50 protein-coding genes and 1 tRNA gene (1 of these 51 running past the window's edge) are annotated in these 57,671 nt (G+C 65.0%); 22 read left to right on the forward strand and 29 right to left on the reverse strand.

The window, feature by feature from the left end:
* Positions 1-173: 173 nt before the first annotated feature.
* Both RBB39_RS16440 and RBB39_RS16445 read right to left on the reverse strand, forming a co-directional pair.
* Positions 174-515 (reverse strand): hypothetical protein, encoded by a 342-nt coding sequence (locus RBB39_RS16440; protein ID WP_045993044.1) that lies wholly within the window; start codon positions 513-515, stop codon positions 174-176.
* A gap of 380 nt (positions 516-895) precedes the next feature.
* A complete protein-coding gene (locus tag RBB39_RS16445) occupies positions 896-1,636 on the reverse strand; it encodes a gamma-glutamyl-gamma-aminobutyrate hydrolase family protein (protein ID WP_045995226.1) in 741 nt (246 codons plus the stop codon).
* Positions 1,637-1,885: 249 nt separating this feature from the next.
* On the opposite strand from RBB39_RS16445, the gene RBB39_RS16450 reads away from it, so the two are divergent.
* The gene (locus tag RBB39_RS16450; RefSeq protein WP_045995225.1) at positions 1,886-3,262 is read left to right on the forward strand and encodes a glutamine synthetase family protein; all 1,377 of its coding nucleotides are present in this window, start codon (positions 1,886-1,888) and stop codon (positions 3,260-3,262) included.
* A gap of 185 nt (positions 3,263-3,447) precedes the next feature.
* Positions 3,448-4,941, forward strand: a complete 1,494-nt coding sequence (locus RBB39_RS16455; protein WP_253029228.1) for a Na+/H+ antiporter NhaC family protein — start codon at positions 3,448-3,450, stop codon at positions 4,939-4,941.
* 49 nt (positions 4,942-4,990) lie between these two features.
* Here the strand turns inward: RBB39_RS16455 and RBB39_RS16460 are convergent, their stop codons facing one another.
* The 4 genes from RBB39_RS16460 to RBB39_RS16475 are packed head-to-tail and all read right to left on the reverse strand — an operon-like array spanning position 4,991 to position 8,995.
* Positions 4,991-5,713, reverse strand: a complete 723-nt coding sequence (locus RBB39_RS16460) for a GntR family transcriptional regulator (protein ID WP_124803788.1) — start codon at positions 5,711-5,713, stop codon at positions 4,991-4,993.
* A gap of 12 nt (positions 5,714-5,725) precedes the next feature.
* A complete protein-coding gene (locus RBB39_RS16465; protein WP_124804219.1) occupies positions 5,726-6,772 on the reverse strand; it encodes a Gfo/Idh/MocA family protein in 1,047 nt (348 codons plus the stop codon).
* A 59-nt stretch (positions 6,773-6,831) separates the two neighbouring features.
* A complete protein-coding gene (locus RBB39_RS16470; protein ID WP_108448970.1) occupies positions 6,832-7,938 on the reverse strand; it encodes an isocitrate/isopropylmalate dehydrogenase family protein in 1,107 nt (368 codons plus the stop codon).
* Positions 7,939-7,978: 40 nt separating this feature from the next.
* Complete coding sequence (locus tag RBB39_RS16475; protein ID WP_045994497.1) at positions 7,979-8,995, reverse strand: SMP-30/gluconolactonase/LRE family protein; 1,017 nt, start codon at positions 8,993-8,995, stop codon at positions 7,979-7,981.
* A 216-nt stretch (positions 8,996-9,211) separates the two neighbouring features.
* Between RBB39_RS16475 and RBB39_RS16480 the strand changes: the two genes are divergently transcribed.
* From RBB39_RS16480 to RBB39_RS16495, 4 genes are all read left to right on the forward strand, one after another.
* Positions 9,212-10,213 (forward strand): tripartite tricarboxylate transporter substrate binding protein, encoded by a 1,002-nt coding sequence (locus RBB39_RS16480; protein WP_124803790.1) that lies wholly within the window; start codon positions 9,212-9,214, stop codon positions 10,211-10,213.
* A 110-nt stretch (positions 10,214-10,323) separates the two neighbouring features.
* A complete protein-coding gene (locus RBB39_RS16485) occupies positions 10,324-11,127 on the forward strand; it encodes a tripartite tricarboxylate transporter TctB family protein (protein WP_124803792.1) in 804 nt (267 codons plus the stop codon).
* A 12-nt stretch (positions 11,128-11,139) separates the two neighbouring features.
* Positions 11,140-12,702, forward strand: a complete 1,563-nt coding sequence (locus RBB39_RS16490; protein ID WP_124803794.1) for a tripartite tricarboxylate transporter permease — start codon at positions 11,140-11,142, stop codon at positions 12,700-12,702.
* 112 nt (positions 12,703-12,814) lie between these two features.
* Positions 12,815-13,102: a putative quinol monooxygenase gene (locus RBB39_RS16495; RefSeq protein WP_185696405.1), complete on the forward strand. Its 288-nt coding sequence runs from the start codon at positions 12,815-12,817 to the stop codon at positions 13,100-13,102.
* Between the two features lie 172 nt (positions 13,103-13,274).
* Here RBB39_RS16495 and nhaB read toward each other — a convergent pair whose 3' ends face one another.
* Positions 13,275-14,816, reverse strand: coding sequence for a sodium/proton antiporter NhaB (gene nhaB, locus RBB39_RS16500; protein WP_213227274.1), 1,542 nt, complete (start codon positions 14,814-14,816; stop codon positions 13,275-13,277).
* A gap of 167 nt (positions 14,817-14,983) precedes the next feature.
* On the opposite strand from nhaB, the gene RBB39_RS16505 reads away from it, so the two are divergent.
* A complete protein-coding gene (locus RBB39_RS16505) occupies positions 14,984-15,457 on the forward strand; it encodes a phosphate-starvation-inducible protein PsiE (RefSeq protein WP_197037120.1) in 474 nt (157 codons plus the stop codon).
* A gap of 200 nt (positions 15,458-15,657) precedes the next feature.
* Here the strand turns inward: RBB39_RS16505 and RBB39_RS16510 are convergent, their stop codons facing one another.
* From RBB39_RS16510 to hemA, 14 genes are all read right to left on the reverse strand, one after another.
* Entirely contained in the window at positions 15,658-16,218 is a 561-nt protein-coding gene (locus RBB39_RS16510) for a glycine zipper 2TM domain-containing protein (RefSeq protein WP_253029229.1), read from the reverse strand.
* Between the two features lie 400 nt (positions 16,219-16,618).
* Complete coding sequence (locus tag RBB39_RS16515) at positions 16,619-17,941, reverse strand: FAD-binding oxidoreductase (protein WP_045995152.1); 1,323 nt, start codon at positions 17,939-17,941, stop codon at positions 16,619-16,621.
* 294 nt (positions 17,942-18,235) lie between these two features.
* Positions 18,236-19,603 carry a glutamine synthetase family protein gene (locus RBB39_RS16520; RefSeq protein WP_045995153.1) on the reverse strand — a complete coding sequence of 456 codons (1,368 nt, stop codon included), beginning with the start codon at positions 19,601-19,603 and terminating at the stop codon, positions 18,236-18,238.
* A 111-nt stretch (positions 19,604-19,714) separates the two neighbouring features.
* On the reverse strand, positions 19,715-20,782 hold the full coding sequence (locus RBB39_RS16525) for a PotD/PotF family extracellular solute-binding protein (protein WP_052704559.1): 1,068 nt from the start codon (positions 20,780-20,782) through the stop codon (positions 19,715-19,717).
* Positions 20,783-20,880: 98 nt separating this feature from the next.
* Entirely contained in the window at positions 20,881-21,675 is a 795-nt protein-coding gene (locus RBB39_RS16530; RefSeq protein ID WP_045995154.1) for an ABC transporter permease, read from the reverse strand.
* Positions 21,672-22,589 (reverse strand): ABC transporter permease, encoded by a 918-nt coding sequence (locus RBB39_RS16535; protein ID WP_052704560.1) that lies wholly within the window; start codon positions 22,587-22,589, stop codon positions 21,672-21,674. The genes RBB39_RS16530 and RBB39_RS16535 overlap by 4 nt, the downstream gene beginning before the upstream one ends.
* A gap of 11 nt (positions 22,590-22,600) precedes the next feature.
* Complete coding sequence (locus RBB39_RS16540) at positions 22,601-23,758, reverse strand: ABC transporter ATP-binding protein (RefSeq protein WP_045995155.1); 1,158 nt, start codon at positions 23,756-23,758, stop codon at positions 22,601-22,603.
* A gap of 28 nt (positions 23,759-23,786) precedes the next feature.
* Entirely contained in the window at positions 23,787-25,076 is a 1,290-nt protein-coding gene (locus RBB39_RS16545) for an FAD-binding oxidoreductase (RefSeq protein ID WP_045995156.1), read from the reverse strand.
* A 411-nt stretch (positions 25,077-25,487) separates the two neighbouring features.
* Positions 25,488-26,423, reverse strand: coding sequence for a LysR family transcriptional regulator (locus RBB39_RS16550; RefSeq protein WP_231498652.1), 936 nt, complete (start codon positions 26,421-26,423; stop codon positions 25,488-25,490).
* Positions 26,420-27,193 (reverse strand): molybdopterin-synthase adenylyltransferase MoeB, encoded by a 774-nt coding sequence (locus RBB39_RS16555; protein ID WP_253029230.1) that lies wholly within the window; start codon positions 27,191-27,193, stop codon positions 26,420-26,422. Before RBB39_RS16555 ends, RBB39_RS16550 begins: the two co-directional genes overlap by 4 nt.
* A 6-nt stretch (positions 27,194-27,199) precedes the next feature.
* Entirely contained in the window at positions 27,200-27,700 is a 501-nt protein-coding gene (locus tag RBB39_RS16560; protein ID WP_045995158.1) for an Lrp/AsnC ligand binding domain-containing protein, read from the reverse strand.
* 169 nt (positions 27,701-27,869) lie between these two features.
* Complete coding sequence (gene prmC, locus RBB39_RS16565) at positions 27,870-28,748, reverse strand: peptide chain release factor N(5)-glutamine methyltransferase (RefSeq protein ID WP_306169191.1); 879 nt, start codon at positions 28,746-28,748, stop codon at positions 27,870-27,872.
* Positions 28,748-29,839: a peptide chain release factor 1 gene (prfA, locus tag RBB39_RS16570; RefSeq protein ID WP_045995160.1), complete on the reverse strand. Its 1,092-nt coding sequence runs from the start codon at positions 29,837-29,839 to the stop codon at positions 28,748-28,750. Before prfA ends, prmC begins: the two co-directional genes overlap by 1 nt.
* Positions 29,840-29,893: 54 nt before the next feature.
* The gene (gene hemA, locus RBB39_RS16575; protein WP_045995161.1) at positions 29,894-31,159 is read right to left on the reverse strand and encodes a glutamyl-tRNA reductase; all 1,266 of its coding nucleotides are present in this window, start codon (positions 31,157-31,159) and stop codon (positions 29,894-29,896) included.
* A 168-nt stretch (positions 31,160-31,327) separates the two neighbouring features.
* On the opposite strand from hemA, the gene RBB39_RS16580 reads away from it, so the two are divergent.
* The 11 genes from RBB39_RS16580 to RBB39_RS16630 all read left to right on the forward strand — a co-directional run bounded on the left by RBB39_RS16580 (position 31,328) and on the right by RBB39_RS16630 (position 41,752).
* Positions 31,328-33,097, forward strand: coding sequence for a tetratricopeptide repeat protein (locus RBB39_RS16580; protein ID WP_045995162.1), 1,770 nt, complete (start codon positions 31,328-31,330; stop codon positions 33,095-33,097).
* Between the two features lie 40 nt (positions 33,098-33,137).
* Positions 33,138-33,752 carry a lipoprotein insertase outer membrane protein LolB gene (gene lolB, locus RBB39_RS16585; protein ID WP_306169192.1) on the forward strand — a complete coding sequence of 205 codons (615 nt, stop codon included), beginning with the start codon at positions 33,138-33,140 and terminating at the stop codon, positions 33,750-33,752.
* A gap of 227 nt (positions 33,753-33,979) precedes the next feature.
* Positions 33,980-34,873 carry a 4-(cytidine 5'-diphospho)-2-C-methyl-D-erythritol kinase gene (gene ispE / locus RBB39_RS16590; protein WP_306169193.1) on the forward strand — a complete coding sequence of 298 codons (894 nt, stop codon included), beginning with the start codon at positions 33,980-33,982 and terminating at the stop codon, positions 34,871-34,873.
* Between the two features lie 14 nt (positions 34,874-34,887).
* Positions 34,888-34,962, forward strand: a tRNA-Gln gene (locus RBB39_RS16595).
* A 72-nt stretch (positions 34,963-35,034) separates the two neighbouring features.
* A complete protein-coding gene (locus tag RBB39_RS16600; RefSeq protein WP_306169194.1) occupies positions 35,035-35,976 on the forward strand; it encodes a ribose-phosphate pyrophosphokinase in 942 nt (313 codons plus the stop codon).
* Between the two features lie 106 nt (positions 35,977-36,082).
* The gene (locus tag RBB39_RS16605; protein ID WP_306169195.1) at positions 36,083-36,787 is read left to right on the forward strand and encodes a 50S ribosomal protein L25/general stress protein Ctc; all 705 of its coding nucleotides are present in this window, start codon (positions 36,083-36,085) and stop codon (positions 36,785-36,787) included.
* 126 nt (positions 36,788-36,913) lie between these two features.
* The gene (pth, locus tag RBB39_RS16610; protein ID WP_108132918.1) at positions 36,914-37,498 is read left to right on the forward strand and encodes an aminoacyl-tRNA hydrolase; all 585 of its coding nucleotides are present in this window, start codon (positions 36,914-36,916) and stop codon (positions 37,496-37,498) included.
* A gap of 116 nt (positions 37,499-37,614) precedes the next feature.
* Complete coding sequence (gene ychF / locus RBB39_RS16615) at positions 37,615-38,706, forward strand: redox-regulated ATPase YchF (RefSeq protein WP_306169196.1); 1,092 nt, start codon at positions 37,615-37,617, stop codon at positions 38,704-38,706.
* A 149-nt stretch (positions 38,707-38,855) separates the two neighbouring features.
* Entirely contained in the window at positions 38,856-39,572 is a 717-nt protein-coding gene (locus RBB39_RS16620) for a DUF4336 domain-containing protein (protein WP_306169197.1), read from the forward strand.
* 84 nt (positions 39,573-39,656) lie between these two features.
* The gene (locus RBB39_RS16625; protein ID WP_253029375.1) at positions 39,657-41,354 is read left to right on the forward strand and encodes an FMN-binding glutamate synthase family protein; all 1,698 of its coding nucleotides are present in this window, start codon (positions 39,657-39,659) and stop codon (positions 41,352-41,354) included.
* Positions 41,351-41,752, forward strand: a complete 402-nt coding sequence (locus tag RBB39_RS16630) for an ectoine synthase (protein WP_045995170.1) — start codon at positions 41,351-41,353, stop codon at positions 41,750-41,752. The genes RBB39_RS16625 and RBB39_RS16630 overlap by 4 nt, the downstream gene beginning before the upstream one ends.
* Before the next feature lie 205 nt (positions 41,753-41,957).
* Here RBB39_RS16630 and RBB39_RS16635 read toward each other — a convergent pair whose 3' ends face one another.
* The 3 genes from RBB39_RS16635 to imuA are packed head-to-tail and all read right to left on the reverse strand — an operon-like array spanning position 41,958 to position 47,414.
* Positions 41,958-45,200: an error-prone DNA polymerase gene (locus RBB39_RS16635; protein WP_306169198.1), complete on the reverse strand. Its 3,243-nt coding sequence runs from the start codon at positions 45,198-45,200 to the stop codon at positions 41,958-41,960.
* Entirely contained in the window at positions 45,184-46,614 is a 1,431-nt protein-coding gene (locus RBB39_RS16640; RefSeq protein WP_253029373.1) for a DNA polymerase Y family protein, read from the reverse strand. The genes RBB39_RS16635 and RBB39_RS16640 overlap by 17 nt, the downstream gene beginning before the upstream one ends.
* Positions 46,611-47,414, reverse strand: coding sequence for a translesion DNA synthesis-associated protein ImuA (gene imuA / locus RBB39_RS16645; RefSeq protein ID WP_253029372.1), 804 nt, complete (start codon positions 47,412-47,414; stop codon positions 46,611-46,613). The genes RBB39_RS16640 and imuA overlap by 4 nt, the downstream gene beginning before the upstream one ends.
* 456 nt (positions 47,415-47,870) lie before the next feature.
* Between imuA and hypF the strand changes: the two genes are divergently transcribed.
* From hypF to hypE, 4 genes are read left to right on the forward strand one after another with little or no spacing between them, the layout of a single operon-like run.
* Positions 47,871-50,588 (forward strand): carbamoyltransferase HypF, encoded by a 2,718-nt coding sequence (gene hypF, locus RBB39_RS16650; protein WP_306169199.1) that lies wholly within the window; start codon positions 47,871-47,873, stop codon positions 50,586-50,588.
* Positions 50,548-50,838 carry a HypC/HybG/HupF family hydrogenase formation chaperone gene (locus RBB39_RS16655; protein WP_253029370.1) on the forward strand — a complete coding sequence of 97 codons (291 nt, stop codon included), beginning with the start codon at positions 50,548-50,550 and terminating at the stop codon, positions 50,836-50,838. The genes hypF and RBB39_RS16655 overlap by 41 nt, the downstream gene beginning before the upstream one ends.
* Complete coding sequence (gene hypD, locus RBB39_RS16660) at positions 50,835-51,986, forward strand: hydrogenase formation protein HypD (RefSeq protein ID WP_108448932.1); 1,152 nt, start codon at positions 50,835-50,837, stop codon at positions 51,984-51,986. Before RBB39_RS16655 ends, hypD begins: the two co-directional genes overlap by 4 nt.
* Positions 51,983-53,038 carry a hydrogenase expression/formation protein HypE gene (gene hypE / locus RBB39_RS16665; RefSeq protein ID WP_253029369.1) on the forward strand — a complete coding sequence of 352 codons (1,056 nt, stop codon included), beginning with the start codon at positions 51,983-51,985 and terminating at the stop codon, positions 53,036-53,038. Before hypD ends, hypE begins: the two co-directional genes overlap by 4 nt.
* 53 nt (positions 53,039-53,091) lie before the next feature.
* On the opposite strand, the gene RBB39_RS16670 is transcribed toward hypE, so the two are convergent.
* The 5 genes in view from RBB39_RS16670 to hybE are tightly spaced (at most 8 nt apart) and all read right to left on the reverse strand, a layout consistent with a single transcriptional unit that may run on beyond the window.
* Positions 53,092-54,657: a sigma-54-dependent Fis family transcriptional regulator gene (locus tag RBB39_RS16670; RefSeq protein WP_253029368.1), complete on the reverse strand. Its 1,566-nt coding sequence runs from the start codon at positions 54,655-54,657 to the stop codon at positions 53,092-53,094.
* A gap of 8 nt (positions 54,658-54,665) precedes the next feature.
* Positions 54,666-55,670 carry a hydrogenase nickel incorporation protein HypB gene (gene hypB / locus RBB39_RS16675; protein WP_306169200.1) on the reverse strand — a complete coding sequence of 335 codons (1,005 nt, stop codon included), beginning with the start codon at positions 55,668-55,670 and terminating at the stop codon, positions 54,666-54,668.
* Positions 55,670-56,011 carry a hydrogenase maturation nickel metallochaperone HypA gene (gene hypA / locus RBB39_RS16680; protein WP_108132930.1) on the reverse strand — a complete coding sequence of 114 codons (342 nt, stop codon included), beginning with the start codon at positions 56,009-56,011 and terminating at the stop codon, positions 55,670-55,672. Before hypA ends, hypB begins: the two co-directional genes overlap by 1 nt.
* Positions 55,999-57,084, reverse strand: a complete 1,086-nt coding sequence (locus RBB39_RS16685) for a hypothetical protein (protein WP_306169201.1) — start codon at positions 57,082-57,084, stop codon at positions 55,999-56,001. Before RBB39_RS16685 ends, hypA begins: the two co-directional genes overlap by 13 nt.
* On the reverse strand, positions 57,081-57,671 hold the 3' portion of the coding sequence (hybE, locus tag RBB39_RS16690; protein WP_253029415.1) for a [NiFe]-hydrogenase assembly chaperone HybE. It continues 396 nt past the right edge of the window; only the last 591 of its 987 coding nucleotides appear in the window; the start codon falls outside the window, past its right edge; its stop codon occupies positions 57,081-57,083. Before hybE ends, RBB39_RS16685 begins: the two co-directional genes overlap by 4 nt.

A 57,671-nucleotide genomic window follows, 5' to 3' on the forward strand; every position in this document is an offset into this window, starting at 1 on the left:
CCTGGGGCGGCGCTTTCGTTGGGACGACTTCAGGTGTTGTGACGACTTCAAGTGTTGTGACGACGTTGCGAAAGGGTGCCAGCACGACGTGGTGACCCTGTGACTACGGCACCGCTGTCATCTGCTAAGCGATAGGTCGCCAGGAGGCCTGGGTCGATGACCCCGTCGCAGGCTTACTCCTGCTCTTTCATCATCTCCTGACGTTTTTCGGTGGCGGCCGCACTGCCTTCGAGCAGTTCGGCGTTGTAGCCATCCATCTTGCCCTCGGCATTGCCCGGGTCCGAAGTGCCCTCGAGCATTTCCTGACGCTTCTCGGTAGCCGCGGCGGACCCTTCCAGCAAGGCCTCGTTGGTCTGATCCATCATGCCTTCACCGGGCTGAGAAGTGGCCGCCTGCTCTTCCATTTCCTGGCGATGCTCATCCTGGGCACTAGACTCCGCCAGGGCCGTCGCCGCGCCCAGAGACAGCAGCGAACCCGCAAGCACCAGCATGAAAGACGAACGCTTGATCACCATGGTCTTCTCCTTCGATTCCTTGAGAGGGGGCATCCAACTGCGAGCATCAGGGGCGATCCTCACCGTTTGAGCATAGAAGGATCTCTATGCCTGTCGAGGCAGCGGACAGCTTTTCCCCACCGACAGTGGTAAGTCGGCACAGTATTCATCGAAGCAGGCAGAACTCAGCGTCAAACACACCGCCTGGCTGACGTCATTGACCAACTCGGCACGACACCGACGCCGACGCCCAGGACATTAGGCGCTGTCCGAATAGTCGACGAGCGAAGGTTAGACAAGGCAAAAATCGGTGAGAAAGCGCAGTTTACGGGGTGTAAATGAGCATTTTGATCCGATTTTTAACGCCGTATTACCGAGTGCAGGCACTTTTCAGACAAGCCCTAGTGCGTCGCACAGGCAGCAGCAAAGCCCTTGAAGATGGCGTCATATAGCGGATGGGACTGGGGCTCCCACTCCGGATGCCACTGTACCGCCAGGGTGAACCCCGGCGCGTCAGCCACCGAGATGGCCTCCACCAGCCCGTCCGGCGCCAGCGCCTCGACGCGCAGCCCCTCACCAAGTCGATCGACACCCTGCTGGTGCAGCGAGTTGACCCGCGCACTGGCCTCGGGGTAAAGCGCGGCCAGACGGCCGCCGGGCTGAATCTCGAGGTCGTGTACCGGCGCATACTGCTCGGCCTTTTCACCCTCCGGCTCGCGGTGATCCAGCCGCCCCGGCACCCGCTGCACCGCCTGGTGCAGGCTGCCGCCGAAGGCCACGTTGAGCTCCTGAAATCCCCGGCAGATGCCCAGGAGCGGCAATTGCTGCTCCAGCGCCAGCGGCACCCAGCTCATGGCGGCGGCGTCGCGATCCACGTCGTCCCGGGTATTCTCCGGTTCGCGTTCAGCACCGTAGCGCTCGGGCAGTACGTTGGTGTAGCTGCCGGTCAGCACCAGTCCATCGAGGCGCGCCAGCAGCGCCCGGGCATCTTCCTGGCCCTGCCCTTGCCACACCGGCAGCATGATCGGTTCAAGACCGTAGTCACGCAGGGCGCGCAGATACTTGTCGGTCACCATGTGGGCCGGGTGACCCTCGACCTCTCGACGGCAGGCGATGACGCCAACCAGCGGACGATTGTTCATCGAACTCCTCGCAGCTCTATCCGTTGTTATGGTTTCCTCAACATACCTTGGTCGGATTTTCTTGCCAAGCCCGACGCGGAAAATCTTGACAGAAAGACTAACAACAATCTGTTTTTATTGACTTTTATAAAACTAAAGACCGCCCGACTCCTCGACATGCCCCTCACCTCTACGCGTAAATAATTTGACACCATGGCCCGGTCAGCGAAACACTAGCCACATCACAACGAACCAACAAAAGGTGACAGCATGGGCACCCCCAGCGTCGACGAAGCTCGCGACTTTCTGGCCCGACATCCCGAGGTCGACAGCGTAGACCTGCTGATCAGCGACATGAACGGCGTGCTGCGCGGCAAGCGCATCCCCCGCGACAACCTCGAAAAGGCCTACGCAAGCGGCATCCAGCTCCCCGGCTCGGTGTTCGCCCTCGACATCACCGGCAATACCGTCGAGGAAACCGGGCTGGGACTCGACATCGGCGATCGCGATCAGGTCTGCCGTCCCATTCCCGGCACCCTGATGGTCACGCCCTGGCAGCGCAAGGGACGCCAGGCGCAACTGCTGATGAACATGCGCGACGACCAGGACGGCCCCTTCTTCGCCGATCCCCGCAACGTGCTGGCGCGCCAGGTCGAGCGACTGGCCGAGCGCGGCCTCAAGGCGGTGGTCGCGCTGGAGCTCGAATTCTATCTGGTCGATCGCCAACGCGACGAGATGGGTATGGCCCGGCCCTGCCGTTCCCCGGCCAGCGGCGAGCGGGCGAGCGATAGCCAGCTATATTCGATCAACGAACTCGACGAGTACGCCGACTTCCTCGAGGAGGTGCACGCCGCCGCCCAGCTACAGCAACTGCCGCTGGACACCGCGCTCAAGGAGTGCGCCCCAGGGCAGTTCGAGATCAACCTGATCCACGGCGATGACGTGATGAAGGCCTGCGACAGCGCGGTGCTGCTCAAGCGCCTGATCAAGGGCGTGGCACTGCGCCACGGCTTCGAGGCCACCTTCATGGCCAAGCTCTACGGCGGCGAGGCCGGCAACGGCATGCACGTCCACATGAGCCTGATCGACGAAAGCGGCGACAATGTCTTCGCCGACAGCGATGGCGACCCGCTGGGGACCCCTGCCTTGCGTCATGCCATCGGTGGCCTGATGGAGCTGATGCCTGCTTCGATGGCGCTGTTCGCGCCCAATCTGAACTCCTTCCGACGTTTTCAGCCCGGCCTCTATGTGCCGATGACGCCGACCTGGGGCTACGATAACCGCTCGGTGGCACTGCGGATCCCCTCTGGAGCCAACGCCGCCCGCCGGGTAGAACATCGAGTAGCCGGAGCCGATGCCAACCCCTATCTGCTGCTGGCCACCCTGCTGGCCTCGGTCTGTCACGGTCTGGATACCGCTGTCTCGCCGGGGGAGTCCGTCACTGGTAACGCCTACCGCCAGTACGAGCCCACCCTGACCAACAGCTGGTCAAAGGCCCTCGACCTGCTGGAGCACAGCGAACCGCTCGGAGAAGCCTTCGGCCAGGCGTTTCTCAAGGTGTTTCTGGCCAACCGTCGCGCCGAGCGCGAACTGGCCATGCAAAGCGTCAGTCGCCTGGAGTACGACTGGTACCTGCGCCACGTCTGAGCGCGGGAAATCACAACGCTATCGCCCCGGACTCCCGTACCGGGCAGGGACGCCCTGTGCGCTCGCCCGGCACGAACGCAAGACCTCAACAACCCGATATAACTCACAGCAATCACGGGTACCTCCCTCATGACAACCACAACGCCCCTTGTCATCGATCCAGGCCTCGCACTGGAGGTGACGCCATGACCCAGACCAACGCACCGTCCACCCATCCCTTCGCCCCCGGCAAGCCCAGCCAGAAGGGCAAGGGTCGCACCTTTGCCATGGTCGCAGGACTTATTGCCCTGGTGGCCGGCCTGACCTTCCACCACGAAGCCGGCACCCCCTTCGGCTGGATCAGCCTGGTGCCTTCGCTGATCGTGCTGGTGGTGGCGATTGCCACCCACAGGACCCTGGAGGCCCTGGCCATCGGCGCGCTGTCCGGGCTTATCCTGATCGAGCCGAGCGACTATATCGGTGCCCTGGCCGACGTCTCGCTGTCGGTCATGATGAACGAGACCATCGCCTGGCTGATCCTGGTATGCGGCCTGATGGGTGGCTTTATCGCCATGCTCGAGAAGTCCGGCTGCACCCTGAGCTTCAGCCACTTCATGAGTCGCCTGGTCAAGACCCGCCGTCAGTCACTGCTGTGCACTGCGGTACTGGGACTGTTGATCTTCATCGACGACTACCTCAATGCGCTGGCGACCTCGGCGGCGATGAAGCGGTTGACCGACCGTTTCGGCGTATCGCGGGAAAAGCTTGCCTATATCGTCGACTCCACCGCCGCCCCAATCTGCGTACTGGTGCCGATCTCGACCTGGGCGGTGTACTTTGCCGAACTGCTGGAAACCAACGGCGCCACCGATGGCCCCGGCATGTGGCTGTACATCCAGTCGATTCCCTACATGCTGTATGGCTGGGTCGCCATGGGCCTGGTCTTTCTGGTGGCCATGAGCATCGTGCCGGACCTTGGCCCGATGAAGGCCGCCGAGGCCCGCGCCCGCGCCGGCCAGACGATTCCCGACGGCGCCCCGGATGAGCCGCTTGGCGACGACACCCCGCGTGGCAACCCCTGGCTTGGCCTGTTCAACTTCGTCGCCCCGATGGCGGTGCTGATCGGCGCCAGCGCCTACTTCGAGATCGACCTGCTCAAGGGCGTCATCGCCGCCACCCTGTTCACCATCGTGCTGTTTCTGGTGCAGCGCCTGTCCACCTTCTCGAGCCTGATGGACTCGATCATGGACGGCTTTCGCACCATGATGCTGCCGCTGGCCATCGTCGCCGTTGGCTTCGTGCTCAAGGAGGTCAACGACCAGCTCGGCATGACCCAGTTCATGATCGACGCCCTGGCGCCCTACATCACCCCGGCGCTGCTGCCGGCCATCGTCTTCGTGTCCATGGCGGTGGTGGTGTTCGCCACCGGATCGTCCTGGGGCGTGTTCGTGATCTCGATCCCCATCGTGATCCCGATGGCCGCCCATATGGAGGTGTCGATGCCACTGGTGGTGGGCGCCCTGCTGTCCGCCTCGAGCTTCGGCAGCCACGCCTGCTTCTTCTCGGACTCCTCGGTACTGTCATCTCAGGGCAGCGGCGTCCTGCCGATGCAGCACGCCCTGACCCAGCTGCCCTACACCCTGATCGGGGCAACCGTCACCAGCCTCGGCTTCGTGGCGCTGGGCTACGCGCTGGTGTAACGAAACCGGGAGCGCAATGCGCTCCCGGTTTTCGTATCGCGACACACGCCTAGATCGAAGAAAGACCGTACTTGTCGAGTAGCTCCACCAGCATCCTGCCGCTATTTACCCGGTGCTCCCGGTGATGGTCCCTGGCGGCGATGACGTCACCATTCTGAATGGCCTGGACAACGGCCCGATGGTCGTTGTTCGATGACGTCGGCCGTGGCCGTAGTCCCAGGGTCAACATGCGCACACGGTGGGACTGATCCCAATAGGTGTTGACGATAGTGGCGATGCGGCGATTGCCGCACAACTCCACCAGCAGCAGATGGAATCGCTCGTCCGCCGCTGCCCACCGGGTCAGGTCGTCATCGGCCAGGGCATCGTCCATTTCATCCACCGCATCCATCAACTGGCCGAGCTCTTCGTCGGACAATCCACGTCGTGCCAGCAACTCGACCGCCTGGGTCTCGAGCGCCGTCAACACATCGTATATCTCGACCATATCCTCGGCCGACACCGGCAACACTCGCATACCGTGGCGCGGCCTGATTTCCACCAGCCCTTCATTGGCCAGCCGAATCATTGCCTCTCGCACGGGCGTCCGGCTCATGTCGAGCAGTTCCGCCAACTCCTTCTCGAGGCGGAAGGATCCCGAGGAAAACTCGTTGTCGAGTATCCGACGCTTTATCTCGTAGTACGCCTTTTCCGGCAGCGACAGCTTGTCCCCCGGAGGCCCCTCGCCCCTGCTCGCCGGCACGGATCGAGAAGACGTGTCTCTTGAGTTCATCGCTGCAAATCCTCAGCTTCCACAGACGTCACTGGACACACGAAGCCGCCTGCCTTCTCTGGCAGAGGTGTAGACAGCCTCTTCGATGTTCATGTTGGCGAGATAGTCAGACGCGGTATTTGCCAACCTCGACCGCCCCATCAGGCCGTCCACCACATGGCGGCTGAACCGATACACGCAGTCCCCGCCAAAACCGTGATCCACCCACTCATAGTCGATATCCTGCCACAGATTCTCCCCGTGCCTTCTGTAACCCAGGGTGCCATCGCCTCTCAGCACCAGCACACCCTCGCTTCCTTCGATGGTCATTTCGCCCATGGTCAGCCGCCGGTTTTCGGCGCAATGATCGGACAGGCGGTTGCCATCCAGAACGGCGCGAACCCCACCGGCACACTCCATGATGACATGCCCCGCATCCTCACCGGCGATAGCAGGGTTGAGGCGCCTCAGTTCGGCATAGACAGCGGACACCTCGCCGAAGAGATAGCGAAAAGTGTCGATCCAATGTATCCCGGTCTCGTGGATCAGAAACCGCTCCATCTTCTGAAAGTACGGCTGCCTCTCCAGATAGGCCTCCGGCCCCTGTCCATCTCCCGGGCGCAGCCGAAACGTCGCCTGATAGATCTGTCCCAGCCTGCCCGCGGCGATCTGCCGCTGGAGCTCCTCGTACCAGGGCTGAAACCGGACGTTTTCATGAACGATCAGCTCAATCCCGGCTTGCTCGGCCAGGGCGGCGGCTTGGCGCGCCTCCTCCAGGCTTTTGCAGAACGGCTTCTGGCAGATCACGTTCACCCCGCGCTCCGCCGCCAGGCGGATCAAGGCCAGGTGTGAAGAGGGCGGCGTGATGATATCCAGCACGTCGGCGCGCGCTTCCTCCAGCATCGCCAGGACATCCGAGTAGACCTCCCAGCCCCCATGACGCTTGGCCACCTCCCGAGCACGTGAGGTGTCTTGATCACACACGCCCACCACCTGAACCTCGGAGATGCGTGACCAGGCGTCATATTGAAACTGGCTGAAGTATCCGGCGCCAACCGCTGCGACCCTTAGCTTTTCCATCAACAACCTACCTCCTGCGACCTGCCATTGTGAGCGGCGCACCACCCAACCATCAAAAGCTACTGGATCGGAAGCTCGACCAACTGGGCCATGACTGCCTCGAACACCGCGGTCGTACCGGCATCCCCGCCCAGCTCGCAGGTCACCAGGGTGCCAGTGGCAAAGGCAGCGTCCACGGCTTCTCGCAGCAACTTGCCTGCCTTCAGCGCCGGCTCACAGTCGTGCTTCTCTCCCAGCCACTCCAGCATCATCACACCGGACAGCACCATGGCCGTTGGATTGGCGAGGCCCTTGCCAGCGATATCCGGCGCACTGCCATGGCATGGCTGAAAGACCGCGTGATCATCGCCGATGTCCGCGGAAGGCGCGTAACCCATGCCACCGATCAGACCGGCGCCCAGGTCGGACAGTATGTCGCCGAACATGTTCTCGGTGACCATCACGTCGAGATCCCAGGGCCTGGTGACCATGTTGAGCGCCGCCGCGTCCACGTACATGTGGTCGCAGTCGAGCTGCGGATGCGCCTCGGCCCGCTCGTCGAAGATCTTGCGGAAGAAGGCAAAGGACTTGAACACATTGGCCTTGTCGACACAGGTCACCCTGCCCTTCCCCCCCTGGGCCTGGCGGCTTTGGCCCAGCGCCAGGGTGAAGTCGAACAGTCGCTGACTCACATCCCGGGTGATGACCAGGGTATCGCGCGCTTCCTCGTCTCCCTTGATCTCGCCCCTGCCGTGAGACGCAAACAGGCCCTCGGTGGATTCCCGCACGATCACGAAGTCGAGTTCGTGGGCGCTGGGGTTATTGAGCATCGGCTGAAGCCCGGCGATGGTGCGCACCGGCCTGACCCCGGCGTACAGGCCGAAACGGAAGCGGAAGTCGATCTGTGGCGAGATCTCGGTGCCATCCGGATAGCGAACGTCCGGCAGCCCCATGGCACCCAGCAGGATCGCATCGGCTTCATCGGCACGCTTCAACGAGGCCTCGGGAAGCGACTCCCCTGTATCCCTGAAGTGGGCGGCACCGGCAGGCAGCTCCTCGAAGCTCGCCGATACGCCCCCGACCCGCGCCATGGCTGCCTCCAGCAGCGTGACGCACGGCTTCATGATTTCCTGGCCAATGCCGTCACCGGGAAAGACAGCGATGGAAAAGTGGGTCTTGTTGGTCATTTGACAGCCTCTCGCTATTGTTGGTTGTTACTTGAAGAAGTCAGGCATCGGCGCCGGCGAGTGCCGAACGCAATCGGGTCAAGGGAGCACGCCAATGTATCGGCGCCACGCCGCGCACTGGCGCCTGAAACGAGGCAAGGCGGTCCCCCAGCAGGCAGCCAAGGTAAGCCCGATCGAGGTCGCTGCCGCCAAATGCCAGGCTCGATACGTGACCGAGTCGACGACTGACGACGCCATCCAGGTGAGGGCGACCCATCCGACCGGCGTCAAACGCCTCCTCCACTTGCTTGAGATAGGCCTCGTCGCTGTCTTCCAGCACGACACTCTGCTCCCCGGTCGGCGAGACCCGGATGACCCGATTGCTGACGATACTGGTGATCCAGGCCCCGCCTTCGACATCGAAGGTCACACCATCGGGGAAGGTGCCAGGGCCGAACTCACAGACGGTCTGGCGCTCGCCGAGTCGTCCCTTTTCCTCCACGGAAAAACGGCTCAGCCGGCGGGCAAAGGTTTCATTGACGTAGAGCCACCGGCCATCGGGGTGCAGGGCGCACTCGTTGGTGTAACCCAGGCCATCGGCGACGATTCTGGCGTCACTGCCATCGGCGTTGGCCAGAGCAATAAAACCGTCGGCCACCGCCGCGCTGTATCCCTTGGCGCGGGGCTGCTGACGGGTACTGACGGTGATCCAGAGGCGACCGGCGCCGTCTCGATGAACGAAGTTGGTGGGAGGCAGGGCGACACCGTCGATCTCGGTCACCAATGGCTCCAGGGCGCCGTCGACGTGCAGCCGAAAGACGCCCCCCTGGTCTTCGCCCAGATGGGTCGCGATCACACCGCCGTCGTCTTCCAGAGCAATACCGTTGGGACGAAGCTGGAAGCCCTGCTGGTTCGACAGGATGCGAAGGGCCGGCGCGCGATCTGCATGGCGGAAGATCGCCACGCCACCGCTGTCGGTCCAGTCTGCGGTCATCAGCAGGCCACTCGAATGTGTCAGCACGCATTCGGGCCGACTCAAGTCGCCACCGCTATAGTCCAGCGCTTCGAGTTCGATCATGTTGTTCCTGGGTCTCGTTGTTCTGTTCTTGCGTTGGTCAGTCTTCTTGTTGTTCCGGGATTTCGATGTTCCGAGGGACTGTTTCCGTGGCCCTTTCACCAGCGTTTGACGACCAACTCGTTAACGTATACATTAACACATGCACAAAGCCGGTCAAGACCAGACCGCGTCAGCCACCCGGGCGACCGGCACAACAACAAGCGACGAGGAAGCCAAATGAAACGTCATGTCACGCCAGCAATCGCCCTGCTCATGGGTCTCTCCTTTCACGCAGCCGCCGCGGACTACCCCGAACGCGACATCACCAATGTGGTCGTGTGGTCGGCCGGCGGCGGCACCGATGTCGCAAACCGGGTCGTCAGTGCAGAAATGAATGCCTTCCTTCCAAGGCGCATCAACGTGGTCAACAAACCGGGCGGTGTCGCCGGCTCCATCGGCATGAGCCATGTCAGCAACCAGCCTGCCGACGGCTATACGTTGGCAGGTCTGTCCGAATCCAATGTCGCCGCGGCGGTCCAGGGCGGCTGGGAAAATACCTTCGACAGCTGGTACCCCTTCATCATCGGGGGATCGCCGGACCTGATCTCCGTGGGCAGCAATTCGTCCTATACCACCCTGGAAGAACTGGTGGAGGCGGCCTCCAGCGGCGACGTCACCATCAAGGCAGCCGCGGGGGGCTCGGGCTCCGTTCATCACCTCAATCTGCTCGCCTTCGAGAAAGGCACGGGGGCAGATCTCAACTTCATTCCCTACCCGGGTTCCGCGCCGGGCCAGAACGCCGCCATCACGGGTGAAGTCAGCGTGGTCATCACCTCTCTTGCCGAGCAGCAGCAACTGATTGCGGCCAATCGACTTCGGCCCCTGGCGGTGTTGACCGATAGCCCGGTCGACATCGAGGGAACCGGTGAAATCCCCTCTGCCTTCGACAGCTATCCGCAGTTGAAGGAATATCTGCCTATTCGACAGACCATCGGTTTTGCCGTCCGCGACGATGCCCCGGAGGAGGTCAAGGAGACCCTTGAACAGGCGTTCGAGCAGGCACTGGAAACCGACGCGGTAAAACAGTGGGCAGAGGACAACTACTTCCAGTTGTCCGGCAAGACGGGAGAAGAAGCCTCGGAGGAATTCTCTCGGCTCGAGTCCCTCTTCTCATGGACGCTGTATGACCTGGAGTCTGCTTCCATCAATCCGGAGGAATTGAATATTCCAAGGCCCTGATCTCGACTTCTTCGTTCCCGATAACCGAAGGCCCGGAGGCAATCGTTGCCTCCGGGCATTTTCCGGGCCACGTCAATACCTCGTAGAACATCAGGTTCACTGGACACATCATGGTTGACAGCAAACAGCTCCCTGAACCCGAGAATCAGGCAGGCGCCGCTTTCTCGGGGAACGACGAACTCATCCAGCGGCGACGCCGCGATTTCTTCACGAGCCTGGCACTGCTGCTGCTGGCATTCGCCATGCTCGCAAAATCCCTCACCTTCCCCATGACCGACAGCTACGGCGGTGTCACCAACGCCTGGTACGTTTCCCCCGCGCTGTTCCCCCTGTCGATCGCCGTCACCCTGGGGTTGGTGTCGCTGCTGTTGCTGCGACGCGCCATCCTCGATGGCGGCGCCAGACGTAGAGAGAGCGCCTCGAAGGGCCGATCGAAGGCGTCCTTTCCAGCATCTGCTTCCTGTCGTGTGGCCGTGATCATGGCCTTTATCGGTCTGTACGTTTACTCGTTCGTTCCCAGCGTCGATTTTGCACTGGCCAGCGCCCTCTTCCTCTTTCTCTTCATCACACCTTTCTATATCGAAAAGGTGGCTCTCATTCCCCTGACACTGGTCGGCGCCGTCATCGCTTGCGTGCTCATTACACTACTGAGCCATCGGCCAACATCTCAGCAGTACGCCCTGGATCTGGTAGCTATCGCCACGCTTCTGACAGTCGCCACCATCGCCTGGTGGTTGCTGCGCCATGCGCCTAGCGAATGCAGGAAACTGCGCACCGTCGTGCTGGTCAGCATTGGCGTTCCCCTGGTGCTGGTACCGATCTTCCGTTTCTTCCTGCTGGTACCACTCCCGGTGGAAGGTCTGGTGATAGACACCATGCAAGCCCTCGTAAGCCAGCTGACGGCCCAAGGTTAAGGAGACACTCGCATGGACTTTATCGCGCAGCTTTCGGTATTCGCGCACGCCATCTGGCAGATCCTTACCAACCCCGCGATGGTGGCGCTACTGCTGGGGTCGAGCTTCCTGGGTATCATCTTCGGGGCGCTTCCCGGCCTGACCGCGACGCTCGGGGTCGCCCTGCTGACCACGCTGACCTATTCGATGGACCTTCAGACGGCACTGATCTCGCTGATCGCCATGTACGTAGGGGCGGTCTACGGTGGGTCCTACCCGGCCATTCTCATCAATATCCCCGGCACCGCGGCAGGCGCCGCCACCGCCATGGACGGCTACCCCATGGCCCAACGGGGGGAAGGCGGCAAGGCGCTCGGCATGACCACCACCGCGTCCTTTATCGGCACCCTGATCGGCATGGTCGCGCTGATCGCCCTGGCACCGCTGATCTCCGAGGCTGCACTGCAGTTCACGTCCTATGAATTCTTTCTTCTGGCGCTCTTCGGCATCATCATCAGCGGCACCCTGACGAGCAAGGACCTGGTCTACAAGGGATGGATCGCCGGACTGCTGGGCCTTGCGCTATCGACGATCGGTCGCGACCAGCTTCAGTTCTTCCCCAGGTTCACCTTCGGCCTGCCGGAGCTGGACGGTGGCATCGAGGTCGTTCCGGTGTTGATCGGCGCCTTTGCGATCCCGCAGATCATTCGCACCCTGCGCGACAGGGTAGCCCTCGGCAGTCCCCAGCCCGTCAAGCGCGTGCTGCCCGAATTCCGTGCGGTCTTCCGCAATCTGCGCCACGTCATCCGCTCGGCGTTCATCGGCGTGGGTATCGGTGCCGTCCCCGGCGTCGGCGAGGATATCGCCGGCTGGGTGTCCTACGGCACCGCCCAGAACTCCTCTGCCCACCCTGAACGCTTCGGCAAGGGCGAACCTGCCGGCCTGGTCTCGTCGGAAACGGCCAACAATGCCTGTATTGGTGGTGCGCTCATTCCTCTGACGACCCTCGGCATTCCAGGTAGCCCGCCGGCGGTGATGCTGCTTGGCGCGTTGATGCTGCACGGCCTGAACCCGGGTCCGATGATCGCCATCACCCAGCCCAACTTCCTGGTCGAGCTCACCGCCATCATCGCCCTCGCCTCCCTGGCCATGTGGATCAACGGCATGTTTCTGGCCAAGCACGTCATCAAGGTGCTGCGGGTACCCTCGTCGATCTTTCTGCCGATTGTCGCGGTGCTGTCGGTTATCGGGTCCTACGCGCTGGGCCTCAGCCTGCTGAATCTCTACCTGATGGTGCCGATCGGCATCGCCGCCTACGTCCTGGGAGAGATGGACTATCCGATTTCGCCGTTGGTCATCGGCGTCATTCTGGGCCCGATGGCGGATGAAAACCTTCGCCGCGCCCTGATGGTGTCCGAGGGCAGCCTGCTGGGATTCTTCGAACGACCGGTGTCGCTACTGCTGATCGCCGTGATCGTGCTGACCATCGCGTCTCAGATCCCGGCCTGGAAGCGCTATCGCAGCCGCCTGTGGAAGAAATTCAGAGGGCGTGCGCTAGCTGACAAGCCAGCGCATGGCGCCGACGACCCTCAGTAGCGTCACATCGACAAGGAGACGGGTGTCGGCACCGAGCAGCCGACACCAACGCGCATCCACCCCACTCTCATCAGTCACCGCCCTCATCCACCCCAGTCAGGAGACATTCAGCGTGCACGCCGTCATTGTCCGTTTTACCCCGCAGCAAGGGTGTGCCGATCGCCTCGAGGCACTACTGCTGCGCCAAGCCTCGGATAGCCTGGAAAAGGAACGTCACTGCCAGCGCTTCGATGTGGTTCGACTACGGAACGAGAACACCTTCGTCCTCTACGAGCTCTACCGCGACGAAGACGCCTTCAGATGGCATCTGGACACCGACCACTTTCATGCCTTCGATCAGAAGAGCGCACCGCTGGTGGCGGAGAAGAAGGTCCTTCAAGGAGACCTGCGCCAGGCTTGACGCAACCTAGGCGCTGTCCGAAAAGTCGACGAGCGAAGGTTAGACAAGGCAAAAATCGGTGAGAAAGCGCAGTTTACGGGGTGTAAATGAGCATTTTGATCCGATTTTTAACGCCGTATTACCGAGCGCAGGCACTTTTCAGACAAGCCCTAGATCTGCGAGCACACCAACGCTACAGCCACCCCATGGCCTGCATCGCCTGATTGGCAGGCACCAGCACGTAGCGTACGCACACAAACCCCACCAGGCTGAGTGCTAGGGTATAGGGTGCGGCCATCCACACCATGCGGCCGTAGGAAAGGCGAATCAGCGGTGCCACCGCCGAGGTCAGCAGAAACAGGAAGGCAGCCTGGCCATTGGGCATCGCCACCGACGGCAGGTTGGTGCCGCAGGCCACCGCCACGGCCAGCAGGTCGAACTGCTCGGCGCCGATGCGCGCAGCGCTTAAGGCCGAGTGGATTTCGCTGATGTAGACGGTGCCGACGAAGACGTTGTCCGAGACCATCGACAGCAGACCATTGGTCACGTACACCAGGCCCAGCTGCTCACTGCCTTGGCGTGACAGCACCAGCTCGATCACCGGTGCAAACAGATCCTGCTCGATGATCACCGCCACCACCGCGAAGAACACCACCAGCAAGGCGGTGAAGGGCAAGGCTTCCTCGAAGGCCTTGCCAAGGGCGTGCTCCTCGGTGACGCCGAGAAAGGCGCTTGCCAACACAATGACGGCAAGCCCGATCAGCCCCACCGACGCCTCGTGGCGAGCCAGTGCCACCACCAGCCAGACCAGCACCGCCGCCTGCACCCATAGCCTGGCCACCTCGATCAGCGACTGGCCTGCCCGCTCCTGGCGATCGTGCTCGACCAGGATGGCGCGTACCTTGGCCGGTAGACGCTGGCCGTAACCGAAGCAGCGCAGGCTTTCCACCAGCAGGCAGGTGGCAAGGCCTGCCACCAGCACCGGCAGAGTGACAGGCGCCATGCGCAGCACAAATTCGCCAAAGCCCCAGCCAGCCTGCTCGGCGATAATCAGGTTCTGGGGCTCACCGACCATGGTCGTGACACCGCCAAGCGCGGTCCCCATGGCGGCGTGGAGCAGCAACGAGCGCAGAAAGCGACGATAGTCGATCAGGTCCTGGTGGCTGACCTCGGGGAGCCCGCTATCATCGCTGTGGTCATGATCGTCGTGCTGCCCCTTCATCGACGCCACCCGATGATAGATGGCGTAGAAACCCACCGTCACGCTGATCACCACCGCGATCACCGTCAAGGCGTCCAGAAAGGCGGAGAGCGCTGCCGTCGTCACGCAGAAGCACAGCGACAGCAGACGCTTGGACGTGACGCCGATCAGCAGGCGTGTGAACGCCTTGAGCAACAGCTGCTTCATGAAGGTGATGCCCGCCACCATGAACACCAGCAACAGCAGGACGTCCAGGTTGAGCGCCACCTCGTGCATCACACTGTCGGGGCCGGTCATGCCGATGGCCACCGCTTCCAGTGCCAGCAGCCCACCAGGCTGCAGCGGATAGCACTTCAGCGCCATGGTCAGGGTGAAGATGAATTCGACCAGCAACAGCCATCCCGCAACGAATCCCCCAGACCAGGCATAGACCAGGGGATTGATCAGCAGGCAGATCAGGATGGCGGTCTTGTACCAGTCCGGCGAGGGACCGATAAAGTTGCGAAAGAAGGCCTGGGGCAGCGTCGTCACCATCGACCGGCTCCTTGTCGATACGGCGGCGTTTCAGTATGCCGGCGAAAAGCGGCGCAATCCGCGTGACTGCGTCAACAAACCGCCCTGAACCAACGGAGTATCGGCTTGTCACGCCTACCACGCCGGGCTAGCGTGAAAGACGCCACCACACCGATGAGGAATCGCCTGTGAAATGGGCTCGCACCAGCCGTGACAAGATGCACCATCACGCCGATACCATCGGCAACCTGCTCGTGGAAGGCTTTCACTACCTGGGACTCTTCGTCATCGGCGGGATGATCGCCTGGGCCTCGGTGGTCGCCTTCCTCGACATGCTGACCAGTGGCCACGCCAGCGTCGACGACATCCTGCTGCTGTTCATCTATCTTGAGCTGGGCGCCATGGTGGGCATCTACTTCAAGACCAATCACCTGCCGATTCGCTTCCTGTTGTACGTCGCCATCACCGCCCTGACCCGCTACCTGATCGGTGACATTTCCCACCACCCCAAGCCCGACGCCGGTCTCTTGTACCTGTGCGGCGGCATCTTCCTGCTGGCCCTGTCCGTGCTGGCGGTGCGCTTCGCCTCCTACAAGTACCCCTCCAGCAAGCCCATCGACGCCCTCGGCAAGGTGGTCAACAAGACCAACAGCGATCTGTAGGGCGCCCGGGACCAGCGCCCCTGCCCTCGCCCACGTTCACGTTCACGTTCACGTTCAGGTTCACAACTACAGCGACGACAACAGCCCCCGCCAGCCAGCATCGAAAGATACCGGTTGGCGCGGGCTGGGTGTTTACGCGAAGGCTGAAGACCGGAACCAGGTTCCCGTCAGGACTCTATAAGGGCTCTATCAGGGCTCTCTCAGGACTTGTCGGGGGTACCCCGGACCACGTCCCACTGGGGCTGACCCTGCTCGATCAGCACACGCTCGCCGTCGGGGGCCTGCTCCAGACGCGCCACCTGACGCACGCCGTCATACTCCCAGGCCACGTCGTAGCCCAGGGTCTTTTCACGGGTGTCGTTGACGGTGTGGCACCGCTGTTCGGTGGTGGTATAGGTCTGGCCGGCCTCGACCCGACGCTGCACTTCGCGTCCGGCGAAGCCACCGCCGATGGCACCGGCCACGGTGGCGATCTTGCGGCCGCTGCCACCGCCGATCTGGTTGCCCACCAGGCCACCGACCACCGCACCGGCAGCGCTGCCCAGAATGCTGTGCGGGTCCCGGGTCGGCGCCTGGCGTGTCACCTGAACGTTCTCGCAGACCTCTCGCGGCGTGGAGACGGTCTCGGTGACCGGCGTGACGGCGGTAATATCGGCGAACTGCGGCCCCTGGGGCGCCTGCTGCACCTGCCAGGCGCCAAATGCCAGGCCACCAAGGCCAAAGACCGCGAGGGTGGAACCGACGATGATCGACTTGCTCATGCTGTTCTCCTTGCTCCGCCAGAGCGCTCGCTTAGCGTGCGAGAGGCGCCACGGCAGATGTCTTGGCGATGCGATGACACTATCCTAGCCGTTATCGAACAGCGTTCGAAGAACCATGGAGCCACTTGCAAGTTGTTTGTGAGGCTGTCGCAACTCACCGACAAAGGTGCCCCCGATCGGCGACGACGGGCGCTGCTGCCCTCGCCTCTTATGCCATTGCCCCCCCTGCCCACACATCACAACGCCTCGCTGCCGGAGGCAGCGAGGCGTTGGGGGAGACGTGCTAATGGGGCTCACAAGCCGGGAGCGCGGGTCACGGAGCGATCCCGCTGCCCGCACTATCAGTGGCAACGGCCTGTGGCAGCGGCCTATGGCAAGGCCCCGTGACACCGACCAGCGGCTAGATACCCAGCTTGTCCCGGGTCTGGTAGTACCAGGCACCGATGGCGGACAGCGGCACCCTGAGCATGCGGCCGCCAGGAAACGGCAGGTGCGGAAGGCCGGCGAAGGCATCGAAGCGCTCGTCACGGCCGGTCATCACCTCGCTGATCAGGCGACCGGCCAGGTGGGTGCAGGTCACGCCATGACCGGAGTAGCCCTGGGCGTAGTAGACGTTGTCATTGATCACCCCGAACTGGGGCAGTCGGTTGAGGGTCATCAGGAAGGTCCCGCTCCAGGCGTAGTCCACCTTGACCGTCTTGAGCATCGGGAAGGTCTTTTCCATCTTGGGACGAATGACCGCCTCGATGTCCTGGGGGTCCTCGCCGCCGTAGTTGACTCCCCCGCCGTAGATCAGGCGGTTGTCGCGGGTCAGGCGGAAATAGTCGAGCAGATAGTTGCAGTCTTCCACCGCCATGTTGTTGGGCAGAAGCTCCCGGGCCAGGTCCTCGCCGAGCGGCTCGGTGGTGATGATCTGGGTGCCGCAGGGCATCGACTTGGCCTCGAGCTCCGGCATCACGCCGCTCATGTAGGCGTTGCCCGCCATCACCACACGCTCGGCGCGAACGCTGCCGTTGCGGCTCTTCAGTACCACCGGCTGGCCGTGCACCAGCGACTCCACCGGGCTCTGCTCGAAGATCACACCGCCCAGGGATTCCAGCGCCGCCGCCTGGCCCAGTACCAGGTTGAGCGGATGCAGGTGACCGCCGGAGTGGTCCACCAGGGCGCCGGTGTAGCGATCGCTGCCCACCTCGCGGCGACAGGCGTCGCCTTCCAACAGCTCCAGCCCGTCGTGGCCGTAGCGCTGCCACAGCGCCTGATGCTCGCGCAGCCCCTTGAGCTGGCGCTCGTTGCAGGCGGCGAACAGGTTGCCTTCACGCAGGTCGCACTGGATGTCGTAGCGGGCGATGCGCTCACGGATGATGCGATTGCCCTCGAAGGCCATGTCGCCGAGGGCACGCGCGGTGTCGGCGCCGTACTTGTCCTCGATCACGTCCATGTCGCGGCTGTAGCTGTTGACGATCTGACCGCCGTTGCGGCCCGAGGCGCCGTAACCGACCCTGGCCGCCTCCAGTACCACCACCTTGAGGCCCTGCTCCGCCAGATGGAGCGCGGCGGAGATGCCGGTGAAGCCGGCCCCGACCACGCAGACATCACAGCTCACCTCTCCCTCGAGGGCCGGGCGCTGGGGTGAGGCATTGGCCGAGGCGGCATACCAGGACGCGGCATGCTGGACCTCGGCGGCCCCTCCACGGGGATCGGTAGCGGTGGAACGGCTGGACATGACGGACTCCCAAAGTGGTTATTTTATTCAACACTAGATCGCATTCTACGCGGCGAAAGGAGACATCTTCAAGATAAAGACATGGAATAATCACCACCACGCACCGACGCCATAGCCCCACAACGCAGCGAGCCAGGCACCTGGCCTGGCTCGCTGATGGTGCCTCATGCCACCGTCTCGGGCTTGCGCCACCGTCTCGGGATCGCGTCACCTTCTCAGGCCTACGCCACTCTCTGAGCTTCGCGCCACCTTCTCAGGCTTGCGCCACCCCGGGACGTCCTCCAAAGCGGCGACTCACACCCGCAGCAGCAGGTGCTCACGCTCCCAGGACGAAATCACCTGAAAGTACTCACGGTGCTCGGCCCGCTTTACCGCCAGGTAGCTGTTGGTAAAGCGCTCGCCAAGGATACCTGCCAGGGCGTCACACTCGTGCAGCAGGTCCAGCGCCGGTCCGATATCGTCGGGCAGCTTGTTGCCGCCGGACCAGGCCGAGCCGACCATGGGCGGGCGCGGCTCCACCTGGCCGAGCATGCCGAGGTAACCACAGGCGAGTGACGCCGCCATGACCAGGTAGGGATTGGCGTCGGCACCGGCCAGTCGGTTCTCGACCCGGGTGGCCTCGGGCCCGGAGACAGGCACGCGCAGGCCCACGGTACGGTTGTCCATGCCCCACTCGACGTTGATCGGCGCCGAGCCCGAGGTCTCGGTACGCAGCAGCCGCCGGTAGGAGTTGACGTTGGGGGCCAGCAGCGGCATCGCCGAGGGCAGGTAGCGCTGCAGGCCGCCGATGAAGTGGTGGAACAGACGGCTGGGCTGGCCATCCTCGCCGGCAAACAGATTTCGTCCGCTGGCCGGGTCGATCAGGCTCTGGTGAATGTGCATCGAGCTGCCCGGCTCGTTGGCCATGGGCTTGGCCATGAAGGTGCCGTACATGCCGTGGCGCAACGCGGTCTCGCGCAGCACCCGCTTGAACAGCACCACCTGGTCGGCCAGCGCCAGCGGATCACCGTGCTGGAAGTTGACCTCCATCTGCCCGGCGCCCTCTTCGTGGATCAGGGTATCCAGATCCAGGTTCATCGCCTCGCAGTAGTCGTACATCTCCTCGAACAGCGGATCGAACTCGTTGACCGCATCGATGGAGAAACTCTGGCGGCTGCTTTCCTGGCGACCGGTGCGCCCCACCGGCGGCTCCAGCGGGTAGTCGGAGTCGGTGTTGGTCTTGACCAGGAAGAACTCCACCTCCGGTGCCACCACCGGGACCCAGCCACGTGCCTGGTACAGCTCCAGCACACGCTTGAGCACATAGCGCGGCGCCAGCTCCACCGGCTCGCCGCTCAGATAGTGGCAGTCGTGGATGATCTGGGCGGTAGGATCGTCGGCCCAGGGCACCAGGAAGACGGCGTTGGGGTCAGGCACCAGCTCCATGTCCCGCTCGGCAGGATTCCAGAAGCGGATGTCGTCATCGTCGGGATAGCCCCCGGTGACGGTCTGGATAAAGATGGAGTCCGGCAGGCGCGGTCGTCCGCCGTTGAGGTACTTGCCCGCGGGCATGATCTTGCCCTTGAGGATGCCGGTAAGGTCGGTGACCAGGCACTCGACCTCGGTGATGCCGTACTGCTTGAACCAGTCGCTGAGCGCTGGGCTTTCCTGGCGGTTACTCATGAGAGTGTTCCGTTACGTGAGTGTCTCACTCGGTGGCCGAGCCCCGACGTCGCCGGGGCTCTTTCCTTGCAGGGCGGCCCCGGGCGCATCAACGCCCCTGGGCCAATCCCTTCACCGAGCCTTTACCTCTGACCACAGTTGCTGAAAGGTCTGCAGTTGCTGACCGGACAGGCTGGGGGTGAAGACAAGCCGCGCCATGTCCTCTTCGCTGGGCTGGGTCGGCGGCTGGGTCAGCACCTCGTCGAGATGCGGGCGCGCCGCCTCGTTGGGGCTGGCGTAGTAGTTGTAGTTCGACAACTGGGCACCGATCTCGGCGTCCAGGATGAAGTCGATGAACTTGTGCGCGAGCTCCGGGTTGGGTGCCTCGGAGGGGATGACCATGGAGTCGACCCACATCTCGGCGCCTTCGTCGGGAATCACGAAGTCCAGATGTTCGAAGGTCTCCGGGTCCTCATCCTTGAAGTACAGGTAGTCGCCGTTGAAGGACATGCCCACGTGGGTGACGCCCCGGGCCAGCTGCTGCAGGGTCGGTGTGCCGTCGGTGAAGCCCGAGAAGTTGTCGCGATTCTTGGTCTCGATCAGCAGTCTGGCGGCATTCTTCAGGTCATCCAGGCCGCTGCAGTCGAAGCTCGCGCCCAGATAGGCGCAGGCGCTGCCGGTGGCGACCTGACCATCCTGGATCATCGAGAACGGATAGTCGCCGTTGACCTCGGGGTCGAACAGCAACGACCAGCTCTTGGGCGCATCGGGGAAGGTCTCGGTGTTGTAGACAAGGCCCGTGGTCCCCCACTGGTAGGCAGCGGAGTACTCGGCACCGGGATCAAAGCTCGGATCCTTGAACTGCGCCATCAGGTTGTCGAAGTTCGGAATCTGCGAGCGGTCGAGCTTCTGGATCAGGCCGGTCTCGATCATCCGCGGAATGTAGTAGTTCGACGGCACCACGATGTCGTACTGGGAGGTGCCACCGGCATTGAGCTTGGCGATCATCTCCGGGTTCGAGTTGAAGTAGTTGGTCACCACCTCGACGTCATACTTTTCCTCGAAGGCCTCGATGATCTCGGGGTCCATGTACTCGGTCCAGTTGAACAGGTACAGCTTGCCCTCTTCAGCCTGGGCGACGCCTGCGAGCATGGCGGCTGCCACGGCGAGGCCCAGGGCGCTGCGAGTCTTGTTGAGCATCGTTGCTTTCTCCTTGTATTGCTTGGTCTTGTCTGGGTACGTCAGGTGTTGATCGATCTGTTCCGAGATCGCCGCTGTGTCCGCCGATGGCACAGGCGTCATGCCTTGCGCCGATTGACGACGAGGCTTGCCAGGGCGGCCAGTGCCACCGCCGCGATCATCAGTGTGGCGATGGCGTTGATCTCCGGTGACACCCCCTTCTTGATCGCGCCCCAGATATAGATCGGCAGGGTCGCGCTCTCCGGGCCGGAGGTGAAGAAGCTGATGACGAAGTCATCCACCGACAGGGTAAAGGAGAGAAAGAAGGCCGATATCAACGCCGGCTTGATGGTCGGCAGCATGAAGTGCACCACCCGCTTCAAGGGCGAGGCATACAGGTCCTTGGCCGCCTCGAACAAAGACGGATCCAGGCCGACGAAGCGCGAATAGACGATCAGCGCGACGAACGGGATCTGGAAGGTGACGTGGGCAATGATCATGGTGCCCAGCCCCGGCCCCAGGAGCCCGGTCAGCTCGTGTACCTTGACGAAGAAGGCCATCTCCGAGATACCGAAGACGATATCCGGCAGCACGATCGGCAGATAGATCAGCACGATCAGCCAGCCCAGCTTGCGGTGACGGTGGCGATACATGCCATAACCGATCAAGCAGCCGATCACCAGGGCGATCAGCGAGGACGTCAGCGCCAGCACCAGGGTGTTGCCGAAGGCGCTCATGATCTGGTCATTGGCGAACAGCTGGTGGTACCAGCGCAGCGACAGTCCGGTCATGCTGGCCGCGCTGTTGGCGGCGTTGAAGGAGAACAGCACCACCACCGCCAGCGGCAGGTAAAGAAACACCAGGGTCAGCCACCAGAAGGCACTCAGACCTCGCTTGAGTGTGCGCTTTCTCATATCACCACCTCCTCACCGCCGCCGAGTCGCTTGCCGATCCGGCGCATGGCATAGAGTCCGGCGAAGGTCGCCAGCAGCATCAGGATGGCGCCGGCGGCGCCCAGCGGCCAGTTCGACCCACCGGAGAACTGGTTGGCCACCAGATTGCCGAGCATCAGCGCCTTGCCGCCGCCCAGCAGTTCCGGAATCACGTACATGCCGAAGGCCGGAATCGCCACCAGCACGATCCCGGCGAGCAGCCCCGGCAAGGTCTGGGGAAAGACCGCGTGCCAGAACGCCTTCACCGGGGTGGCGTAGAGGTCCTGGGCGGCCTCCACCTGGGCGGTGTCGAGCTTCTCGAAGGCGGCGTACAGCGGCAGCACCATGAACGGCAGGAAGTTGTAGACCAGCCCCAGGGTCACCGCGAAGTTGGACGGATACAGCCCCATGTTGGGGGCGATCAGCCCCAGCGACTCGGCGACGCTGGAAAGCGGCGTCCCCGGCGCCAGCAGGTTCATCCAGCCGAAGGTGCGGATGACCTGATTGGTCCAGGACGGCACCACCACCAGCAGCAGCATGATCGGCCGCCATTTCGCCCGGCAGGTGGTGATGTAGTAGGCGATCGGATAGGCCACGATAACGACCAGGCCGGTCGCCACCAGGGTCTGCCACAGCGACCTCAACAGGGTGTAGAGGTTGCCCGGGCTCCAGCCCAGAAAGCCAAAGCCGGCAAGCTGCTTGAACGAATCCAGCGACAGCGGCATCTGCGGCAGGCCGTAGGGCCCGTTGGTCATGAAGGCCACGCCCATCAGGTAGGCGCTGGGCAGCACCAGAAAGACGATGATCCAGGCCGCGCCGGGTGTCACGGTAAAGAGAAGATGGCGCGCTTCTCTGACCATGCCCTGGCTGCGTCCGAGGACAGCGGTATCGGTCATGACATGCCCCCTCAGTTGGCCACGGTGACGAGGTCTTCCGGGGCGACCACCAGGGTCACCTCGTCGCCGACCTCGGGCAGTCGGCGCCCGCGATTGTTGATGGTGGCCTGCAGGGTGGTGTCACCGACCGCGAGACGGAACTCGGCGTGGCTACCACGATAGAGCCGTTCGGTGATCCGCCCGACCAGGTGGTTCACCCCCTGATGACGACCCAGACGCACGTCCAGCGTCTCGGGGCGAATCAGCAACAGCTCACCGCCTCCCTGCTGTGGCGTGTCGAGATCGGTCTCGAGCTCCAGCTCGCCAAGCTCGGTGGTCACGCGCTGGCCCTGGCGTGCGCTGATCGGATAGAGGTTGGCATGGCCCATGAAACGGGCGACGAAGGCGTTGACCGGGCGCTCGTAGACCTCCCGAGGTGGCCCCACCTGCTGGATGGTCCCGCCATTGAGCACGGCAATGCGATCGGACATCACCATGGCCTCGTCCTGATCATGGGTCACGAAGACGAAGGTCATGCCCAGGCGCTTCTGCACCCTCAGCAATTCGACCTGTAGCTGGCTGCGAAGGCCGGCGTCGAGCGCCGACAGCGGCTCGTCCAGCAGCAGCACGTCGGGCTCGCAGACCAGCGCCCGGGCCAGCGCGATGCGCTGACGCTGTCCGCCGGAGAGCTGATCGATGCGCCGATCGATCAGATCGCCCAACTGGATGAACTCGGCGATGCGCTCGACCCGAGCCTCGCGCTCGGCACGGTCGACACCCCGCATCTTGAGGCCGAAGGCCAGGTTGTCGCGCACCGACAGGTGGGGAAACAGCGCGTAGGACTGAAACACGGTATTGACGCTGCGATGGTGCGGCGCCACCTCGGTGACGTCGCGCTCACCGATGGTCAGGCGTCCCTGATCGGCGTCTTCCAGACCCGCCAGGATGCGCAGCAGCGTGGTCTTGCCACAGCCCGATGGGCCCAGCAGGGTAAAGAACTCGCCGGCCTCGATGGTCAGATCGACGCCATCGAGCGCCACCGTACTGGCGCCGAAGCGCTTGTGCAGGCCCTGCATATGGATCGCGGAGGCGGTCCGCTCGGAGCCGGCGGCAGCGACGCCCGGGCGTGCGCCATCATGGGGCTCATCCCGGCGCTGTGAATGGCGCTCGGCGGTGGAGGTCTCGGTCATAGGGGCATTCCTCGTCGTTGTCGGCAGCTCACAGCCGATCGCGAAGCTTGTAGAAGTGGGTGGCCAGCAGCAACAGCGGTGTTCTCAACAGGCGACCGCCGGGGAAGCGACGATGGGGCATGGCGGCAAAGACGTCGAAGCGCTCGCTCTGCCCGGCGATGGTCTCGGCCAGCAACTTGCCGGCCAGTCCCGCCATGGCCATGCCATGACCGGAGTAGCCTTGCGCATAGTAGAGGTTGGCGGCCAGTCTGCCGAAGTCAGGGGCGCGATTGAGCGTGATGGCCACGTCACCGCCCCAACGGTAGGCGATCTCGACATCGTCGAGCACCTTGAACAGGCGCCGGATCTTGCCGTCGATGCGCGCCTCGAGCCCCTTGGGCGGGCGCCCGTCGTAGCTGACTTCACCGCCATAGATCAGGCGTCGATCCGCCGACAGCCGATAGTAGTCGAGCACAAAATTGGCATCCGACAGGGCGTCATTCTTCGGCAGCACCTGGGCCGCCTGCTGCTCGCTCATCGGCTCCGTGGCGATCATGTAGTTGGCACAGCGCATGATGCGCCCGCGCATCTCCGGCAACAGGTCGATGCCGTAGGCGTTGGTCGCCACCACCACGCTATCGGCGGTGACCTGTCCTGCGGCGGTCTTCACCCGGGCAGGCTCGCCTTTGGTCACCGCGGTGACCGGGCTGTGCGAGTGGAAGATCGCCCCCGCCTGCTGGGCGGCCCTGGCCAGGCCGAGGGTATAGTTGAGCGGATGCAGATGCCCGCCCTCGGCCTCCCACAGGGCCGCCGGGTAGGCGTCGGTGACCACATGTTCGCGCAGCGACTGCCCTTCGCGCCATTCCAGCGCCTGGTAGTCGTACTTGTGCGCCATGGTCTCCTGGAAGGCGCGCAACTCGCGCACATGGCGCGGCTTGACCGCCGCATGCAGGTAGCCCCAGGCAAGGTCGCAGGGAATGGCGTGACGCTCGACCAGCTGTGCGGTCAGGCGCACCGCTTCGCGGCTCATTTCCCAGATATCGCGGGCCGCCGACAGGCCAAGCGCCTGTTCCACGGTGTCCATGTCGGTACCGAGCCCGGGCAGGATCTGGCCGCCGCTGCGACCGGAGGCGCCATGGCCGACGTCATGGGCTTCCAGCACCACCACCTTGTAGCCTTGCTCGGCCAGATGCAGCGCCGCCGAACAGCCCGTCACCCCGGCCCCGATCACACAGACGTCAGCGCGAACGTCGCCCTCGAGCCTGGGTGTCGGCAACAGCTCGACCCGGACGGAATCGCGGTACCAGGAGGCGGCCTCGGACGTGGAGGAATCTGTCATAGAGAGTCCGTATTGGTTGCGCAATGCGCTTGTTGTTATTGAATCTCGCACCTTCGCATGAAGGTGACACCGACAGTGTGCCACTTTCTCGCCACCAGGCGTCAAGTATCCAATAACACTAAATTCCTGACTTCAACGTCAGCGATTCGATACCTAAAGCGGCTGACGCACCAACATCAACACTTCACGTCACGCATCCCGCTCGATGGAAGTCGCCTTGGCGACGCTCACGCTTCGAACGTAAGCCGGCTCGCCCGGAAGCGCTCGAATCCAAGATGCCAGACGTGGAAAACTCAACGCAAAGCAATGACAGAGCGTCAGTCTCTCGTTTCATCGCCAAGAGTATAAGCGAGACATCATGTCAGCGAAGCGAAGACGTTGGCGGTTTGATCAAAGACCCAGGAGGCGCCATCAGTCGCCAGATACACCCGCATCGCTCTTCCCCAGCGCCGCCAGAAAGGCTTCCAGCACCCGATGCGGGCGGCGGTCACGGCGGGTGATGGCGACGAAGGGCGTCTCGTAGGCGGCGCTCTCGGAACACAGCTCACGCAGTCGTCCCTGCGCGACCCAGAGATTGGCGTGGTGATCCGGCAGATAGCCGATGTAGGCCCCGGTCAGGATAAGAAAGGCCGCGCCTTCCCGGTCGGACGCGGTGGCGCTGGGCTTGAGCCCGACATGGCGCTCACGGCCGGCTTCCGACAGCGGATAGGACGGTACCACGGCGTCCCACTGCCCCAGCGCCTGCCACCCGCCCAGCGCCTCCAGCGCCGTCGATGGCTCGGCAAACAGCGGATGCCCCCGGCCACAGTAAAGCCCGGAGCGTTCGCTGTAGAGCGCCTGGCTATCGACGCTGGCAGGCAGGTTGACCGCCGGAACGACACCGACATGCAGGCGTCCGTCGAGCACCCCGCGGGCGATCTCGCCGGGAGGGTCCATGTGCATGTTGATGCGCACCTCTGGGCCCTGGGCCTTGAGGCTTGCCAGGGCATGGGTGATACGCATCTCGGGTGAGCTGACCAGGGTATCGGTGATGCCGATATTGAGTTCGCCGCGCAGGCTGTGGTGCAGCGCATTGACCTCGGTGCGAAAGGCTTCCAGTCCCGACAGCAGACGCCGGGCCCCTTCCAGCACCTCCCGTCCTTCCTCGGTCAGGGCGAAGCCGCCTCGCCCCCGCCGACAAAGCTTGAGCCCCAGGCGCTTTTCCAGGTCGCCCATATGCAGGCTGATAGCCGAACGACTGATGCCAAGCTCGTTCTCGGCGGCGGAAAATCCACCACACTCGGCCACCGCCTTGAACACCCGCAATAGACGAATATCGAAGTCGGTGACCGGGCTCTGCCGGCTCACGCGCTTCCTCCGCCGGACCGCCCCCGGTCTGCGCAGGCAGGACAGCGTGGATCGCGCCCCAGCCGATAGTGACGCCACTCGCCACTCAGGCCGTCGAAGGTGGCAAGCCCCCGGTGGGGCCTGCCGGCCCCGGACAACAGCTTGACCGCCTCCAGCGCCTGGAAGCAGCCGATCAGCCCCACCAGCGGCGAGATGACGCCACTCTCGGCGCAGGACAGGGCCTCGTCGCCCTGATCATCCGGCGGATACAGGCAGGCGTAGCAGGGACTCGTCTCGTCACGCGGGTCGAACACCGCAAACTGCCCGGAAAAGCGGATCGCAGCGCCGGAGACCAACGGCACCCCGGCGGCGACGCTGGCGGCATTGATGGCGTAGCGGCTGGAAAAGCGATCGGTGCAGTCGAGGATGACGTCCGCCTCCCGCGCCGCCTGGACCAGCCCCTCGGCGTCCAGATGGCGCTCGATGGCGCTGACCCGGCAGCCTGCATTGAGGGCGATGGCAGACTCGGCGGCCGACAGGGCCTTGTTGCGTCCCAGGTCCTGCTCCTGGTGGGCGATCTGGCGCTGCAGATTGGAGATCTCGACCATATCGGCGTCGGCGATGGTCAGCTGTCCGACTCCGGCGGCGGCCAGGTACAGCGCCACCGGCGAGCCCAGGCCACCGGCACCGACGATCAGTGCGCGCGAAGCAAGCAAGCGCTCCTGGCCGTCGATGTCCACTTGGGGAAGCATGATCTGGCGGCTGTAACGCAGCAGGTCCTGGTCATTCATGAAAACTCACTTGTCCTCGAACTCTTCGATATCCGGCACGTGCAGGGCAAAATCTTCCTTCACTTCTTCCATCACCACGTAGCTCTTGGATTCCTTGACCCCGGGCAGGGTCAGCACCACGTCGCCAAGTAGCTGACGATAGGCGGACATCTCGGGAATTCTGCACTTGAGAATATAGTCGAACTGCCCGGACACCAGGTGGCACTCCTGGATCTGCGGCAGCTTCGACACGGCTCGACGGAACTCGTCGAACACCGCCGGAGACTGGGTCTCCAGACTGATCTCGACGAACACCAGTAGATTGGCCTTGAGCATGCGCGGGTTGAGGATCGCCTTGTAGCCACGGATCACCCCGGATCGCTCGAGGCGCTTGACGCGTTCCAGACACGGCGTGGTGGACAAGCCCACCTGGGCGGCGAGATCCACATAGGACACCCGGGCGTTTTCCTGCAGGCAACGCAGAATCTTCAGATCGATACGGTCGAGGGAGCGGTTCTTGGTTTTCATTGTGGTCCTGAACGCTGGTCTGACGGCGAGGGGCACGCAAGGAAAGAATCGACCAAAAAGGCCTGGTCGCAAAGCATTTCACGACAATCTCTCGCGCCCAATCGCTTGGTGGCAAAACATTTTACTGATAATCAGTATCACATGCCCCCAACAGACTCCAGTCCCGGCTTCAACGTTGCATGCCCCACTGCCCCAGCGTCACCCGAGGGTGGCCCCCCAGGTCATGCACGCTGTCGCAGCGAACATAGCCCAGCGCTTCAAGATGCTCTCGCACCCGCTCAGCCTGCTCGTAGCCGTGTTCCATCAACAGCCAGCCGCCCGGCCGGAGGAAGCTCCGGGCGCGCTCGGCGATGGCAAACAGATCGGCCAGGCCATGGTCGGCGGCCACCAGCGCCGAGCTTGGCTCGAAGCGCACATCGCCCTGCCCCAGGTGAGGATCCTGCGGGTCGATATAGGGCGGGTTGGCCACGATCAGGTCGAAGCGCTCATCATCGAGCGCATCGAACCAGTCGCTCTGGCGAAATCGTACCGCCAGACCATGTCGCTCGGCGTTGCGCCGCGCCAGCGCCACCGCCTCAGGGGACAGATCGACGCCCTCGACCCGCCAGCCGGGGCGCTCGCTGGCAAACGCCAGGGCGATGGCGCCGGTGCCGGTGCCCAGGTCGAGCAAGGCGCCGGGCTGGGCGTCGCTCCTGGCGCCGGTCTTGGCATCGGTCTTGGTATCGGCCCGGGCCAGCGCGGCCTCCACCAGGGTCTCGGTATCGGGGCGGGGAATCAGGGTGCTGGGCGAGGTCGCCAGGGCCAGCCCCCAGAATTCGCGTTCACCGGTCAGGTAGGCCACCGGCATGCCCTGGGCACGCGCCGCCACCCAGGCCTCGAAGCGGGCCCGGGCCAGCGTCGCCATGGGCTTGTCGCCCCAGGTGTAGAGCCAGGTGCGATCGACCTTCATCGCCGCCATGGCCAGCACCTCGGCGTCGAGTCGCGGCGTCGGGCTGCCGGCGGCCTCGAGGCGGCGGGTCGCCCGGGCGATCAGCACATCACAGCGCATCAGCCGTCCTGTTGCAGAGCGGCTAGCTGCTCCGCCTGGTACTCGTGGATCAGCGGGTCGATGACCTCGTCGAGGCCGTCGCCGGTGACCACCTCGTTGAGCTTGTACAGGGTCAGGTTGATGCGGTGATCGGTGATCCGCCCCTGGGGGAAGTTGTAGGTACGTATGCGCTCGCTGCGATCGCCGGAGCCCACCAGCGAGCGACGGGCGTCGGCCTGTTCCTGGCGCTGGCTGTCCTGGGCCGACTGCTTGAGCCGCGCCGCCAGCAGCGACATCGCCTTGGCCCGGTTCTTGTGCTGACTGCGCTCCTCCTGACACTCCACCACCACACCGCTGGGCAGGTGGGTGATGCGGATTGCCGAGTCGGTGGTGTTGACGTGCTGACCGCCGGCGCCGCTGGAGCGAAAGGTGTCCACCCGCAGGTCGGCCGGGTTGATGTCGATGTCACTGACCTCGTCGGCCTCGGGCATCACCGCCACGGTGCAGGCCGAGGTATGGATGCGGCCCTGGGATTCGGTGGCGGGAACCCGCTGAACGCGATGGGCACCGGACTCGAACTTGAGCCGGGCGTAGACGCCCTCGCCCTTCACCCGAGAGATGATCTCCTTGTAGCCGCCCTGCTCGCCGTGGCTGGCACTGACCACCTCGACCTTCCAGCCATGGTTCTCGGCGTAGCGCGAGTACATGCGAAACAGGTCGCCGGCGAACAGCGCCGCTTCGTCACCGCCGGTTCCCGCGCGCACCTCGAGAAAGACGTTACGCCCATCATCGGGATCCTTGGGCACCAGCAGACGCTTGAGTTCGGCCTCCAGCTCCTCGAGCTTGGCCACGCCCTCCTCGCGCTCCATCTGGGCAAGCTCGCGCATGTCGGCGTCGGCGTCCTCGGCCATCTGCTCTGCGGTGGCCACGTCTTCCTCGACGCCACGATAGCGGCGCCAGGCGTCGACCAGCGACTCGAGCTCGGCGTATTCGCGGGAGTAGTCGCGAAAACGTGGCTGATCGCTGATCACGTCGGGCTCCGACAACAGGGCAGAGAGTTCCTCGAAGCGGTCGACGAAGGCATCGAGGCGCTCACGCAGAGAAGCTTTCATCGGCAAATCCTTGAAATCATGTAAGAAGGCGCATTGCGGTCAAGCCAGGCCCGGCTAGTTCCGGGACTCGGGCTCGCCCAGCAGCAGTTCGACGGCAGCCTCGAGCAGGTCCTGGCGCTCATCGGCGGCGGCACCCCGCAGGGCCAGGGTGGGCTGATGCATCAGGCGATTGGTCAACTGGTGGGCCAGGCGACGCACCACGGCCTCGGGATCCTCGCCCTTAGCCAGGCGCTCCAGCGCCTGGGTCTGGGCCTCGTCACGCAGCCGTTCACCCTTGGCACGCACGTCGCGGATCACCTCGCCGGCCCCGCGCACCCGGCGTTCCTTGTGCCAGTGGGCCACGCCGTGCTCGATCAGCGCCTCGGCCTGGTCCGCCGCCACCTGGCGGTGACGTCGGTTTTCCTCGATGACCTCGTGCAGGTCATCGACGGTATAAAGGAAGATGTCGCTGAGCTCGCCGACCTCTGGCTCGATGTCACGCGGCACGGCGATATCGACCATGAACACCGGACGGTGGCGGCGACGCTTGAGCGCCCGCTCGACCATGCCCTTGCCAAGAATCGGCAAGGGCGCCGCGGTGGACGAAATGACGATGTCGGCCTTTTCCAGGGCGACGGGGATCTCGTCGAGGCTGATGGCCTGGCCGCCCAGGCTGCCGGCCAGGGCACTGGCCCGCTCGCGGGTGCGGTTGGCCACCGTCAACTGGTGCACCCCGGCTTCATGCAGGTGGCGCGCCACCAGCTCGATGGTCTCGCCGGCACCGATCAACAGCGCCCTGGCGCGCGAGAAATCGTCGAAGATTCGACTGGCCAGACTGACCGCCGCGTAGGCCACGGAGACAGGGTTCTCGCCGATGGCGGTCTCGGTGCGCACCTGCTTGGCCACCGCGAAGGTATGCTGGAAGAGCCGCTCCAGCTCCCCGCCGAGCCCGCTGGCGTCCCTGGCCGCCTGGTAGGCATCCTTGAGCTGGCCCAGGATCTGGGGTTCGCCCAGCACCATGGAATCGAGACCCACGGCGACGCGCATCAGATGGCGCGCGGCGTCGCCTTCCAGATAGTGGTAGGCGCAGTGCAGCAGGTCCTCGCGGGGCAATGCATGAAACCGACTCAACCAGTCGAGCACCTCGCTCTCCCCGCTCGACTCGGTCACGCAATAAAGCTCGGTGCGATTGCAGGTCGACAGCACCGCAGCCTCATGCACACTCGGCAGCGCGCGCAGCTCGGAGAGCGCCCGGGTGAGTTGCGAGGGGCCAAAGGCCACCTTTTCGCGCACCTCGACGGCCGCGGTTCGATGGTTGATGCCAAGGGCAAGCAGGGTCATGCGTTCGACGTCTTCATCAGATGATGTCCGGAGCGGCCAACCAGGCCGCTCCTGCAAGGCGCATATCCTACCATAGGCAGCTCTGACCTCGCTCCCCCGGGCATTGACCTTTGCCAAGACTCCCCAAGCCGTTATGCTGAGAATTCTCATGGAGAAGATGACGCCTCAATGCCCCCGAACGCGCGCCACGGAAAGCTGACCTGCACTCTGGCCACCCTGTCACTGACGGCGTGGCTCGCCGGCTGTCAGAGCTTTTCCTACAGCCCAGGCAGCGCGTCACAGGCTGACCCCATGGCCGGTGCTCCACCGATCACCCGTGGACTCGATGCCGACGGCCTGTCGACGCTGCTGATTGCCGAAATGGCCGGTCAGCGGGGCGACTATCGACGCGCCACCGAAGGCTACCTCAAGGCAGCCGAGCGCTATCACTCCGCCGCCCTGGTCGAGCGCGCGACCCTGGCTTCACGCTTCACCGATGACACCGCCCTGATCGAACGCGCCGCGCGCCGCTGGCAGGAGCTGGCGCCCGAAGCGCCGGTGGCCGCCCAGATCCTGGGCAACCTCGCCGGTGGACGCGGCAACTGGGACGAAGCCCTGAAACAGCGGCTGATCGCGGCCGATGACGACACCGACATCACTCGCTTCGTCGATACCGCCCTGTCCAGCGGCGGCGATCCGGCGGCGCTCGCCGGCACCCTCGAACAGGCGCTCGACGAGCCCACACTCCCCGAGTCGAGGCAAGACGACCTGCGCCTGGCGCTTGCCCTGACCGACTCGGCCCAGGGGGATAATGAGGGCGCCCAGCGACGAATTGCCGCACTGGGAAACAACAGTCGCGACAACCCCCAACGGATTCTCGCCGAATCACGCATCGCCCTGGACGCCGGCAAGTACCACCAGGCCCGCCTGGCGGCCAAACGCGGCCTCAACCTCTCTCCCGGCGACCCCCGCTTTCTGTTGTTGATGGCGCGGGCCGACATTCGCCTGGGCAACCTGGTGTCGGCCGAGAGCAGCACCGACACCCTGCTCGAGACCCGTGGCGACAACCCCCTCTTGCGGGTCGGCCTGGCCCAGCTCTATCTGGAAGAAGGCCACCACGACCCGGCGCGCCGGCTGCTGCTGCCGCTGGTCGATGATCCCCAGGCACCCAGCGCCCTCTATCTATTGCTTGGCAGCATCGCCGAGCAGGAAGACGAGGTCGACAACGCCCTGCTCTACTATCGCCGGGTACCGCCGGGCCCTGACTTCCTGCTGTCGCGACAGCGCGCGGCCAGCATGCTGATCGAGGCCGACCGGCTGCTGGACGCCCGGGCCTTTCTGCGGGTCGAGCGGCTGCGTCACGACGATGCCTATACCGGCCTGGTCATCACCGAAGTGCAACTGCTCGACCAGCAAGGTCTCGAGCCCGAGGCCGAAGCGCTGCTCAACCGCGAGCTGGCGCGCAGCCCCGAGGATGGCGACCTGCGCTACTTCCGCGCCATGCGTGCCTGGAGCGAAGGCGACCTGGACACCTCCGAACAGGATCTGCGCACCCTGGTCGAACAGCAGCCGGACAACGCCGTTGCGCTCAATGCCCTCGGCTACACCCTGGCCGATGCCGGCGACCCCGATGATCTTGACGAGGCCAGGCGACTGATCCAGCGGGCCTACGAACTCTCGCCGGACAACCCCGCCATCCTCGACAGCCTGGGCTGGGTCGCCTACCGTGAGGGCAAACCGGAGGTTGCGCTACCCTGGATCGAGCGCGCCTGGCGCGAGATCGCCGATCAGGAGGTCGCCGCCCACCTGATCGAGGTGCTGTGGGACCTGGGCCAGAAGCAGCGCGCACGCGAGCTGTTGCAAGAAGCCCAGCAACGCTTCCCCGAGCGCCCGCTGATCGTCGATCTCCTCGATCGGCGCCCCGAAATCAGGCCTGAGCCAACGGCAACAGCGCCTTGACCGCCCCGACACCACGACCACTACCCGCAAGGACCCCGCGATGATGTCTTGTTTTCGCCTGACCGCCGCCGCCCTGGGGCTCGGCCTGCTGGCCGGCTGCGCCACCTCCCAGAGCGTCACCGAGCCGCGCCAGGAGCGCCAGGCCGGTGACTGGGAAGCCCAGACCGAACAGGTGGAAGCCTTCACCTCCTGGAACCTGACCGGAAAGGTGGGCCTGCGCACTCCGCAGGAATCCACCAGCGCCAACCTCGACTGGCGCCAGACCCCCTACCACTATCGCCTGCTGGTCACCGGCCCCATGGGCGCCGGCCGCAGTACCCTGGAAGGACGCGACGGTCGCGTCTCGCTGACCACCAGCGAGGGACGCTTCGAGGCCGACAGCCCCGAAGCCCTGATGGAACAGCGCATGGGCTGGTCGCTACCGGTCTCGAGCCTCACCGACTGGGTGCGCGGCCTGCCCGCCGACGACAGTGACTTCGAGATGACCGACGACGAACTCGGCTTCCCCGCTTCACTTGAACAGGACGGCTGGGAGATCGACTACCGCGGCTGGAAGGATGTGAACGGCACCTGGCTACCCAACCGGCTGGTCATGACCTATGACGACCTGCGCGCCACCCTGGTGGTGAACCAGTGGCAGCCACTGGAACAGTAGTCGCGCCGGCTCCCGCCCCAGATGGCGGGAGCCTGTCTCCCGGGTAAAATGAAGCACCATCGCCCTCTGCCTCCTGTGGACGTGCTCCTTGCAGCAAGCTCCCTATAGAGAGAAGCAAAGAGAGCCGTCATCGATCCCGGTCGCCGATGGCAGGCGCCGCCCCCAGCCACCGATCGCCATCACTTCGGTCAGCCGATCCCTGGACAGCACCCTTTATAGACTCCCCCATGCCCGACACCTCTTTCTCTTCCGATGCCAGCGCGCAGCCGACCCTGACGTTGCCGGCGCCGGCCAAGCTCAATCGCATGCTGCATATCGTCGGCCGTCGCGACGACGGCTACCACGAGCTGCAGACGCTGTTCCAGTTCCTCGACCACGGTGACGATATCCACCTGCGCCTGCGCCAGGACGGTGAGATAACCCTGACCGACCGTCTCGAGGGCGTACCCCGCGAGGCCAACCTGCTATGGCGGGCCGCCGATCTGCTCAAGCGCGAGACCGGCTGCGCGCTCGGTGCCGATCTAGGCGTCACCAAGCGCCTGCCCATGGGTGGTGGTCTGGGCGGTGGCAGCAGCGACGCCGCCAGCGTACTGGTCGGGCTGAATCATCTGTGGGGCCTGGGACTGACGACCCGGCGTCTGGCCGAACTGGGCCTGTCGCTGGGCGCCGATGTGCCGGTATTCGTCCACGGCCAGGCCGCCTGGGCGGAAGGCGTCGGCGAACGCCTTGTCGCGGTGGCACTCGACACCCCCTGGTTCGTGGTCGTGCACCCGGGTGTGGCGGTCTCCACCCCTGCCGTGTTCACTGCGCCGGAATTGACACGGGACACCCCCGCCATTACCATGGCGCGCGCACTCAAGGGGGGAGCGTCAAGCTGGCGCAACGATTGCGAGGACACCGTCAGGCAAGCCTATGCTGAGGTGGCTCGTGCCCTGGACTGGCTCAACGCCCGGGCGCCGTCAATATTGACGGGTACCGGCGCGTGCGTTTTTGCCCGTCTGGAGTCGGAGGCCGAGGCCGTCCAGTTGCTGGACGAGATCCGATGCCAACAGCCGACCTGGCACGCCTTCAAGGCCCTGGGCCTGAATCGATCGCCTCTCCTCGACGCCCTGCCCGCGTGAGGCAGGACGTATGCTGGGGTATAGCCAAGCGGTAAGGCAGCGGTTTTTGGTATCGCCATGCGGAGGTTCGAATCCTCCTACCCCAGCCAACTTCCTTCTGAGTCCTGGACTCACTCCCCCAGGCTCACACTGAAGACCCAACACAGCAAAGGTGGCTGCGCGTGTCAAAATTGATGGTTTTCGCCGGGAATGCCAACCCCGAACTCGCCCGTAAGGTCGCCGAGAGCCTGGACAGCCGACTGGGTAATGCCACGGTCGGCCAGTTCAGCGATGGCGAGGTCGCGGTCGAGATCAACGAGAACGTGCGCGGCAAGGATGTCTTTATCCTGCAGTCCACCTGTGCACCGACCAACGACAACCTGATGGAACTGATCCTGATGGTTGACGCCCTGCGCCGGGCCTCGGCCACCCGTATCACTGCGGTGGTGCCCTACTTCGGCTACGCCCGCCAGGATCGCCGCGTGCGCTCCGCCCGGGTGCCGATCTCGGCCAAGATCGTGGCCGACATGATGGTCAAGGCCGGCGTCGACCGGGTCATGACCATGGACCTGCACGCCGACCAGATCCAGGGCTTCTTCGACGTGCCCGTGGACAACGTCTACGGCTCGCCGATCCTGCTCGACGACATCGAGCGTCAGAACTACGACGACCTGGTCGTGGTCTCTCCCGATGTCGGCGGCGTGGTCCGCGCCCGAGCCATCGCCAAGCAGCTCAACGCTGACCTGGCGATCATCGACAAGCGTCGTCCCCAGGCCAACCAGGCCCAGGTGATGCACATCATCGGTGATATCCAGGACCGCACCTGCGTGGTGGTGGACGACATGATCGATACCGCCGGCACCCTGTGCAAGGCGGGCGAAGCGCTCAAGGAACACGGCGCCAAGCGCGTGGTCGCCTACGCCACCCACCCGATCCTGTCGGGCCCAGCGGTGGACAACATTGCCGAGTCGGTGCTGGACGAAGTGGTGGTGGCCGACACCATCCCGCTGTCCGACACCGCGCGTCGCAGCGGCCGTATCCGCCAGCTCAGCGTGGCCGGCCTGATCGCCGAAGCGATCCGCCGCGTCAGCAACGAGGAATCCGTCAGCGCGATGTTCCACTAAGCGACGTATCGCGCGGGAAACGCGCCCCGACAACCGGGGCATCTGGAACCACCGAGGTCTGGTCGCGGGCTCGGTGGCTTCCTTACTTTAGCCAAGAGGCAATTTCATGTCTGATTACAAACTTACCGCCAATGTTCGTAACGACCTGGGGAAAGGTGCGAGCCGCCGCCTGCGTCGTGCGAACCAGCAAGTCCCCGCCATCATCTACGGTGGTGAAAAGACGCCGCAGCCGATCGCCGTCGACAAGACTGCGTTCTACAAGGCGCTGGAAGACGAAGCCTTCTTCTCTTCCGTCATCAACCTTGAGGTTGACGGCAAGTCTCAGCAGGTCGTGGTGCGTGACCTTCAGCGCCACCCGTACAAGCCGCTGGTGACCCACGCCGACTTCCTGCGCATCGATGCGACTCACGAGATCACCATGCGCGTTCCGCTGCACGTGGTCGGTCAGGACGAGTCCAAGGCGATCAAGGAGCAGGACGGTGAACTGCACCAGCTGGCCAACGAAGTCGAGATCAGCTGCCTGCCGAAGGACCTGCCCGACTACCTCGAGATCGACATCACCGAGGTCGAGATCGGCAGCACCCTGCACCTGTCCGACCTCAAGGTTCCGGCTGGCGTGACCATCGTCGAGCTGAGCCACGGTGAAGAGCACGACCAGGCCATCGTCAACGTGACCAAGGCCAAGGTCATGCAGTCCGAGGAAGAAATCGCCGAGGAAGAAGCCGCCGCCGCCGAGGCCAGCGAAGAAGCTGCCGCCGAGGAAGCGAAGGACGAAGCCAAGGACGAAGACGAAGAAGGCGACAAGGAGTAATCCTTTTCTGCCGGATTCAGGGGCCACTGCGGTGGCCCTTTTCGTTTCCGAGGGCTTTGCCCATGGCCTCGTCGCCAAGGCCCTGAGCAAAGCGCTTGCCCCGCACCGCTGACCGGAGAGACCACCATGACAAGGATCAAGGCGCTGATCGGCCTTGCCAACCCTGGCACCCAGTACGAGGCGACGCGTCACAACGCCGGCGCCTGGCTGGTGGAGGAAGTCGCGCGTCAGTCCAGCGCCGAGCTGCGCCCGGAGAAGAAGTTTCTCGGCCTCTACGCCAAGGCCTTTGTCGAAGGCAGCGACCTGCACCTGCTGGTGCCGACCACCTACATGAACCGCTCCGGTGCCTCGGTGGCGGCGCTGGCCAACTTCTTCAAGCTGGCCCCCGACGAGATGCTCATCGCCCACGACGAGCTCGACCTGCCCCCCGGCAGCGCGCGCTACAAGCAGGGCGGCGGCCACGGCGGCCACAATGGCCTGCGCGACATCATCAGCGCCCTGGGCAACGACAAGTCCTTCCATCGTGCGCGCATCGGCATCGGTCATCCCGGCAGCGCCAAGCTGGTCACCAACTACGTGCTGGGCCGTCCCGGCAAGACCGAGCGCGAGGCCATCGACGGCGCCCTGATCGAGTGCCTGGCGACATTGCCCCAGGCGCTATCCGGCGACTGGGCCAAGGCCATGAACCGCCTGCACAGCCACTCTGCCTGACCCGGCGGGCGCCAACAGGGGCAGCAGGTGGTTGCACCGCCCGGGCTGTCCCCGCCTGGCCCGACGTCATACACTGTGCGCCGACTTCTTTCACTTCACGCCTTCAGGAACCACCCATGGGATTCAACTGCGGCATCGTTGGTCTGCCCAACGTCGGCAAGTCCACCCTCTTCAACGCCCTGACCAAGTCCGGCATCGATGCAGAGAACTTCCCGTTCTGCACCATCGAGCCCAATGTCGGCATCGTCCCCATGCCGGACCCGCGCCTCGACAAGCTCGCCGAGATCGTCAAGCCGCAGAAGGTGGTGCCCACCACCATGGAATTCGTCGATATCGCCGGCCTGGTCGCCGGTGCCTCCAAGGGTGAAGGTCTCGGCAACCAGTTCCTCGCCAATATCCGCGAGACCCAGGCCATCGCCCACGTGGTGCGCTGCTTCGACAACGATAACGTCATCCACGTGGCCAACCAGGTCGACCCGGCGGCGGATATCGAGACCATCAACCTGGAGCTGGCCCTGGCTGACCTCGACACCGTAGAGAAGGCCATCCAGCGCCTGGTTCGCGTGGTCAAGGGCGGCGACAAGGACGCCATTGCCACCAAGGCGGTGCTCGACAAGATCCAGCCGCACCTGGCCGAAGGCCAGCCGCTGCGCAGCTTCGATCTGAGCGATGACGAGAAGAAGCAGATCAAGAGCTTCGGTTTCCTTACCCTGAAGCCGACCATGTACATCGCCAACGTCAACGAGGACGGCTTCGACAACAACCCCTACCTCGACGTGGTCAAGGGCATCGCCGAGGCCGAGGGCGCCGTGGTGGTTCCCGTGTGCAACCAGCTGGAAGCCGAGATCGCCGAACTCGATGACGAGGAACGCGAGATGTTCCTGGCCGAGATGGGCATGGAAGAGCCCGGCCTCGACCGAGTGATCCGCGCCGGCTACGCCCTGCTGGGTCTGCAGACCTACTTCACCGCAGGGGTCAAGGAAGTGCGTGCCTGGACCGTCAAGGTCGGCGCCACAGCCCCGGAAGGCGCCGGTGTCATCCACACCGACTTCCAGAAGGGCTTCATCCGCGCCGAAGTGGTGGCCTATGACGACTTCGTCAGCCTGAACGGCGAGCAGGGTGCCAAGGACGCCGGCAAGTGGCGCCTGGAAGGCAAGGACTACGTGCTCAAGGACGGCGACGTGGTGCACTTCCGCTTCAACGTCTGACGCTCACCGCAGCGTCCCACGTAACATCACGTTTCCTGTGTCAACACCGAGGCATGCCTCGGTGTTGTCGTTTACATGCCAGTCACATGCAGCAACTCTATCGCAAAGAGGTTATATTCGAGAGATGTCATCAAGCGCAGGAAAAAAGCGTGACACTCTCGAATGATTCTCCACCGCTCCAGGCAACGGCGCCTGAGCTATGGATAGCGGATGGGCCCGTCATCAGAGGCAAGCTGCTGCCCTATCCGACACGCATGGTGGTGGTACGCCTGAGCAGCGACCGGCTGTGGGTCCACAGCCCCGTCCCGCTGACCGAGCCACTGCGTGACGCCCTCGACGAGCTGGGCCAGGTACACTTCCTGATCGCTCCCAACCATTGTCACCACCTGTTCATGCGCGAATGGCAGATGGCCTACCCGATGGCTCGCAGTTTCGGCACCCGGGAAGTCATCGCCAAGCGCGGCGACCTGGTGTTCGAAAGCACCCTGGATGGCACCCCCAACCGCTTCTGGGGTGACGATATCGACCAGTGCCTGTTCACCGGCTCATCGCGCATGCAGGAAGCGGTGTTCCTGCATCGTTCCAGCCGCAGCCTGATCGTGGCCGATCTTATCGGCAATCTCCCCCCTGCTTCCCTGACGCCCTTGCAGCGTCGACTGGCCAGGCTCTCGGGCATCCTGGCGCCGGATGGCAGGATGCCGCTGGAGTGGCGACTGAGCTTCCTCGGCCGACGCTACCTGGCGAGCGAACATCTGCGCACCCTGCTCTCCTGGCGGCCCGCTCGAATCATCATGGCCCACGGCGAGATCATCGAGCATGACGCCAGCGACTTTCTCGCCCGCGCTTTTCGCTGGTTGAAGGAGTAAGAGCCAGGCATGGCGCTGTTTGCATACAGTGCATAATGTTTGTATAACATTGAGGCAGGTTCTGAACGCAAAGGATCTGCGCTCATGCTTGGTTCACCTCGGCTACTGCTGATCGGTTATCTGTTGGCAGTAGGCCTGCTCGGCATCTTTTGGCTACCGACGTCCCCGCAACAGCTTTGGTGGTGGCTACCACTGGCGGCGCTGGGGGTGGTCGGCGTGCTGGACCTTCGCTCCAGCCACAACGTGCTGCGCAACTACCCCATCGTCGGCCATCTGCGCTACATGATGGAATTTCTGCGTCCGGAACTGCGCCAGTACTTCTTCGAATCGGAGACCAGCGGCCGGCCGTTCAATCGCGAACAGCGCCAGATCATCGGCGCCCGGGCCGAGGGACGCAGCGACACCGCCCCCTTCGGCACCCGCCAGGACGTGCTACGCCAGGGGCGTCGCCAGATTGCCCACGCCATGATCCCCACTCGCGTCGACCCGCAGCAAGCCTGGGTGACGATCGGTGGCCCCCAGTGCCACCGCCCCTACCGCTCTTCACGGCTCAATATCTCGGCCATGAGCTTTGGCGCCCTGTCAGGACGGGCCATCACCGCCCTCAACCTGGGGGCCAGGCGCGGCGGCTTTGCTCAGGACACCGGCGAGGGCGCCATCAGTCCTTATCACCGGAGGCACGGCGGTGACCTGATCTGGCAGATCGCCAGCGGCTACTTTGGCTGCCGCGACCAGGCCGGGCGCTTCAACCCGGAAGCGTTCAGCGCCAAGGCCCGCGAGGATCAGGTCAAGATGATCGAGATCAAGCTGTCCCAGGGCGCCAAGCCGGGGCACGGCGGCATGCTCCCCGGCTCCAAGGTCGACCAGGAGATCGCCGAGACACGCCAGGTCCCGGTGGGGGAAGACTGCTATTCACCGGCGGCCCACCCGGAATTTTCCACCCCGCTGGAACTGATGCAGTTCATCCAGCGCCTGCGCGATCTGAGCGGCGGCAAGCCGGTGGGCATCAAGCTGTGCCTGGGCCACACCCGGGACATGCTGGCGATGTGCAAGGCCATGCTGGCAAGCGGCATCCAGCCGGACTTCATCACCGTGGACGGCGCCGAGGGCGGCACCGGCGCGGGACCGGCGGAGTACGCCGACCATGTGGGCCGCTATATCGATGAGGCGCTGCCGATCGTCGACGCCTGCCTCAAGGGGATCGGCAAGCGCGACGAAATCAGCGTGATCGCCAGCGGCAAGGTGGCGCTTGCCATCGACATGGTCGAGAAGTTCGCGCTTGGCGCCGACGTCTGCAACGCCGCGCGTCCGTTCATGTTTACCCTGGGTTGCATCCAGGCCCAGCGTTGCCACACCAACACCTGCCCCACCGGGGTGGCGACCCAGGATCCGGCCCGCAGTCGCTCCATCGATGTCGACAGCAAGGCCGACAACGTCCAGCGCTTCCATCGGGCCACCCTGGACGCCTGCCTCGACATGATCGGCACCATGGGCCTGGCAGGCCCTGGCGAGCTGCGCCCTGAGCACCTGCTCGAGGGCCCGGCCACCGCCACCCGGGTATGGCAAGTCGACAGCCTGGAGGTCGGCGCCTTGATCGACCACCAGAAAGCGCAACAACTCCCCGACTGCTGGCGAGACGACTGGCATGAAGCCAGTCCCCACCACTTCTTGCGTGGACCGGGAGGCTCGCACCAGGAAAGCCACCACAGGACGGCCCCCGGCCCCCATCGAGACGGCGGCGAAGGAGACCGCCATCATCCGCCAAAGGAGGTGCAACGATGATCGTACGTAGTCACAAGGATGCGGAGAAGTCAGCCGTAGAGGACGACAAGTGGATCAGCCGGCGCTACACCCTGCGCAAGGACGGCATGGGGCATTCGGTCCACGAGACCTACATCAAGCCCGGCCAGGAACTCCACATGTGGTACAAGAACCACACCGAGACGGTCCTGTGCATCGAAGGCGAGGGCCAGATCGAGGACCTGACCGAGGGCGGCAAGTGGGATCTCAAGCCCGGTGTGCTCTACGCCCTCGACAAGCACCAGCAGCATATCCTGTCGAGCGAAAAGGGCATGACCGTGATCTGTACCTTCTCGCCGGCCTTGGTCGGTCCCGAGACCCACGATGAACAGGGCTCCTATCCCCTGCTCGACGACGACGGCAGCGTGCTCAAGCGCTGAGCCATGGCCCGACACCGGGGCGGCACCAAGCACAGGACGGCTCAGCAAGCAGACGGAAAGACCTAGGCGCTGTCCGAAAAGTCGACGAGCGAAGGTTAGACAAGGCAAAAATCGGTGAGAAAGCGCAGTTTACGGGGTGTAAATGAGCATTTTGATCCGATTTTTAACGCCGTATTACCGAGCGCAGGCACTTTTCAGACAAGCCCTAGCGGAAATCCCGCGAGGGCACGCCGAGTTCGGCCCATAAGCCGCTCAAGTCCTCGAGCCGTCCGGCGATCACATGGATCACGCTGCCCTCGCGCTCCAGATGGCCGGTGACCTTCAACAGCCGGGCGTTCAACAGCGCCTGGCGCTGGGCCTTGGCGGTGTCCTTCCACACCACCACGTTGACGTTGCCGGTCTCGTCTTCCAGGGTCACGAAGGTGACCCCGGAGGCGGTGCCTGGGCGCTGGCGGGTGGTCACCAGCCCCGCCACCTGGACCAGATGGCCGTGGTCCAGCTCGGCAAGCTCACAGGCCTTGAGGCAACGCGCCAGTCCTTGCCGCCCCATGGCGGCCTGCTCGCGCAGCAACGCCATGGGATGGCGGGCAAGGCTCAGCCCCAGATGGCGAAAGTCCTCCTCGAGGTCGGCCTGCTCGCTGGGGGGCGCCAGCTCTGGGGTGGTGTCGTCGAGGATATCGGTCTCGCCCAGCGCCAGCGCCGGATCCGGCGCCAGCAGATTCCAGCGTGCCTGGTAGCGATGGCCGCCGAGGCTCGACAGCGCCCCGGCCGCCGCCAGCGCTTCCCACTCGCGGGCCGACATCGGCGCGCGACGCCTGGCCTCGGCGACGCTGGCATAGCCGTTGGCCGGACGCCTCGCCAGCAGGCTGTCGATGGCACCACGCCCCAGCCCCTTGACCAGGCGAAAGCCCAGACGCAGGGCGCCGTCCGGCTCCAGGGTGGCGTCCCAGTGGCTGGCATTGAGATCCACCGGACGCACCTCGACGCCGTGGCGGCGGGCATCCTGCACCAGCTGTGAGGGACTATAGAAGTCCATCGGCTGGCTATTGAGCAGGCCACAGCAGAAGGCCGCGGGGTGGTGACACTTGAGCCAGGCCGAGACGTACACCAGGTGGGCGAAGCTGGCCGCGTGGGACTCGGGGAAGCCGTACTGGCCAAAGCCCTCGATCTGGCGACAGATGGCGTTGGCAAACTCATCGCTGTAGCCCCTGGCACGCAGCCCGGCGGTCAGCCGCTGCTGGTGTTCGGCGATGGTGCCGGCCCGCCGCCAGGCCGCCATGGCCCGCCGCAACTGGTCGGCCTCGCCACCGGAATAGCCCGCCGCCACCATGGCCAGCTTGATCACCTGCTCCTGGAAGATCGGCACCCCCAGGGTCCGCTCGAGCACGCCCCTGACCTCGTCGCTGGGATAGCTGACCTCCTCGATGCCGTCGCGACGCCGCAGGTAGGGATGCACCATGTCACCCTGGATCGGCCCCGGACGAACGATGGCGATCTCGATCACCAGGTCGTAGTAGTTGCGTGGCTTCAAGCGCGGCAGCATGTTCATCTGGGCACGGCTCTCCACCTGGAAGACGCCGACGCTGTCCCCGCGACTGAGCATGGCGTACACCTCGGGATCATCCCGGGGCACCCGGGACATGGCCATGGCCTGATGCTCGCCCTTGCTCTCGCCATCGTCGTCGATCTCGCCCGTGCTCTCGTAGCAGCGCCTGTCGTCGTCCCTGTGTTCACCTCCGTCAGACAGCAGCGCCAGGGTCTTGCGAATGGCGGTCAACATGCCCAGCGCCAGCACGTCGACCTTGAGCAGCCCCAGGCTCTCCAGGTCATCCTTGTTCCACTGGATCAGGGTGCGCCCTTCCATCGCGGCGTTCTCCACCGGCACCAGCTCGTGCAGCGGCCCGCGCGAGATCACGAAGCCCCCCACGTGCTGTGACAGGTGTCGGGGAAAGCCCAATAGCTGCTCCACCAGCTCGACCAGATGGCGCAGCAGTTCCGGGACGGCGGTGGAGGCGCCCTCTTCACCTCCCGCGCCTACCGTCTCCCCCACCGTCTGCTTGAGCGCCTCGAGCCAGGCACACTCGCCCTCGCGTCGATCCAGCCGACTGGCGAGCCAGGCCAGATAGCCCGGTTGCAGCCCCAGCGCCCGCCCCACGTCCTTCAGTGCACTTCTGGGGCGGTAGCTGATCACGGTGGCGGCAAGCCCGGCCCGCTCGCGGCCGTAGCGCCGATAGATGTACTGGATCACCTCCTCGCGGCGCTCGTGCTCGAAGTCCACGTCGATATCCGGCGGCTCGTCGCGCTCCTCGGAAATAAAGCGTTCGAACAGCAGCTGCACCTGACGCGGGTCCACCTCGGTGATGAACAGGCAGTAACAGACCACCGAATTGGCCGCCGAGCCACGCCCCTGACACAGGATGCCCTGGCTTCGGGCGAAGGCAACGATGTCCTCGATGGTCAGAAAGAACGGCTCGTAGGCCATCCTGGCGATCAGCTCAAGCTCGCGGGCGATCTGCTCGGCGATATCCGAAGGCGTACCCTCCGGGAAGCGTAGCCGCTCGCCCTGGCGCACCTTGTGCGCCAGCCAGGACGACGGCGTATGGCCGTCGGGGACCAGTTCCTCGGGGTACTCGTAGCGCAGCTCACCGGGGTCGAAGCGACAGCGCTCGGCGATACGCAGGCTTTGTTCGAGCAGCGCAGGCGCGAAACACTGCGCCAGCCGCGACAGGGGGCGCAGGCAGCGCTCGGCGTTGGGCTCGAGCAGAAAACCGGCGCGCTGCACGCTGGTGCGATGCCGAAGTGCGGTCAGCACGTCCTGCAATCGCTTGCGGCTCGGCTGGTGCATCAGGACACCACCGCTGGCGACCAGCGGCAGGCCTGCGGCACTGGCCAGCCTCATCCGCCTTGTCAATCGCTCCTCCTCGTTTGCCAGAAAGTGGCGCTGGACCATCACCCAGCAGCGCCCGTCGAAGCGTTGCTTCAGCCAGGCAATTCTCTCCCGAGTCCGGGCGTCGTCGTTGCCCGGCAGGTACAGCAGCAGACAGTCCTCGAGCGCCTCCAGGTCCTCCCAGTCGAGACGATAGCTGCCCTTGGGCGCACGGCGACGGCCCAGGGTGATCAGCCGGCACAGGCTGGCGTAGCCGCTGCGGTTCTCGGCCAGCACGACCACGACCTCGTCGGCCAGGCGAAACTCGGCACCGACGATCAGCGCGATCCGGTGGTCTCGGGCAGCCTCCCAGGCGCGCACGATGCCGGCCACCGAGCACTCGTCGGTGATCGCCAGGGCGTTATAGCCAAGCTCGTCGGCGCGGGCGACCAGCTCATGGGGGTGAGACGCGCCCTTGAGAAAGGTGAAGTTGGACAGGCAATGTAGCTCAGCGTAGCCAGGGCCCGGGGCGACTTCGGCAGCGTCAGGTGGCTCGCCGACACGCTCAACCGAACCAGCCATGCAACCACCATTGCGACTCGGCGTCGCGAAAGACCCAGCCGTGGCGACCGTCCGGCCAGCAGGCCACGTGATAGTCACGCCGCGCAGGGGCGTCATCCCACCAGCCGCTGGCCAGTCGCTCGGGCCCGGCGGCCCAGACCAGACGCTCGAGGGTCGCCGGCATCAGCGGCTCGGGGTGTTCCAGCAGCCAGGCCGGATGGTTGGCGTTCTGGGTTTCAGACGGGGGCCTGCGGGCGGTCCCCGGCTGCACTACCAAGCGGGAGGCCCGTTCGGGGCGATGATCCTCCAGCGCCATGGGCTGCAACACGGCGCCATCACCGAGACGAGAACGCAACCGGCTGAACAGTGCCTCGGGGGTGTCTCTGGGCGGCGCCGCCTGAAACAGGTCCGTTGCCACCTCTTGCAGGCTAGCAACCTCGCTGACCTCCAGGCGCAGGCGCAACACCGGTGCTTCGAGTACCACTGATTCCAGGCGCAACCGGCACAGATCGAGCCAGGCCTCCGCCGCCTGCTCGCCCCCGGCGTGCCCCACGCTCAGGTGCTGAGCCCCCTCCCGGTGATACAGGGTCAAGGTCAACGACAATGCCTTGACGCAACGCACCTTGAGAAAGCCCTCGAGCTCCGCCAGCAGGCGCCGCAGGGGAAACACGATGCCGGCGGCCAGCTCGATCTCATGGACCAGCTCCCGCTCACGATCGAAGCGAGGCGGCGGCGCGAATACCGGCGGGGGATCGGCGACCTCGCCGGTCAAGCGCTGAAGGTAGCGCCGCAGGTCTGTCCCCAGGCGCGAGGCCAGCGAGGCTGGCGGCAGCACAAGCAGGTCGTTGAGGTGCGTAAACCCGAGTCCCTTGAGGCGCGACTGCTGGCGTGCGGACAGCCCCAGCCGGTCGAGGCGAAGCCTGCCGAGCCTGGCCATATGCTCCGCCTCGCCCTGGCCGCAATAGCCCCCCGTCCGGGCCAGCAGGCAGGCGGCCAGCGGGGTATGCCCGGTGGCGCTGGACACCTCAAGCTCCAGGGTCGCCAATTCTTCGTGCAAGCGCCGCCACAGTCCCTCGAGTCCACCGAAGTAGTCGAGCATCGAGGCGATCTCCATCACCACCCCCCAGGACGCGGCGTTCTCCCCCGTCGGCTCGAGACTGACCCGGGCGCTGAAGCGGGCACACCACAGCGCCAGCCCTTCGAGACGACGTCGGCTGACATCTGAGTCCGGCGTCAACAGCCGGAGTCCTGGCTCCAGACACAGTGCGGCATTGATCGTCATGCCCGGCCGCACACCGGCCTGCCAGGCCCTGGCCGAGGCCAGCGCGATACGCTCCCCGTCCTCGCACAGCAACGCGAGGGGTCCGTCATCGCCGGCGCTCAGCACCTCCAGCCCAAGCTGCGGACAGTGAAGGCATAGCCACAGCCCCTTCATGATCGCCCCGCCCCCTTGCGCTCGGAGACGAGCAACACGGGGCGGGATCGACGTTCCCCACTGGGGGCGCACGGTAGCGAGGTCGGCCACGGGCACGGGGGCGACAGCCTAGAGTCGGCCAGGGTGATATCGATGGCCCTGGCAGGCATGGCCCCCTTGCGCTTGAAGGCATGGACCTTGATGCGGCTCGACAAGGGCGCCGTCTCTTCACCGCTGCTCTGATCAGGAGCCGACAACCGCAGTCGCCAGGGGGCCACTGACCCTTGCCTGGCGAAGTCGGCCGGTCGAATCAGCGCGCCATGGCCGCCTCCTGCCGCCACGGCGAGCTGCAGCCGCCGCAGCCATTGCCCCTGCACCGCGGCGAACCAGCCCAGCACCAGATCGCAGCAGCCGCTCTTCAATGCCTGCTCCATGGCCCACAGCCGCTGCCTGGGATGGCGGGTACGCACGATGACCAGATGCGACAGATCCAGGCCCGCCGCCGCCAGGGCCGCCGCATGAGGCTGCCAGGGTGGGTCGAACCACACCACCCGCTCGCAGTTGCGCATCAGCGGAAGCAACAGACGAACCTCACCGCAACCCGCTCGATCCAGCAGCAGTTCCAGCAGCTCTCCCCGGGGCCAGCCACCGCCGAGCACCTCGTCCAGGGCCTCGACCCCGGTGGATATCCCGCGCCTCGTGTCGCCCTCCGGCTGATCACGGTGCCACTGTCGCCGCGCCCGCCAGACGCTGCCTCGCTGCATCAAGCGCGAGAGGTCATCACTTGCGTTGTCACGGGCCTGGTTGTCTGCTGCCTTCATCGCTTCTCTCCCGCTCCTCTCCCGCTCCGCTCTTGGTCTGCTCAACTGGCCTGCTCTGATGGCGTTCGCTGCTGCCGTTCTCTGCTGGCGTTCTCTGCTGAGCTGCGCCCCTGGCTCGCTAGATACTCCAGCCCGGCTCAGATTTCTAACCCAGATTTCTGGTCCGGGTTTCAGGTCCAGGTTTCAGGTCCACGCCCTGGCCTTAGCGGGCGGACGCCAATATACCGAATACTGTTATTTTATACAGTACTTGTCCAATGCCAAGTCGGCAATGCTGCGCCAGGGCAATCTGACGATGGGTCAGGAAAGCGGCACATCCGCTCACACCAGCACAGAAGCGCCACGGGGGCACCTCAGGGGAGGGGTATGGTGGTCGTAGAAGGTTGTCACAGCTCAAGTTTGGCCTGCGTTAGCTGTGAAATAGTCAGGCAGGTCTTTTCTTCACCGCTGGACGTCATGACCATTCACACCCCCACGACACCGCCATGCACACCAGAGACCACGGTAGAAATCCGGGTCCGCGGCTGCGTGCAGGGTGTGGGGTTTCGTCCGACGGTATGGCAACTGGCCAACCGGCTAGCGCTGGTCGGTGAGGTGCTCAACGACGGAGAAGGCGTGCTGATCCGGGCAGCCGGCCCCCGTGAACGCCTCGAGAGCCTGATCGAACGACTCAAGCGCGACCCGCCCCCACTGGCACAGATCACCGACATCGAGGTTCGCTCGGGCCTGGCACCGCTGCACCGAGTCGGCTTCACCATCGTCGATAGTCTCGAGGGCGCAACGCGCACCGATATCGCCGTGGACGCCGCCATCTGCGCAGCCTGCACAGAAGAAATACTGAGCCAGCACCAGCGACGCTCCGGCTACGCCCTGACCAACTGCACCCACTGTGGCCCACGCCTGTCGATCATTCGTGACATGCCCTACGACCGGGCGGCCACCACCATGGCTGACTTTGCGCTATGCGAGTGCTGTCGCGCCGAATATCTGGATCCCGGCGACCGTCGCTTTCATGCCGAACCCATCGCCTGTCCGGCCTGCGGGCCACAGGTGCGTCTGGTGGCGCTGGACGACGGGCCCTGGCTGGCGGGCGAAGATGCCCTCGAGACTCGCACTGAATCTTCGCTCGAGGCTCCCATCGACCAGGCCGCCGCGCTGATCCGCCAGGGCCAGATCCTCGCCATCAAGGGACTCGGTGGCTACCAGCTTGCCTGCGACGCCACCAGCACCGAGGCCCTCGAGCGCCTGCGACGGCTCAAGCATCGCCCCACACGACCGCTGGCGTTGATGGCCAAAGACCTGGAGATGGTCAGGCGCTACTGCCGGCTCGATGAGCTCGAACAACGGGCACTCTGCTCAGCCGCCGCGCCCATCGTGCTGCTCGAGCGGCGCCGTGACGAGGCCCCAGGCCGGCCACTCGCCGAGGCCTTGGCCCCGGGACTCGACGGGCTCGGCGTGATGCTGCCATCGACCCCCTTGCACGTGCTGCTGTGCCATCGGCTGCCCTTTCCCATTGTGATGACCAGCGGCAACGTCTCCGGGGAGCCCCAGCTGATCGACGATGGCCAACTGGCTGACCGCCTGTCGACGATCGCCAGCCACGCCCTCACCCACGACCGCGCCATCGCCCGGCGTATCGACGATAGCCTGGTACAGCTGGCCGCCGGCAAGGTGCGCATGCTGCGTCGTGCCAGGGGCTACGCCCCGGCATCACTGCCGCTGCCGCCTGGCTTCGAGGACATCTCGCCGGGGCTTGCCCTGGGTCCGCAACAGAAGGCCACCTTCTGCCTGGTGGATGGCCAGCGCGCGATCCTGTCCCCGCATCAGGGTGACCTGGACGACGCCGCCACCCTCGACGACTACGAACGCAATCTTGACGACTTCCTGACGCTTTACGACCACCGTCCCGCCTGGCTGGCCTGCGACTCTCACCCGGACTACCGTACCAGCGACATGGCTCGTCACATGGCTCGTCACATGGCTCGGCGAATGGCCGACGACGCCGGCCTGCCACTCGATGCCATTGGCCATCACCACGCCCATATCGCCGCCTGTCTGGCCGACAACGGCTATCCTCGCGACGCCGCTCCGGTACTGGGGATCGCCCTGGACGGCCTGGGCCTTGGCGAGGATGGCGGCCTGTGGGGCGGTGAGTTCCTGATGGCGGATTATCGCCATTGCCAGCGACTAGGTTCGCTCAAGTCCGTGGCCATGCCGGGAGCCGGCACCGCCTCCCGCGAGCCCTGGCGCAACCTCTTGGCGCAGCTCATCGCCGGTCCCGGCCTTGCCGCCCTCAAACGCCGCCACCCAAACCTTGGCGTACTAAAGCGACTGCAGCAGAAGCCGATCGACACCCTCAGCGGGATGATCGAGGCCGGGATCAACAGCCCCCTCGCCTCCTCCTGCGGGCGCCTGTTCGACGCCGTCGCCGCCGCCCTGGAGCTGTGCTTCGATCGCCAGCACCACGAAGGCGAAGCGGCCATGGCACTGGAAGCCCTGGCCGCCCGCGCGCTGACACCAACCCCGTCGCCTACGTCACGCACGCCTGGCGCCCTTGCGGCCTATCCCTTCGCCCTTCACAGGGAGCAAGGCGGTCACCGGATTCTCGATCCGGCACCGATGTGGACGGCGCTGTTTGACGACCTGGCCGCCGGCAAGGACGCCTCGCTGATCGCGGCGCGCTTTCACCTGGGACTGGCCAAGGGGCTTGGCGAGGTCGTTGGCGAGGTCGTTGGCGAGATGCTGGACGACGTCGTAGGCGACATGCAGGACGACGCACTCGACGAAGTCTCTAACGACCATGCCCGGCGCCTCTCCAGCACGCGCAACGTCGAGGCCGTCGCGCTGAGCGGTGGCTGCTTTCACAACCGCACCCTGCTGGAACTGACGCTTAAGTGCCTCGCCCCCCTGCCTGTTCGGGTGCTGACCCACCGCCAGGTGCCGGCCAACGACGGCGGCATCGCCCTGGGCCAGGCGCTGATCGCGGCGGCGCGGCGGCATCCGCTGGCCTCCGACCAGGCGTCGGATAGTCCGACCTCAGCAATCTCGACGATCTCGACAACAACAACCGTTCCCTCCATTGCCACTGTCACTACCGCCACCACGGCATCCAATAACGCACAGGAGACCGCCCATGTGTCTGGGAATTCCAGGACAGATCATTTCCCTCGATGACGCCGACGCGCAGCTCGCCACGGTGGACGTGAGCGGGGTCCGACGCCAGATCAATATCGCCTGCATCGTCGATGACGACCACCCGCCCGAACGCTGCGTGGGCGACTGGGTACTGGTCCATGTGGGCTTCGCCCTGAACCGTATCGACGCCGAGGCTGCGGCGCGCACCCTCGAACTGCTGGACGAACTGGGCGATACCCACGAGTTCGACGCCCTGACCTTGACCGGCGACCAGGAGGTCTCTTCATGAAATTCATCGACGAATTCCGCGATCACGCCCGCGCCCGGCAGATCCTCGAACACATCACCACCCTGGTCGCCCGCCTGGCCGAGCAGCGCGGCGGCCCGGTGCGCATCATGGAGGTCTGTGGTGGCCATACCCACGCGATCTTCCACTATGGGCTGGAGGCCATGCTGCCGCCGGAACTGGAGCTGATTCACGGCCCCGGCTGCCCGGTGTGCGTGCTGCCGATGGGGCGCGTCGATGACTGCGTCGCCATCGCCGAGCGTCCCGAGGTGATCCTCGCCACCTTCGGCGACGCCATCCGGGTTCCCGGCTCACGCAAGAGCCTGATGCAGGCCAAGGCCGACGGCGCCGATGTGCGCATCGTCTACTCCCCCACCGACGCCCTGGCACTGGCGCGCAAGCATCCGGATCGGGAAGTGGTGTTCTTTGGCCTGGGCTTCGAGACCACCATTCCCTCCACCGCCCTGACCATCGCCCAGGCCGAGCGCGAAGGGGTCGGCAACTTCTCGGTGTTCTGCAACCACATCACCATCATCCCGACGTTACAGGCGATCCTCGACAATCCTGACCATCGCCTGGATGGCTTCCTCGGGCCGGGACACGTGTCGATGATCATCGGCACCGACCCCTACCGCTTCATCGCCGAGCGTTACGGCTGCCCGGTGGTGGTCTCTGGCTTCGAGCCCCTGGATATCCTGCAGTCGCTGCTGATGGTCGTTCGCCAGCTCCACGATGGCCGCGCCGAGGTCGAGAACCAGTACCAGCGTCTGGTGACCAGCGACGGCAATCTCACCGCGCTGGAGGCCTTCCATCGGGTCTACGAGCCCCGCGAGAGCTGCGAGTGGCGCGGGCTTGGATCGATCGCCGAGTCAGGTGTCCAGATCAAGGACGCCTATGGCGCCTTCGATGCCGAACGCAAGTTCGCCGTGCCCAACCAGCAGGTGGCCGACCCGGACAACTGCCGCTGTGGTGACGTGCTCACCGGCAACCTCAAGCCCTGGCAGTGCGAGCTGTTCGGCAAGCGTTGCACACCGGATCAACCCCGGGGCGCGCTGATGGTCTCCAGCGAAGGCGCCTGCGCCGCCTACTATCAATACGGCGGTGGCAACGTCGATAGCCCGAACCACAGCACAAGCCAGGCCGAATCATGAGCGATACGACACGACGACAGCTTCCCACCCTTGCCGCCCGCGCGGTGACCCAGGCCCACGGAGGCGGCGGCAAGGCCATGAAGGACCTGATCGATGACGTCTTCGTCAGGGAATTCACCGCGCTTCCCGAGGTGCTCGAGGACCAGGCGCGGCTGGAGCTGGCCGAGCTGGCATGCCTGGGCGACCGACTGGCCATGACCACCGACGGCTTCGTGGTCGACCCGCTGTTCTTTCCCGGTGGCGACATCGGCAAGCTGGCGGTGTGCGGCACCGTCAACGACCTGGCCGTGGGGGGCGCCCATCCCCGCTACCTGTCCTGCGCGGTGATCCTGGAAGAAGGCCTGCCGATCGATGACCTGAGGCGCATCGCCCGCTCCATGGCTACTGCGGCCCGCGAGGCCGGCGTCGAGATCGTCACAGGTGACACCAAGGTGGTCGAGCGCGGGGCCTGCGACGGCGTCTTCATCACCACCACCGGCATCGGCGTCATTCCCGTCGAGCGTAAGCTCGGTATCGAGCGCATTCAGGCCGACGACGTGATCATCGTCAACGGCTGGCTCGGCGATCACGGTGCCGCCATCCTGGCGGCCCGTGGCGACCTGTCGCTGGACACCGACCTGGAGAGCGACTGCGCCTCCCTCAATGGCCTGATCGAGGCACTGCTGGCCGCCGCCCCCGAGACCCGCTGCCTGCGTGACGCCACCCGGGGCGGCGTCGCCACGGTGCTCAACGAGATGGCCGATGCCTCCAGGCTTGCCATCGAACTCGACGACCTGGCCCTGCCGCTGCGCAAGGAGGTCCGGGGGATGTGCGAGATTCTGGGCCTGGATCCACTGTACCTGGCCAACGAAGGCAAGCTGGTAGCGGTGGTGCCCGCGGCTCAGGCCGAGGCGGCCCTGGTCGCCCTGCGCGGGCATCCGCTGGGAAAGGAAGCCGCGATCATCGGTCAGGCACTGGTCGGCAAGCCGGGACGGGTGACGCTGCGCACCGGCTTTGGCGGCCAGCGCATCGTCGACATGCTGGTGGGAGAGCAGCTACCGCGCATCTGCTGATGCCGTGCTGACACGCTGATGGTGGTCTGCTCAGGGCCGATTCGAATCTCGGCCTATTCGGGGTCTCCGGCCGCCTCGCCGATCCCGTAGCGTTGCAGCTTGGCCCTCAGGCCGATGCGCGATAGCCCCAGTTCACTGGCGGTACGCGACTTGTTGCCGCCATGACGCTCGAGCGCCCGGGCCAGGCAGCTCGCCTCCAGGCGCTCGACCCGCTCGCGCAGGGTGCCGGCGTCCTCGTCGTCCTCGACCGGATCGGCCGTCGTATTCGCTTTCGGCGGCTCAGGCAGGTCCTGGCGCCGCTCGACTGGCGCCTGACGCCATTCATCGGTTCGCAGGTGCGGCGCCAGCAGTTCGACGCCAAGCTTCTCGCCGGTCGCCAGCATCACCATGCGGGTGATCTGGTTTTCCAGCTCGCGAACATTGCCGGGCCAGGCGTAGGCGCACAGACACGCCATCGCCGCATCGGTGAAGCCGCCGACCCTGATCCCGTGGCGGGAAGCGATCCGCGCCAGCAGCACCTCGGCCAGAGCCGCGATATCACAGGCGCGCTCGCGCAGCGGTGGCAACTGAACCGGGGCCACCGTCAGGCGATGGTAGAGGTCCTCCCGGAAGCGCCCTGCCGCCACCTCGGCCATCAGATCCCGGTTGGTCGCGGCAATGACCCGGACGTCCAGCTGGCGCACCTCGTTGGAACCCACCGGGCGCACTTCCCCCTCCTGCAGAAAACGCAACAGGCGCAGCTGAAAGGCGCTGGAGGTATCACCGATCTCGTCCAGCAGCAGGGTGCCCTCGTGGGCCCGCTCCAGCAGTCCGACGCGGCTTGAACTCGCCCCGGTGAAGGCCCCCTTGCAGTGGCCGAACAGCTCGCTCTCCAGCAGTTCATCGGTCACCGCGCCGCAGTCCAGGGCGTAGAAAGGCATCTCCGAGCGCAGGCTGCTGGCGTGGATCGCCCGGGCCATCAACTCCTTGCCGGTGCCGCTTTCTCCTGTCACCAGGACCGGCACGTCGAAGCCGGCGATGCGCGCCGCCATGTCGCACAGCGGCTCCAGCGGCGACCCCGGCGCCCGGATGATCGTCTCGAAGCCCCCCGCCTCGCGCATCCGCCGGCGGTGGGCCGCCAGCCGCGCCTGAACGGTCGGCTGGTACAGGGCACGCTCCGCGCGCAGCCGCCGACACTCCCGCTCGAGCTGATACTGACGCAGGGCGACGTCGATGGTTCGCGCCACCACCTCGACCGGACTGCGGCGACAAAGCAGGTGAAACGCCTCGGGCCAGTCACCGACCGAGGTGGGCCCATGATCGGCGATCACCAGACACTGCACCTCGGGCCAGCGATGGGCCAGTTCCCTGGCCCAGCCACCGTCAGGGGACAGTCCCGCACCCCTGGCGGCGTCGCCCTCATGTGCAAGCTCGACAATCACCAGCCCGACCCACTCGGACACCAGCAGCGCCCGAGCCTCTTCCCAGTGCGTCGCCCTCAGGCACTCCAGGCGCCCTTGCGTGACGTCCTCAAGCGAGCCGATTCGCTCGCTGGCGGCACCGACCATCAGCACACTGGGCAGCGACTCGGCGGCAACACCCCGTCCATCGAACAGCGGACCCTCGACCAAGGTGGACATGGCGACCCCTAGCGCTGCTCGAGCATGGCAAGGTGCTGGCGCGCCCGGCTCAAGGCGCGCTGCCTGAGCGCCTCACGGCGTGCGTCGATCCAGTCGAGCCAGGCGTCCATGCCCTCACCGCTGGTGGCCGACAGCCGCAGGATCTCCAGTTCGGGATTGATCCGACGGGCGTAGGCTTCGCAGGCGTCCATGTCGAAGTCGACATGGGGCGCCAGATCGACCTTGCTCAGCAGCATCAGCGAGGCGGCGGCGAACATGTGCGGGTACTTGAGCGGCTTGTCCTCGCCTTCGGTCACCGACAGGATCACCACCTTGGCGTCCTCGCCCAGATCGAAGCCCGCCGGACACACCAGGTTGCCCACATTCTCGATAAACAACAGGCCAAGCCCGGGCGGGCTTACCTGGGGCAGCGCCCGTTCGACCATGGAGGCGTCGAGATGGCAGCCCTTGCCGGTATTGACCTGCAGCGCCGGCACCCCGGTCTCGCGAATGCGCCGGGCGTCATTGGCGGTCTGCTGGTCGCCCTCGATCACCGCCACCCCCTCGGCACCGAGCCGACGGATGGTGTCCACAAGCAGCGTGGTCTTGCCGGAACCCGGGCTCGACACCAGATTCAGCGCCAGCACGCCGTCGGCCTCGAGGCGCCGCCGATTGCCCTCGGCGATGGCGTCGTTACGGGCCAGGATGTTGGTCTCGATCTCCACCAGACGGCGTTGCGACATCCCCGCCACCTCGACCCCGGCAGGCCCTGCGCCACAGTCCAGATGCGGCGAGGCATCCGGCTCGGCAGCGCCGGTGTGGTCGCCGTGGCCATGGGAATGAACATGGGCGTGCACATGATCATGAGAATGGGCGTGGGCGTGCTCGTGCTCGTGGGAATGAGGGTGAGCATGGGAGTGAGTGTGGGGGTGGGAATGGGAGTGAGCGTGCTTGTGGGAATGAGCATGCTCGTGCTCGTGATGATGGGCGTGACTCTGGTCACCGCTTTCGGCGCATCCGCAGACGGTACACATCAGACAACCTCCAGTTCCTTGACGCGAAGTTCCTCTCCGCCGGTCACGTGCAGACGGGCGCTGGAACACAGGGGGCAATCGTCGCCACGCTGGGCAATATCCACCGTGCGATTGCAACCGAAACACCAGGCCGTGGCCGGTATGTTGACGATATCCAGCGTCGCCCCTTCGGCGACGGAGCCACGGGTGGACAGATCGAAACCGAACGCCAGGGCCTCGGGCTCGACGCAGGACAAGGCCCCGATCTCGAGACACACCCGGGTCACCTTCTCGAACGCCTGGACGCTGGCCTGCTCCTCGATCAGTTCGACGATGCTCTGACACAGGCTCAATTCGTGCATGATGACCTCCCCCCTGGCGGCCCTGCCTTCCGGCATGGCGCCTGCGAAGGCGCCTGGTACAGCGCTTCACTCGACTCCTGCCACACCACCGGCAGACAGGGATCGGCACAGCTCAGCGCCATCGCCACCCGCTGCCGGGCCTGGTTGTCGCCATCACTGAGGCCATGACTGTAGCCATGGCACTCGCCCTGGCCGTGGGCGGATTCCAGCAATCGGGAAAGAAAACCCCGTTGCCGCTCGCCATCGGGGCCGACAGCACCGTCGAGCATGGCGTCGGTCGGGGTGATGATGTGGTAGTCGACGACGCGGTCGTCCCGGCACGCCACCCGATGCACCAGGCGTCCCCGGGCGGCCTCGGCCCAGCCGCTGCCATCGGCGGCGCGCCCGCAGCGTGGCTTGCCGGCATCGCTGCTACCCCCAGCAGTGCAGTTGCCAGCGCCGGCGCGCAGCGCAACTATCAACTGCGCCACCTCCACCAGTCGCGCCAGCATCCGCGCATACAGGCTCCAACCATCCCGCGCGATGACGCCGCCTAGCGACGCATGCCCGGCCACGCGACCCACGAAGGTAGGATCGTCCGCCACAGCGATTCTCCCGAACTCCCGCGGCCAGTCGGCGACCTGGCGCAGCACCTCGGCGGGCCGACTCGGCGCTCGCTCGAGCCACGCCTCGATATCCTCCAGTGCGCGCTCGGCCGGCCCGGCGAACACCCGCGCCTCCAGCACATTCAGACTGGAGAGCGAAAGCCCCGCCAGCCCCTTCAGGGAGTCGGCGTCCATCGCCATGCCCAGCACCCCCGGCCAGTCCCGCAGCATGACCAGGCCATGCTCGCGCAGGGTCTCGAGCTGGATATGACGGTGGCAGTCAGGGGCAAGCGGCAGGTCCATGGCCTTGGCCGCCGCGGCGCTCTGGGCGGCGGCGCACAGGTTGTACAGACACCCCACCATGGTCATCGCCTCGTGACGATTTCGATCGATCAGCCACTGGGTCGGCATACTCCCCCGCTGACTCACGCGAAACCCCGGCTCGCCCCCGGGGTTGTGGCCGTGACTGATGATCAGCGTCGGCATCATGACGACTCGTCCTCGTCCCCTGACGCAGAATCCAAGGACGCTCCGCTGCTGGGGGCGGCTTTGGTGCCGGCAGCGGTGCTCGACGTGCGCCCGGTCAGGAAGTCTCGCCGAGACTCGAGCCCGGGTGTCGGAGGAGACCACTGGCTTACGCCAGCTTCGCCATCGCCGCCTAGGGGTTCGGGGTCGGCCGAGGGCGCCGCGGTGCTTTCAGCCTCCGCGTCAGCGTCAGCATCTGCCCCGGCGATACCCTCCTCCCCGGCCACGCTCAGCGCGGCGATATCCGCGTGGCGATCCGTCTCGGCGCGGTTGGCGGGATCAAGCAGCGCCTCCATGGCGGCGCGCGCCACCTCGGTGGCGTAGGCCTGGCTTGCAAACTCGCTCATGTCGGAAAACAGCGAACAGGCCAGGAAGGCCCCCACCGGCACCCGGGTATTGAAGATGAATTCGTAGTCGCCGGAGGCAAAGGAGTAGACCCGCTTGTCGCCGGGACGCAGGCACTGGACGTCGTCATCGGGACCTGGGATCACCACCAGATTCATCAGCCAGGGCGCGACCAGGATACCCAGCAGCCCGCCCTCCCAGGGGAT

Source organism: Halomonas sp. MMSF_3323 (assembly GCF_030733595.1).
Classification (GTDB): domain Bacteria; phylum Pseudomonadota; class Gammaproteobacteria; order Pseudomonadales; family Halomonadaceae; genus Halomonas; species Halomonas litopenaei.

Coding starts and splice junctions, on each gene's coding strand:
- RBB39_RS16440 (WP_045993044.1), bottom strand. CDS start 515: ATGGTGATCAAGCGTTCGTCTTTCATGCTGGTGCTTGCGGGTTCGCTG.
- RBB39_RS16445 (WP_045995226.1), bottom strand. CDS start 1,636: ATGAACAATCGTCCGCTGGTTGGCGTCATCGCCTGCCGTCGAGAGGTC.
- RBB39_RS16450 (WP_045995225.1), top strand. CDS start 1,886: ATGGGCACCCCCAGCGTCGACGAAGCTCGCGACTTTCTGGCCCGACAT.
- RBB39_RS16455 (WP_253029228.1), top strand. CDS start 3,448: ATGACCCAGACCAACGCACCGTCCACCCATCCCTTCGCCCCCGGCAAG.
- RBB39_RS16460 (WP_124803788.1), bottom strand. CDS start 5,713: ATGAACTCAAGAGACACGTCTTCTCGATCCGTGCCGGCGAGCAGGGGC.
- RBB39_RS16465 (WP_124804219.1), bottom strand. CDS start 6,772: ATGGAAAAGCTAAGGGTCGCAGCGGTTGGCGCCGGATACTTCAGCCAG.
- RBB39_RS16470 (WP_108448970.1), bottom strand. CDS start 7,938: ATGACCAACAAGACCCACTTTTCCATCGCTGTCTTTCCCGGTGACGGC.
- RBB39_RS16475 (WP_045994497.1), bottom strand. CDS start 8,995: ATGATCGAACTCGAAGCGCTGGACTATAGCGGTGGCGACTTGAGTCGG.
- RBB39_RS16480 (WP_124803790.1), top strand. CDS start 9,212: ATGAAACGTCATGTCACGCCAGCAATCGCCCTGCTCATGGGTCTCTCC.
- RBB39_RS16485 (WP_124803792.1), top strand. CDS start 10,324: ATGGTTGACAGCAAACAGCTCCCTGAACCCGAGAATCAGGCAGGCGCC.
- RBB39_RS16490 (WP_124803794.1), top strand. CDS start 11,140: ATGGACTTTATCGCGCAGCTTTCGGTATTCGCGCACGCCATCTGGCAG.
- nhaB (WP_213227274.1), bottom strand. CDS start 14,816: ATGGTGACGACGCTGCCCCAGGCCTTCTTTCGCAACTTTATCGGTCCC.
- RBB39_RS16510 (WP_253029229.1), bottom strand. CDS start 16,218: ATGAGCAAGTCGATCATCGTCGGTTCCACCCTCGCGGTCTTTGGCCTT.
- RBB39_RS16515 (WP_045995152.1), bottom strand. CDS start 17,941: ATGTCCAGCCGTTCCACCGCTACCGATCCCCGTGGAGGGGCCGCCGAG.
- RBB39_RS16520 (WP_045995153.1), bottom strand. CDS start 19,603: ATGAGTAACCGCCAGGAAAGCCCAGCGCTCAGCGACTGGTTCAAGCAG.
- RBB39_RS16525 (WP_052704559.1), bottom strand. CDS start 20,782: ATGCTCAACAAGACTCGCAGCGCCCTGGGCCTCGCCGTGGCAGCCGCC.
- RBB39_RS16530 (WP_045995154.1), bottom strand. CDS start 21,675: ATGAGAAAGCGCACACTCAAGCGAGGTCTGAGTGCCTTCTGGTGGCTG.
- RBB39_RS16535 (WP_052704560.1), bottom strand. CDS start 22,589: ATGACCGATACCGCTGTCCTCGGACGCAGCCAGGGCATGGTCAGAGAA.
- RBB39_RS16540 (WP_045995155.1), bottom strand. CDS start 23,758: ATGACCGAGACCTCCACCGCCGAGCGCCATTCACAGCGCCGGGATGAG.
- RBB39_RS16545 (WP_045995156.1), bottom strand. CDS start 25,076: ATGACAGATTCCTCCACGTCCGAGGCCGCCTCCTGGTACCGCGATTCC.
- RBB39_RS16555 (WP_253029230.1), bottom strand. CDS start 27,193: ATGAATGACCAGGACCTGCTGCGTTACAGCCGCCAGATCATGCTTCCC.
- RBB39_RS16560 (WP_045995158.1), bottom strand. CDS start 27,700: ATGAAAACCAAGAACCGCTCCCTCGACCGTATCGATCTGAAGATTCTG.
- prmC (WP_306169191.1), bottom strand. CDS start 28,748: ATGCGCTGTGATGTGCTGATCGCCCGGGCGACCCGCCGCCTCGAGGCC.
- prfA (WP_045995160.1), bottom strand. CDS start 29,839: ATGAAAGCTTCTCTGCGTGAGCGCCTCGATGCCTTCGTCGACCGCTTC.
- hemA (WP_045995161.1), bottom strand. CDS start 31,159: ATGACCCTGCTTGCCCTTGGCATCAACCATCGAACCGCGGCCGTCGAG.
- RBB39_RS16580 (WP_045995162.1), top strand. CDS start 31,328: ATGCCCCCGAACGCGCGCCACGGAAAGCTGACCTGCACTCTGGCCACC.
- lolB (WP_306169192.1), top strand. CDS start 33,138: ATGATGTCTTGTTTTCGCCTGACCGCCGCCGCCCTGGGGCTCGGCCTG.
- ispE (WP_306169193.1), top strand. CDS start 33,980: ATGCCCGACACCTCTTTCTCTTCCGATGCCAGCGCGCAGCCGACCCTG.
- RBB39_RS16605 (WP_306169195.1), top strand. CDS start 36,083: ATGTCTGATTACAAACTTACCGCCAATGTTCGTAACGACCTGGGGAAA.
- pth (WP_108132918.1), top strand. CDS start 36,914: ATGACAAGGATCAAGGCGCTGATCGGCCTTGCCAACCCTGGCACCCAG.
- ychF (WP_306169196.1), top strand. CDS start 37,615: ATGGGATTCAACTGCGGCATCGTTGGTCTGCCCAACGTCGGCAAGTCC.
- RBB39_RS16625 (WP_253029375.1), top strand. CDS start 39,657: ATGCTTGGTTCACCTCGGCTACTGCTGATCGGTTATCTGTTGGCAGTA.
- RBB39_RS16630 (WP_045995170.1), top strand. CDS start 41,351: ATGATCGTACGTAGTCACAAGGATGCGGAGAAGTCAGCCGTAGAGGAC.
- RBB39_RS16635 (WP_306169198.1), bottom strand. CDS start 45,200: ATGGCTGGTTCGGTTGAGCGTGTCGGCGAGCCACCTGACGCTGCCGAA.
- RBB39_RS16640 (WP_253029373.1), bottom strand. CDS start 46,614: ATGAAGGGGCTGTGGCTATGCCTTCACTGTCCGCAGCTTGGGCTGGAG.
- imuA (WP_253029372.1), bottom strand. CDS start 47,414: ATGAAGGCAGCAGACAACCAGGCCCGTGACAACGCAAGTGATGACCTC.
- hypF (WP_306169199.1), top strand. CDS start 47,871: ATGACCATTCACACCCCCACGACACCGCCATGCACACCAGAGACCACG.
- RBB39_RS16655 (WP_253029370.1), top strand. CDS start 50,548: ATGTGTCTGGGAATTCCAGGACAGATCATTTCCCTCGATGACGCCGAC.
- hypD (WP_108448932.1), top strand. CDS start 50,835: ATGAAATTCATCGACGAATTCCGCGATCACGCCCGCGCCCGGCAGATC.
- hypE (WP_253029369.1), top strand. CDS start 51,983: ATGAGCGATACGACACGACGACAGCTTCCCACCCTTGCCGCCCGCGCG.
- RBB39_RS16670 (WP_253029368.1), bottom strand. CDS start 54,657: ATGTCCACCTTGGTCGAGGGTCCGCTGTTCGATGGACGGGGTGTTGCC.
- hypB (WP_306169200.1), bottom strand. CDS start 55,670: ATGTGTACCGTCTGCGGATGCGCCGAAAGCGGTGACCAGAGTCACGCC.
- hypA (WP_108132930.1), bottom strand. CDS start 56,011: ATGCACGAATTGAGCCTGTGTCAGAGCATCGTCGAACTGATCGAGGAG.
- RBB39_RS16685 (WP_306169201.1), bottom strand. CDS start 57,084: ATGATGCCGACGCTGATCATCAGTCACGGCCACAACCCCGGGGGCGAG.